The organism is Veillonella parvula (assembly GCF_032472435.1).
Taxonomy (GTDB): domain Bacteria; phylum Bacillota; class Negativicutes; order Veillonellales; family Veillonellaceae; genus Veillonella; species Veillonella parvula_N.
Map to the genome: position 1 here is coordinate 1 of NZ_JAWEGM010000007.1, position 57,671 is coordinate 57,671.

Sequence of the window (57,671 nt, forward strand, 5' to 3'; positions counted from 1 at the left end):
AGGATCCACCTGTTCCCATCTCGAACACAGTAGTTAAGCTCATAAACGCCGAAAGTACTTGGCTGGAGACGGCCTGGGAGGATAGGAAGCTGCTGATTGCTTAAAGGCACACCTGAGGGTGTGTCTTTTTTTATGTATGGCTTTCTATCCTCCCAGGAGACCTGGTGAGTAGGACAAGTTAAAGGTAAAAAGAATAAAACGACGACAGATTCACTGCATCGCTTAGTTCATTATTTTTTAATTATATTATCAGTTAATTGATAATAAATAATTAATGAAGGTCTAATTATAAATTTTAATAATTACTATTTATTACATATTCTATTCATGCATAGAATTATCACTTTTTTATATAGATTCCTATCTAGACTAGTAAATACGTGGTTTATAGCTATCTTTCTGATATTTAATAATATACCAAAATGTACCAAAAATTACTCGTTTTGATTATATTTCATATCACTTTCACTATGTTTTCACGAATTATCTATATACTAGCTATAGTTGATTGAGATCAACTAAGGAAATGGAGGTCTACTACTAATAACTTTTACCTGTCCCTTTTACAAATAATACAAACAACACAAAACAATACAACACATAAAACAACACTTAAATACACAACAATACTCTCCCTGTGTATAAACAAAACAATACATATACAAAACTCTCTAATTATATATACCATCTCCCGTATATATAAAGGTAAAAGTTAGGTAGACATAAGAGCCCTTGAAAGAGGGCTCTTTTCCTTTAATATTTTTTATTATTTATTGATTAATAAGCCTATATTTCTTGACATAGTATGTAATATTTGTTAAACTAATCAAGTATCAAGCAAAGCTTGATGAACATAGGGGTATAGCTCAATTGGTAGAGTAGCGGTCTCCAAAACCGTTGGTTGTGGGTTCAAGTCCTACTGCCCCTGCCAAAATTTGGATGGCGGTCTTCGGGCCGCATGTCCATAAAATTACTCAAAAAATATTAAAAAATGCTTGCGTAGCCGCAATCATTATGTTAATATAAGTGAGTACCTTGTACATGACTCAGTAGCTCAGCTGGATAGAGCGTTTGACTACGAATCAAAAGGCCAGGGGTTCGAATCCCTTCTGGGTCACCAAATTAAAGCATCACAGTAATGTGGTGCTTTTTTATTTTGCTTTTTATATGTATATAAAGGACCCTACATATTTATGTAGGGTCCTTTTATGAGCTAATGATCTTTATTTAATTAACTAAGTTTTATTATTTCGCATGTGGCTGATCTGATTCAGCTACTACGTTAACGACGATTTCTTGATCTGCAGAAATAAGATTCATAATGATGGGGATTGGCTGTTCGATGGCTTCAGCTATACTTTTAATTTGTCGCATTGCAACAGGATAAGGTGTTGTTCTATCACTTTGAAATAATTCTTCCAATTGGGTGATTTCTGCTTGACTTAGATTCGATTTATTTGCGAATTCTTCAACTGTCATATTATGTTGTTCGCGATAGCTTTTAATGATTTCACCGATATACATAATCGCCTCCACTTGAATTATATTAATACATTTTTATTTTATGTGAAAGTTCGATAAAACTCAAGTTAGATTGAAATGATACTTCATATTATTGATACATAATGGTTTTATATTATAAGATGAACATATAATGATACTGATATATATGGAAATGAAAAGAGGTTTGCTATGAAGACGAATAGAAAACAACTTTTAATTGTTTATATATGTTTAGCATTAGGGGCTTGGAGTGCTAGCGCTGGCATCAGCTTTAGTCAATCAAATAGAGATACGAATCAAACGCGTCGAGATAATACGATAATACAGCATAAGTCTGAAAAAACTGTTGACGATTCTGACCAAGGCAGTCCTGTTATTGCATCGTATTACAAAGATGGCAAAAAAAAGAAGAAAAAGAGTACTGCTGCTGATGAGACTAAGCTTTCAGAGAAACAAAAAGCAACTAAAGAATTGAATGAACATTCTTGGGTAGAAGAAGCGGGAAAACATCCCTTACCGTATGCGGTTGTGGAAGGGAACGCGGTCAGTGAAGAAGAGTTAGCCCACTGGTGGAAGGTTTTTAATGATCCCGTATTGGATCAATTAATTGATTTGACCCTCAAAAATAATCGGCAGTTAGAGGTAGCTCGTTCTCGAGTTAGACAAGGACGGTTACAGTTGGGTATTGCTGAAGCACAGCGATTACCTTGGCTAGATGCTTCCGGTTCATGGTCGGCTAATAGAGGTCAGGGTGAATGGGATTCAGACCGAGAAGCGATAAAGAATTTACCTATATCTGATAAGATGACGAGAAATGTAGAAACCGGTAAATTGGGAATTGATGCGCGATGGGAAATTGATATATTCGGAAGACAAAAAGCAAAATCACGTGCTGCATCGAATTCGTTACAAGCATCACAGGCGGATTTATATTCCACCTGGGTATCTTTGAGCGCGGAAACCGCATTACAGTATATGTCGTTAAGAACTTTACAGGAGCAATTGCGCATAACAGAAGATGATGTGAAACGTCAACAGGAAGCGTTGGAACTGATTAAGATAAATAATCAGTCTGGTATTATTAATGAATTACCTGTGCAACAGGCTACATATGCATTATCTCAGACTCAAGCGGAGATTCCTTCATTAAAGAAAAATATAGCTTCCACAATGGCTGCTCTTTCTATATTGACGGGAACAGTTCCAGGCGAGATTGACGGGTTATTGATGGAAAATACTTCATTACCTACGGTGGATCCACACATGTTTATCGGCATACCGGCGGAAGCTTTACGACAACGGCCTGATATTCAGGCGGCGGAACGACGTATTGCGGCGCAACAACAGAAAACCAAGGCTGCAAAGGCTGACCTTAAGCCTAGGTTTTCACTAAATGGCAGTATAGGCTTGGAGTCGTTTTCATCGGGAGGTCTTATTTCGGCTATCGGTAAAATGATAGGAATAGGACCATCTATCACTATGCCTATTTTCAATGCCGGTGCTATTCGTAAGAATATAAAGATACAAACAGAAAAGGAACAGGAATATTTGGCACTTTACGAAGAGACTGTTTTGAAAGCTGTAGGGGAGGTTCGAAATGCGGTAACGGATGCATCTCAGGATCATATTAAGTCCGAGGAATTGAAATCTGCTGTAGAATCTGCACAGCAAGCGGAATCTTTGGCACAAACCAATTTTGACTCCGGTCTTAGCGATTACTTAAGTGTTCTTGATGCACGAAGAAATGTATTGTCTGCAAGGCGGCAATATATCATGAGTCGGGGGCAAGAGTTTGCTGATACCGTTCGTTTATTCAAATCCTTAGGCGGTGGTTGGGAAGCCATGGACATGGATCAGGAGGCAGAGGCGGACTCGCATGCTAAGAAATAGTGTGAGAAACGGGGAATGATTATGAAAGAGAAACTTGATGTCATTAAAGGGTGGATGGCGAATAATAGAAAAAAGTGCGCAGGTATAATGATTGCCTTTCTAATAATTTTGGGTGGAGTAAGTTATTATGCTTATAATCAATACGAAGCGTACATTGCCTCTCATCATATTGTGTTGCAAGGCAATGTGAATCTGCGTGAAGTTAATGTTGCATTTCGGGGAAGTGACCGGATTGCCAGCCTTTTGGTGGATGAAGGTGCGGTGGTGAGCCAAGGGCAGATTTTAGGGTATTTACATTCTGATGAATTGAATCTTACTGTACAGCAGGCTAAGGCTACCATTGCAGCACAGGACGCTATAGTGGCCAAGTTGCAGGCCGGCAGTAGACCAGAAGAAATCGCTCAAGCATCGGCACGAGTTACATCTGCAGAAGCTGCGTTAGCTCAATCGAAACAGGAAGCAGAGAAGTTACAAAAATCCTATAATGCTTCAAATGGTAAGGCCGTTAGTCGACAGTCTGTAGATGATATACAGGCGAAGGTGAAAGTATCGGAAGCCAAATTAAACGAGGCTCAGCAAGCATACAATTTAGCTGTCGCAGGGCCAAGACAGGAAGATATAGCACAGGCCCAAGCCCAATTGGATGCGATGAAAAGCGAACTGGCCCGTCAGGAGTTCTTGTTGAACCAATCTGTATTAACGTCCCCGATAGACGGTGTTATAACGGCCCGATTATTACAGGTCGGTGATATGGCTTCACCGAATACACCTGTATTTAAATTGGCTGAGAATACTAAGAAATGGGTACGTGTATATGTGAACGAACGGGATTTAGGAAAAATTTATAACGGTATGGATGCGAATGTGACGACGGATACCAATAAGAATGAACCGATTCACGGTACAATCGGATATATATCCTCCGTAGCGGAATTTACACCTAAATCGGTAGAAACGAAGGATGTGCGTACTACACTTGTATATGAAGTGCGGGTATATGTAGATGATCCTGATAATCGTCTCCGTTTAGGAATGCCTGCCACTGTTTCCATTGATATATAGAGGTGTGCGGTGAATGATGTATATGCAATCGAAGCGTCACAATTATATAAAGAATTTCCCCTTGTCGGAGATGATCCTATAATAGCATTGGACCATTTGGATTTTAAAATTCGAAAAGGCTGTTTAACTGCGTTGGTCGGTCCAGATGGTGCGGGAAAAACGACTTTGATTCGTTTGATAGCTGGTTTATTGGATGCCACGGCTGGTTCTTTAGAGGTCCTCGGAATGGATGTGAAAGCACATTCACAGGCAGTTCAAGATAGACTCAGTTATATGCCTCAGAAATTTGGGCTTTATGAGGAATTATCCGTCAGTGAAAACATGAATCTCTATGCAGATTTACACGGTATTCCTTTGCATGTGAGAACGAAGCGGTTTGAAAAATTACTGCATATGACAGGGCTAGCCAAATTTACTAAGCGTCAAGCCGGTAAATTGTCAGGCGGTATGAAGCAAAAGCTTAGCCTAGCTTGTACATTGGTTCGTTCTCCGGAGCTATTACTGCTCGATGAGCCTACCGTAGGGGTCGATCCATTTTCAAGGCGGGAGTTATGGGAGATCTTAGAGTCGCTGGTATGTACAGATGGAATTAGCGTACTTGTTAGCACTGCATACTTAGATGAGGCGGAGCGTTGTAAAGATGTTTTCGTCCTCAATAAGGGGCGCTTTTTAGCAACCGGGACACCGCATGAGTTGACTCAAATATCTGAGGAACGATGCTTTCAGGTAAAGATTCCGAAGTCATTGAGCATGCGAAATGTACAGGCCGCATTGATGGATGACAGGAAATGCGTGGCGGATGCAGTTCCAGAGGCCGGTGCTGTGAGGTACATAAAAACAAAAGAAATGCTTTCGATTCCATGGCTTAATGAGTATGGTATGGAGGAAGAACCAGTTCAGAGCCGTTTGGAAGATACCTTTATGATGTTGTTAAAAGAGGATGAAATTGCCTCAAAACAAGGGGCTAAGCCTTTAGATAGTATCGATATGGATTTAGATGAAAGTGCGATAGAGAAAGAACGAAAGCATTTGTTGGCCCCCAATGAAATGGTTGAGCGTCCAGTAGAAATTTCCGTATCTCATTTGGTGAGGACATTCGGTGATTTTACGGCGGTGGCTAATACATCATTTACGGTGCAGCGCGGAGAAGTATTCGGGTTACTCGGACCAAACGGAGCAGGGAAGACGACGACATTTCGTATGTTGTGTGGATTATTGCCTGTAACGAGCGGGGATTTGCGCGTGGCCGGCATTGATGTCGTTAAATCCCGTACGGCGGCAAGAAGCAATTTCGGATATGTAGCGCAAAAGTTTTCTTTGTACGGTAATCTGTCTGTTATGGAAAACTTGAATTTTTTTGCCGGTGTGTACGGCCTTCACGGACAGAAGAAGCTTGATCGTATAGAAGCCGTTATCAGTGAGTTTCGTCTGAATGACGTGAGAGATATGATAGCCGGTGATTTGCCTGGTGGTTATAAACAGCGCTTGTCCATGGCGGCTGCCTTAATGCATGAGCCTAAAATTCTTTTTTTGGATGAGCCCACAAGTGGTATTGATCCTCTTACACGGCGTAATTTCTGGCGACAGATTACTTCTTTATCAAAGCGAGGAACAACGATTATTATTACGACTCATTTTATGGATGAATCGGAATATTGTGACCGTATTATGATTCAGGATGCAGGAAAACTCGTTGTACTGGGAACACCTGATGAAGTTAGACGGATTGCCGGCGATGAGAATTGTACTATGGATGAAGCGTTTATCTCCGTCATACTAAAAAAACGGGAACAGGAGGATGACGTATGAACGGATTTATAAGACGGTTTTCCTCATTGGTATACAAGGAGACCTTACAAGTATTGCGCGACCCTAGCACTATTTTGTTGGGTGTTGTGCTACCTATACTACTTATTATCCTCATCGGCTCAGGGGTTACTTTGGATGTTAAACACGTGCCGATAGCAGTGGTTATGGAACGGCAAGATTCTATGACCCAGAGTGTGTATGACTCCTTATACGGCTCTGAGTACTTTCAACCTATAGCAGTTCGCGATAGAAAAACGGCGGAACTATTGATGGAAAAACGAAAGGTAGATGCCATATTGGTGATTCCACAGGACTTTTCTGCTCAAGTTATGCGTGGACAAGGGAAAGTGCAGGGGATTTACTATGGTGTCGATACTTCGGTAGCGATGAGCATAGAAAGTTATGTAAACTCAGCTATTAACTTATGGGCCGTTAAGAATATTCCGTTTATGCTACGTGGTGGATATATAACAATGAACCCTCGCATGTGGTTTAATGAGGCAAATACAAGTACCTGGTTTTTGATTCCTGGGCTCATCATGATTATCATGACGATTGTATCCGTTTTTCTTACGGCTGTCGTTATGGCTAGAGAATGGGAACGTGGTACTTTTGAGTCTTTATTCGTTACACCAGTTAAGCCTATTGAAATTATTTTGGCTAAGGTAGTGCCTTATTATGTATTGGCCATGTTGGGGCTGTTGTTTTGCCTCGGTGTTTCGTATTTCTTTTATGAAGTACCTATGCGTGGTTCCTTATGGATCATCTGCATCGTGTCCACATTGTATTTAATTGTTTCCTTAAATATGGGACTACTTATATCTGCGTTTACGAAGAAACAGTTCTTAGCTTGTCAAATGGCGTTACTTACCAGTTTTTTACCGGCGTTGATATTGACGGGGTTTTTATTTGATCCACATTCACAACCTGTGGTGATTCAATATATTTCACGGCTTTTACCTCCTACATATTTTTTAGAATTACTGAAATCATTGTTCCTAGGTGGAAATAACTGGTATTTGATTATTAAAAATAGTGCCGTATTATCGGGGTTTGCTATTTGCTTTACAATATTGACAATTTATATTACGCGGAAGAAGGTGGAATAATGAATTGGCGACTGTATTGGAATCAAATTGTCTCCATCATATGGAAAGAGCTATTAGCCACCTTTAAAGATCCGAAAACTCGTATAATCTTATTGTTACCGGTTATTATTCAAGGGTTCCTCTTCGGTTACGCCGCAACCTATAATCTCAACAAGGTTCCCTATGTATTGATTGATGAAAGTCATACGCAGACCGCAGCTGCATTAGAATCGACTATTAATTCATCCGGTATTTTTGAACTGTATCAATCTGCGAACTCTCCGGATATAATCGCACCACTAATAGACTCCAACAAGGTTATTATGGCGGTTATCATACCTCAGGATTTTGAAGAAAACTTAAAGCATAAACAACCTACATCTATTACTGTTATTGTAAATGGAACGAATACAATGACTTCAGGTCTTGCCACAGCCTATATGGGGCAAATCATTTCTCAATTCAATCAGACTTGGTTAGGTGTTGAGCATAAGGGAATCACGATTGAATCTCGTACCTGGTACAATGAAAATCAGCAGTCTTCCTGGACTTTCTTGACAGGTCTCGTTATATTGATCAGTATGACACAAGTTATCATGTTGGGGGGCTTATCTGTGGCGAGAGAACGAGAGCAGGGGACCTTTGATCAATTATTGGTGACGCCCGTATCATCTATGCAAATTTTGATTGCAAAGTCTATACCCCCTATGATAATAGGACTGTTTCAAAGTACTGTATTGTTATTAATAGCCATGTTTTGGTTTAAAGTTCCATTTCGGGGCAACATATTTCTTGTGTATGCCGTGTTGTTTACGTTTATAAGTAGTAGCATTGGATTGGGGTTATCTATTTCGGCTATTGCAAAAAATATGCAGCAAGTTCTCGTATATGTTTTTGTTTTTCTTTTTCCACTAGCATTATTGTCCGGATTAATCACACCTGTACATAACATGCCGAAAATATTGCAATATCTTACATATGGAAATCCTATGCGGTTTTCTGTTGATGCAATGCGCAGGATTTATTTAGAAGGTGCAGGATTGACGGATATTTGGTTTAATTTTATTCCTATGATTATCCTAATCATTATAAGCATGTCCATAGCAGGATGGCTATTTAGAAATCGCGTTGGATAAAGCTAATGATTAGATTGTTAAACTTTTTATATTTTGTTATAACAATACGGCAGACCTATATAGCATTTTTTTATTAATAAATATGCTACTGCCGTATTGACTAAATGAATGTAGACTGTTAGAATAAAGGCATAGAAAATATCATATTTGGGAATAGGTGCTGAAAAGCATAATAGAGAAGCCGGTTAAAGGCCGGCACGGTCCCGCCACTGTATGGTCGAGCGAGTCTAAATTAAGTCACTGGGAAACTGGGAAGGCTAGATGAGCGATGACGCCGAGTCAGGAGAACTGCCTATTCAACATTCACCATTTGACCTACGAGAGATAGGGAGGAGAAGTTAATAGCTCCTTTTTACGTACCCGTAAAAAGGATTTTTTAGTTCTATTGGATCTAAATTGTATTATAGTTGATTTAGATTTTAGTTCTATACGACCTAAATGTCGTGCTATGGTCATGGTGGATTACCTTTTTGGTATTACCAGCATGACATATGTTGTGACTGTTAATATATTTTATGGTAAATGTAGGGCATGCATTTATTCATCATCATCCTAAAAAAGAGGCTGACCCAGGGTTCTAGTAGTTCGGATTCTGGGTCAGTCTCTTTTTATTTTGCAAATATTAATTATCGGTAAGATCTTTTAGATAGAGGTCTGTAGCGTTAAGCTTTAGATGAAGTGTAAATAGATATAGAATCGTAGAATAATTAAGAGCTTTTAGATTTAGAAGTTGCTTTGGGTTTACATAAATCGTAAGGTGTAATTAGATAGTTGTTTTTCTTTGAATCTATTTTTAGATGTATGAATTTTAAGTCATTTAAAAAAAATGATTGACGATGAATTCCATACATGATATTATTATTTCAGTTGAGACGCGGGAGTGGCGGAATTGGCAGACGCACCAGACTTAGGATCTGGCGCCTTACGGCGTGGGGGTTCAAGTCCCTTCTCCCGCACCAACTTTATTGCACCTTTAGAGGTGTATTTTTTTTGCCTAAAATTAAGTAGTTAATGTGGATATTCATATCGATAAACACTTGTAGTTTAATAGTAGGGTAGGTACAGAATTAACTACTACATTATATGTTATAATAAATGAGTTAGAACTATTTAATTAATACAATCATAGTAATACTATATGGTGCAGTATGAATAATACATTAACAAAACTGCTTTCACAGAACCCATCCTTTGTGGATGGGCTAAACGCATTTCAGCGTAAGGGAAAGTCAGTCATATATGGTCTTAGTGGATCTCAAAAAAGTTTCCTCTTAAGCCAATCTTTTTCTGCAGGTCTTAAAAAGCCTGTAGTCATCGTAGTCCATGATAAGGATCATAAGGAGATGTGGGAGCGAGATTTAGCTTTCTTTTGGCCTAATGTGCCAGTCCAATCATTTCCTATAACAGATCATGTAGACTTTACAACTGTAGCACGTAGTCTTGAAAATCAAGGTGCACAAATGCGAGCATTAGCATTATTAGCATGGCAGGAGCCGGCAGTAGTCATTGCCAATGCTGAAGAGGTTACACAATATGTTGTATCCCCTCATTATTTAAAGGGGCAATCGTTGCATTTTGCTTTGAATGATGCAATTGAACGTGATGTAGCTCTTGAACAGCTCGTAACAATTGGATATGAACGCGTAGACCAGGTGGAACAACGTGGTCATTTTGCTGTGCGCGGAGATATTTTGGATATTTATCCTGTAAATAGTGATCATCCGATTCGTATTGAATTCTTTGGAGATGAGATTGATACATTGCGTTTCTTCTCTGTTGAGAATCAACGTTCTATTGAACAAATCGAATCCTATACGGTGACGCCTTTCTTTCTTGGTCAAAGTGATGCGGATAGCACTCTATTATCTTATGTGAAAGATGGCACTTTGATTTATGATGAGCCAGGTCGTATTCAAGAGGCGTTAAAGAAATTCTTAAAAGAAGATCCTACACATCGGAAAAATCATTGTGATTGGAATGAACTACAACGCACTGTAGATGCTACGAATCAAGTGGCTTTCACGTTTATGCAACAACGTTCTATTGGTCTCACTGGATTTAACCCTATTGGTATTCAAGGGAAGACGATGACGAGCTTTGAGCGTCAAATTCCCCTATTAACAGATGAAATTAAACAATGGCATCGTTTAAATCATCAAGTGGTACTCGTATTAAATAATCAGCAACGACGAGAAGGTATTGAGCGCGCCCTTGAAGGGGAGAATATTGCATTTATTCATAGTGATACATGGATAGCAAAGCCAAACACCGTCGTTATTTTAAAGGGCTTATTAACAGATGGTTTTGAATTGCCCAATAGCCATCTCGTAGTTGTCGTAGAAGGTAATATTTACGGACAGCAAAAGCGCAAGCTTCGTAATAAGCCTAAAAAGGGCCAAGAAATCAATTATTTTACAGATTTAACGCCTGGTGACTATGTAGTACATAATATGCATGGTATCGGCAAGTATATTGGTCTTAAAACAATTGAGACGGAAGGCATTCACCGCGATTATATTGAGATTGCTTATGCTGGAACGGACAAACTGTTCTTACCAGCTAATAATTTAGATCAACTGCAAAAATATATTGGCAACGAAGGTGATGTGCCACGTATTAATAAGATGGGTGGTCGTGACTGGAGCAAGGTTGTTTCAAAGGCAAAAAAATCTATTGATGATTTAGCAGATAAACTCGTTGAGATATATGCACAACGAGAAATCACAGAAGGTTTTGCATTCTTGCCAGATCAACCATGGCAGCAAGAGTTTGAAGATGCATTCCCCTATGAGGAAACGGAAGACCAATTACAGGCTACCGCAGAGATTAAAGAATCCATGGAAAGACCTGTTCCTATGGATCGCTTGCTCGCTGGTGATGTAGGTTTTGGTAAAACGGAAGTGGCTATGCGCGCCATTTTCAAGGCTGTTATGAGCGGAAAACAAGTAGCAGTACTTGTACCAACTACGGTTTTAGCACAGCAACATTTCCAAACTTTTTTGAATCGCTTTGCTCCATTTGGGGTGAAAGTAGATGTGCTTAATCGATTCCGAACTACATCAGAGAAAAAACAAATTCTAAAAGGTGTAGAGGATGGATCTATTGATGTTCTTATTGGAACTCATTCATTACTTAACAAAAAGGTGGTATTCAAAGACTTAGGAATGCTTGTTGTAGATGAGGAGCAACGTTTTGGGGTAGCACAAAAAGAAAAGTGGAAAGAGTGGGCTAGCAATATCGATGTACTCACATTGAGTGCTACACCGATTCCGCGGACTTTACATATGTCCCTCGTTGGCGTTCGAGAAATGTCTGTTATCAATACTCCGCCAGAGGAGCGATTGCCTGTTCAAACCTATGTGGTGGAATACGATATGAATCTCATAGCAGATGCTATCAAACGAGAACTTGCAAGAGGTGGACAGGTCTATTTCATATATAACCGTGTCGCGTCCATTAATCACATGGGAGAACTATTAGAATCCGCATTGCCTGGCTTGCGTTATGCTGTTGCTCATGGACAGATGACAGGCCGTCAAATTGAGGAGATTATGACCGATTTCTATGAAGGTCATTATGATGTACTCTTGTCCACGAGCATTATTGAAACCGGTTTAGATATTCCTAATGCAAATACTATCATCATTTATGATGCGGATCGCTTAGGTTTATCTCAGCTATACCAAATGCGAGGCCGTGTAGGACGCTCTCGTAGACGTGCTTATGCATACTTTATGTATCGGCCAGATAAAATACTTTCAGAGGCAGCTGAAAAGCGTTTGAAAGCCATAGAGGAGTTCACCGAGCTCGGCGCAGGATTTAAGTTAGCCATGAGAGATTTAGAGATTCGCGGTGCTGGTAATCTATTAGGTTCACAGCAACATGGTAATATCGCATCCGTGGGCTTTGGCATGTACGTGAGCATGTTAGAAGAAGCGATTGCAAAGGCTCAAAATAAAGAGGTTGAGCGAGATGTATCCATTGATCCAGCTATCGACTTAGAGGTAGATGCGTTTATTGATGATGCGTATATCAAAGATAGTGCTCGTAAGATTTCTGTATACCAACGATTGTTACATATTAAATCTAAAGAGCAACTCGACGATATGACGGATGAGCTCATTGATCGCTTCGGTACACCAACCGATCCAGTAGACCGTTTGTTGCGTATTGCTCAAATTAAGGAGCAAGCACGTCTACTGGGCATTAAGAGTATCGTCCGTAGAGATAAGCAGCTCACCATCCATTGGTATGACGATTCTAAAATGGCCGATTGGGACATGGGGGCTGTACGAGAAGATTTATGGAAAAAAATGAAGTTTATGGACACCAAGCCAGCCACATTATATGTGAATCTTAATGGCATGAAAGGTTCTGTTTTGACCATTACGGAAGCGGTGATAAAGGCTCTTAGCCACAAGTCACCGACTAAGGAGGGCCTATGAATCGATTTTTAAAAGGAGCCATGATTTTAACCTTAGCCGGTATTATCGTGAAGGTCATCGGTGCGTTTAGTAAGGTTCTTATTGCACGGATTTTAGGTGGTGAAGGAATTGGCCTATATATGATGGCCTATCCAATCTATCAAATTATCATTAGTATTTCTGCTGCAGGTATTCCTGTAGCCATATCTATTATGATTGCAGAGAAACTTGCTAATGATGATATGCGAGGCGTACAACAAGTATTTTCCGTATCTTTAAGGGTACTCGCTATATTAGGGCTGGTATTTAGTTTGGCCTTATATGGTAGTGCGCAATGGCTCGTAGACAATCAAATCATCACCGATCCACGTGCTTTAATTGCTATTCAGTTATTATCTCCAGCCATTTTTGTAGTGACCATCCTGAGCTGTTTTAGAGGGTATTTCCAAGGTTTCCAATATATGGTGCCTACTGGTACGAGTCAAGTATTTGAACAGATTTTTCGTGTGTCATCTATGGTAGGTTTGGCATACTACTTCATTGATCGTGGACTCCATTTAGCGGCAGGTGGTGCGACCTTTGCTACATTCCCAGGCGTATTGGCAGGGTTACTTGTATTAATTTATTTTTACTACCGACAACGTAATGTTCGAGAGAAGATGCTTTCACAACAGAATCCTAATGCTGTTTATGAAAGTAATGGCACCGTAGTTAAACGCTTGTTTAGCCTTGCTATACCTGTTTCTATGGCGAATATTATGCTTCCTATGGTATCACTCATTGATACATTTATCGTCCCAAAACGATTGATGGATATTGGATACTATCTCAATGAAGCAACTACACAATTTGGCTATTTAACGGGTATGGCAACATCTCTGATTGGGTTGCCAATTATTCTAACTACGTCCTTAGCCGCTAGTCTTGTACCAGCCGTATCTGAGGCCCATACTCAAGGTGATGTACATCGCATCGTGAAACGGGCGGAGACGGCGATTAAAATTGCTAATATGTTTACGATTCCAGCCTGTATTGGTCTCTGCGTATTAGCTACACCAATATCGCAATTAATATATGCAACACCCCACGCAGGGCCTGTTATTGCTGTTATTAGCTTGAGTATTATGTTCCTCGGTTGGCAGCAGGTTACTGCAGGTGTTTTACAAGGTTTAGGAAGAACAGTAATTCCTATGGTGTCGATTTTTATCGGCTTATTAGTGAAGACATTCTTAGATTATGAATTGACAGGCAGTGTTGAGTTGGGCATTAATGGTGCAGCTTGGGCGACGAATTTAAACTTTGCTATTGCAGCGCTTATTAACTATATTTTTGTAAAAAAATATGTAGGTTCGGTATTCAACACATTAGAGTTATTAAAAATAATAGTATCTGCCATGGCCATGGGTGGTGCTACACAAGTCATCTATGTGAGCACTGTTGATTTATTAGGCAATGGTGGCGCTGTGGCTGCAGCAATTGTAGTGGCTATTTTTGTATATGGTTTATCGTTATGGCTTACTAAAGCTGTCGTAAAAGATGATATATACCATTTCCCAATCATAGGCAAGCGCATACAAGCTCGACGCAATAGGGAGGAAGCAAAGCTATATGAAGAACAATATTGATATTCAACCTTTAGTCGATGTAGTGAAAACTTTGCGTGCACCAAATGGCTGTCCTTGGGATCAAAAGCAAACGCATGAATCTTTACGCCGCTATTTTATAGAAGAGACTTACGAAGTAGTAGATGCCATTGATAATAAAGATATGCCAAATCTTCGTGAAGAGTTAGGTGATGTATTATTGCAAGTTGTCTTTCACAGTCAATTGGCAGAGGAAGCTGGTCATTTTACACTTCAAGATGTAATTAATGATGTCGCTGAAAAAATGATTCGTCGTCATCCTCGTGTTTTTAATCCTGAAAAAGATGAAAAGTCATACACTTGGGATGAATTAAAGGCACAAGAAAAGAAAAATATTCAAAATTCTGTATTGGATGGTGTATCGAAAAGTTTACCTGCTTTAATGGCGGCTTATAAGCTCCAAGAAAAGGCTGCAAAGCTAGGATTTGACTGGGATGAGCTTGATCCTGTTTGGGCTAAAGTTTCCGAAGAAATGGGGGAATTTAAGGAGGCTATTGACCAAAATGATAGAGAAAATATGGAAAAAGAAGCAGGAGATGTGCTTTTTTCCTTGATTAATCTATTCAGATGGTATAAAATAAGCGGTGAAAATGCACTAAATCGCACAAACACAAAGTTCCGACAGCGTTTTTTACATGTAGAAGCTTGTGTTAACCAAAGCGATCGCTCATGGGAAGACTTTTCATTAGCTGAGCTCGATGCTTTTTGGGAGGAGGCTAAAGTGCAGGAAAAGTAACCTAGAGGTTTATACACTTCTAAGGTATTGTAATTTTAAGGAGGTTCTGTCATGAACAAAACAGAATTAATCGCAAGTGTTGCACAAAAAACTGAATTAACTAAAAAAGATGCTGAAAAAGCAGTAAAAGCTGTATTTGACACAGTAGCTCAAGAATTAGCAGCTGGTGGCAAAGTACAAGTTATCGGCTTCGGTACTTTCGAAGTTCGTGAACGCGCAGCTCGTGAAGGCCGTAACCCACAAAACGGTAAAACTATCACAATTGCAGCTTCCAAATCCCCTGCATTCAAAGCTGGTAAAGGTTTGAAAGAACAAGTTAACGCTGCAAAAGCTAAAAAACGCAAAAAATAATCCATATTGGATGTGAAAGAGACCTTTCGAGGTCTCTTTTTTTTATCTATTTATGGTATAATGCACAGAGAAAGGGTGCATTATGAATAACGAAACATCAAGGAAGGTTCTCATCGTGTCTGCCTCAATCGGCACTGGACATATGCAAGCCGCAAGAGCCATAGAAGAATATTGGAAAGAAAAAGAGCCACAAGCATCAATTACCCATGTTGATTTTCTTGATACAGAAACTATGTCTGTAGAGCATTTAATTAAGGGTACCTATATCAAGATGATTGACGTATTCCCCATGCTCTATGATATGATTTATCGCGTATCGAAAGGGGAAAAACGAGGGACCATTATGCAAACCGCATTGTCGTACCTACTTAAAAGCCGCATGCTTAAACTAGTACAACAAGAAGAGCCAGATGTAATGGTCTTTACACACCCATTTCCTTGTGGGGCGGCATCGATTTTAAAACGTCAAGGTCATATAGATGTACCACTAGTGGCTATTATGACAGACTTTAGTAGTCATCAGTTTTGGCTTTATCCACAGATTGATGTTTACTATGTTGCAACAGAATCTATGGTACCTGAAATGGTAGCTTCAGGTATCGATGAATCTCGTATTCATGTATCTGGCATTCCAGTGCGGCGATCTTTTTTCCGTGATGCTATTGAAGAGTATAGCTTAGAGGAACCTGTGAAAGTTCTTGTTATGGGTGGTGGCCTAGGTTTAGGCTCTCTTGAGACGGCTTTAAAACATCTAGATGAAGTAAATGGTATTGGTGAAATTACCGTTGTAGCGGGACAAAATACGTCTCTTTACGAATCGTTAGTTGTCCTTAGTGAATCTATGAAGACGAAGACCACCGTATATGGTTATACTACCAATATTTCTGAGCTCATGAAATCATCGTCTTTACTCGTTACAAAACCTGGTGCATTGACCTGTATGGAGGCTGTTACAATCGGATTGCCAATGGTATTCTTTAATGCTATCCCAGGGCAGGAAGAGGCAAATGCAGAACTGTTAGAGCAACGGGGGTGTGCTCGTTGGGCTCGCGATATTCACAACTTAGAAGATGTGGTAACTGCACTGTTAATTAATTCTCCGCGACTTCAACAAATGTCTGAGCGTGCTCGCGAATGGCATGTGGATGGGGCTGCTGATATCGTAAATAGTCTCATTGAAATTTTAGATGCTAGTGCACAAGATGAGCTTGTGAAAGCTCAAGAGGCAATTAGCTAACCAATATAGAAAAAGCGATGACCTAAAGGGCCATCGCTTTTTTCTATTGATACTGTTCAATATGTTCTTTTCGAAGTTTTTGTAATGTGACTAAGAAAGCATCCGTACTTTCTGCACCATCCAATAAATCTTTTAATTGGTAAGAGTCATCAAGGGTAACACTCCATTGGAAGGAGTCGTTATCGTCGTACACATTGAATACGACTGGTGTCTCTAAGTCCTCTGGCATATAGCCGTCATCATCGGACACAGTTGCATACGTGCCATCCTCTAAGAGCTCAGTAAATAATGTGTCATACCCATCAATGTCGATAAGTTCAAAGTTGATACTTTCATAAAAGTCTAAAACCATATCCGTCGCCATGTGGACCTCCTCATGAATATATATGTTACGTTTATTCTACTGAGGGCGCCTGTTACTGTCAATGGTAATGTGTAGTATAATAAATAACAGAATTACAAAATAGGAGCGGAATATGAACGTTATTAGTTTACAGAACATAGAGAAATCATATGGCACAAGGCTGTTGTTTAAAGAGGTGAGTATGACTTTTACCACGGAAAAACGATTAGGTCTTGTGGGCATCAATGGAACGGGTAAGTCTACATTTCTAAAAATATTAGCAGGACGAATGGAAGCTGATAAAGGCACCATTGAGCGTAATGGTAAGGCTAGCATTTATTACTTAGCGCAGACACCTGATTTTGATGCGGAAGCTACTTTGCTTGAGGCCGTTCTTGATGGAAATCATCCTCGGTTGCAAATGGTAAAAGCTTTTGAACGTATTAGTCGTGAGTATCGCCAAATGCAAGAGTCTGGTAAAGACGATGCTAAAATATCTCGCAACTATATGAATGCATTGGAGCAAATGGATCAACAAGACGGGTGGCAGGTAGAGCAAGAGGCGCGCATTATTTTATCTAAATTGGGCTTTCCTGATGTGGAGCAAAAGGTAGCTATGTTATCAGGAGGGCAAAAGCGTCGTCTTGCATTGGGGCAAGCATTGCTATATCCATGTGATCTTTTATTACTAGATGAGCCGACTAACCATTTGGATGAAGATAGTATTGATTGGCTAGAGTCGTATTTGAGTGTACGTCAAGGAGGATTATTAATCAGTACCCATGATAGATATTTCCTCGATTCCGTATGTAATGGTATTTTAGAGCTATCAAATCGTCATATGTATCAATACGATGGCAATTATGAAGAATTTATTGCCTTGAAAGCTGATCGAGAGGCTCGTGAAGCTGCTACGGAAGAAAAACGACGTCAATTTTTAAAACGAGAAATCGAATGGGTACGTCGTGGTGCTCTGGCTAGAACTACAAAACAAAAGGCTCGTCTTGACCGTTACGAAAAATTAAAGAATATGGAGAAAACCCGCCGGCCGGATCAAATGGATCCTATTGCGCTGAAGACACGTTTAGGAAAAACCATCTTTGATATTGAGCATTTAGAGTTTTATTTTGATGAACGTCCTATGATTAAGGACTTTACCTATCACGTGGTACGCCATGATCGTATCGGTATAGTAGGACCCAATGGTGTTGGTAAATCTACCTTTATGAATATCCTTGATGGCACCTACGAAGCGACGAGAGGCACTATTGGTAAAGGTGAGACCGTTCGCATTGCTCATTTTAAACAAGAGCTACCTGAATTTGATGAAGATATGCGCGTTCTCGATTATATTCGTGAGGACCACTCTTATATGGTACTCGGTGATGGGTCTACATTGAGCGCAGGACAAATCCTTGAGCGATTCCTTTTTACCCCAGAATTACATGGTGTACCGATTCGAAAACTCTCTGGCGGGGAACGTCGTCGTTTATACCTCTTAAAATTGTTGATGAGCGCCCCTAACGTATTATTGCTGGACGAACCGACGAATGATCTTGATATTCCAACATTGGAGGTATTAGAGGATTTCCTTGACTCCTTTAGTGGCGTCATCATCACAGTTTGTCACGATCGGTACTTCCTAGACCGCGTAGTAGATAAATTATTTGTCTTTACCGGCGATGGGCATATTGAAATCGTTCATGGCTCCTATTCTGACTACAAGGATGCTCTTGATGAAAGTAGTGGTAGCAAGCGCCCATTCTATATGCCAAATGATAATATACCGGCTAATTCCAAAGTGGTACAAGCTGTAGAAGGTGGAGAGGCTGATAGCGATGACTCTGTTGATAATCAATCAAATACGTCAGATATCTTTGGAAATGACAATGTAGTAGCTGTTGGTGAAACAGATACTTTCAAAGCAATACTAAAGAAGGGCCTCAATAAAGCAGAGGAAGCGGAGTATGCCAAAATTATGGATGAATTGCCAAAGCTAGAACATTTAGTAAAGGGCCTCGATGTTATGATAAGCCAAGTGGCTACTGATTATGAAAAAATGCAGTCACTGATGGAGGAACGAGAAGAAACACAGGCCCAAATAGATGCGCTCACTGAACGGTGGATGGAATTAGAGGAACGCCTATAATTCCTTTTATCATGCCATTTTTTAATATCTGCTATGCAAAGGAATTACGTGTAAGTTTATTGATAAAACTCACAATGTATAGTATAATTTCTACGATTAACGATAACAACGTTACCTAAGTAGGAGGAACTCATGAGTAAGTACCAATTTTTAGACCGTCGCGTACCAATTGAAGACGGAAATATTGCATTAGTACAAGATTTAACTAAATGTAAAAACTGCTCCTTATGTCGTAAAGCTTGTGCTGTAGACATGGGTGTATTTGATTATTATGATTTAACAACTAATGGAGATCATCCAATTTGTATTCATTGTGGTCAATGTGCATCTATTTGCCCGTTCGATTCCATTAATGAACGCTCTGAAATTGATGAAGTAAAAGCAGCTATTGCTGACCCTAATAAAATCGTCATTTTCCAAACTGCGCCTGCCGTGCGTGTTGGTTTGGGCGAGGAATTCGGCCTTGAGGCTGGTACATTTGTAGAAGGTAAAATGGTAGCTGCTCTTCGTAAATTGGGTGGCGATTATATTCTTGATACAAACTTTGGTGCGGACATGACTATCATGGAAGAAGCATCTGAGTTATTAGAACGTGTTATTAATAGTGATGCAGTATTGCCTCAATTCACATCTTGTTGTCCTGCTTGGGTTAAGTTTGCGGAAACATTCTATCCAGAATTCTTGCCAAACCTATCTACGGCTAAGAGCCCAATTGCTATGCAAGCGCCTACACAAAAAACATACTTTGCTGAAAAAATGGGCCTTGATGCAAAACAAATCGTGGCTGTTGCAGTAACACCATGTACAGCTAAGAAATTTGAAATTCGTCGCGATGAAATGAATTCCTCCGCGGAATACTGGGATACACCAGAAATGCGCGATACAGACTACTGTATTACTACACGGGAACTTGCAAAATGGTTGCGCGCAGAAGAAATCAACTTTGATAATCTTGAAGATTCTGCTTTTGACCCATTGATGGGTGAAGCTTCTGGTGGTGGTATCATTTTCGGTAACACTGGTGGTGTTATGGAAGCGGCTATGCGTGCGGCTTACAAAATGGCGACAGGTGAAGATGCACCTCAAACATTGATTCCATTTGAAGCTATTCGCGGCATGGACGGTGCTCGTGAAGCAGACGTAGTGATTGGGGATAAAACATTACATGTAGCGGCAGTTCATGGTACCGGTAATTTGCGTAAGTTCATCGAACGCATGCGTGCAGAAAATATCCATTATGACTTTATCGAAGTAATGGCTTGTCGTGGTGGCTGTATCGGTGGTGGTGGTCAACCACGCGTTAAATTACCGATGGCTGACAAAGCTCGTGAAGCTCGTATTGCATCCTTGTATACTCGCGATGCAGAAGTAACTGTAAAAGCTGCTTGTGATAATCCGGATATCCAAAAATTGTATGCTGAGTTCTTTGATGGCAAACCTATGAGCCACAAAGCACATCACATGTTACATACTACCTTTGTGAACCGTTCTGAAGATTTAGGTCCTAATGGCGCTTGTACGCCTGGTACATGCCCTACATCTGTGCCTAATTTGAAAAAGGCGGCAGAGGCGGCTAAAGCGGCAGCGGAAGCTAATAACTAAGAGTTGATGGTTACTAGTTAACAAAAAGCACAAAGATAGCTAAGAAATATATAGCAGATAGTTGATATGTTAGTCAGCTATCTGCTTTTTTATCTATTTTATATAGTGGAAATATGGTCAATAAAAGCTTTCACAGAGGTAGATTCTATATATGCCATATACGCATAGGGGTTAAAATATAGAGATTGGTAAATTGGTTTAGGAATTACCTGTAGTATGCTATAATTAAATTGTTATTATAGAAGCAATCAATACTGGTTCGGGAGGATCTTCATGGCTTTTAAATTAAAAGGAAAAGAAGAAAAATTTTTCAGTATTTTGGAAAAGCATGCTGCACTAACCTATGAAAGTGCGGAAATGATGGAACGCGTGTTTAAGGGGGATATCTCTAAGGAAGAGGCATTTCTTGAAATTGATACAAAGGAAAAAGCTGCCGATGAATTAGTAAATGAAACTGTAGAGCGTTTACGTAAAACATTTATCACTCCAATGGATCGTGAGGATATTCAGCTTTTGATTGACCAACTGGATACTACATTGGATAATATCAAAGAAATCATGGATAAAATGGTTATGTATCACGTTGGCAAACCAAGTGATGGTGCTATTCGCATGAGTGAAATTGTTGTTAAATGCGTTAAGCATATCAACAAATCCATTGGTTATATGGGTAGTCTTAAAAAGGATCATGTGAAGGTAGAGGGGCGTGTTCACCAAGTATTGAAACTTGAGTCTGAAGCGGATAATATTTATCATGAAGAAATGGCTAAGCTCTTTACAGAGTGTACAGATCCAATTGAAATTATCAAATGGAAGGAAATCCTTAGCGCTATGGAAGATGTAATCGATGGATGCGAAGATTTGGTTGGTACATTCCGCCGGGTAGTATTGAAGTATGCTTGATGCTCATTATTTAGTATGGCTAGTTGTATTTTTAGCATTAGCCTTTGACTATATCAATGGCTTTCATGATACGGCGAATGCCATTGCCACATCCGTTTCTACACGAGCTATTGAGCCTAAAAAGGCGATTATGATGACCGCTGCTCTCAATTTTTTGGGTGCAATGGTTAGTACAGGTGTTGCAAAGACTATTGGTGGTGATATAGTAATGTCGCCATCTCTTATCGATAGTGGTATTATTTCTGCAGCCCTTATCGGTGCCATTACATGGAATCTTTTAACTTGGTATTGGGGAATCCCAAGTTCCTCATCCCATGCTTTGATTGGTGGTATCATCGGTGCTGTGGGCTGGTCTGTAGGATTTGATGCGTTGAATGAGGCGGGGATTTTAAAAATCTTTTTGTCTCTTATTTTATCTCCGATTGTAGCCATGATTGGTGGCTATATTGTGATGAAAGTATTGTTGCTTATTTTCGGTAGATTTTCTCCAATTGTTTTAAATGATCGATTTAGATCCATGCAAATTGTATCAGCAATTATGATGGCATTTTCTCATGGCTCTAATGATGCACAAAAAGCGATGGGGATAATCACATTAACCTTACTTAGCGGTGGTTTCATCGATACATTAGATGTACCGATTTGGGTAAAGCTTTGTTGTGCTACTGCAATGGCTATGGGTACTGCTGTAGGCGGTTGGAAAATTATCTCTACAATGGGTACCAAGATTTTCAAACTAGAAACTATTAATGGGTTCGCTGCTGATTTAAACTCGGCGATTACTATTTTTACAGCTACATTCTTACATTTGCCTGTAAGTACTACACACGTAGTAAGTGGTTCTTTACTAGGTGTAGGCTCTTCTAAACGTATTAAAGCCGTTAACTGGGGCGTAGCAAGATCTATGGTTATGGCTTGGTTTGTAACGATTCCATTATCTGGCATCGTTGCCGCTATTGCTTATGAAGTAGGTCACTTACTATTTGGCTAATTCATATACTTTTTATTACAGTAAAAAAGACTGCAAACGCAGTCTTTTTTGTTTGTCAAAATATTCTTCCTATATTGTTATATTTATAAATACTTTGCTTTTCTATTTTAAAATTCTATTTATTATATATGTACGTGATAGTTTCTAAATAATCTAAAAATATAGAAATAAACTGATTTGTAAATACTATATTCTATAAAAGAGATTTATCTATATTTGGCAACATTAATGTTACAATTCAAGTTGAATAGGGGAAAATACTTATAAATATGTGTTTTATTGATTATGCATTTTACTAATAAATGAAGTTTATTACTTGTTTATAGGCTGTTAAGAGGTTGTTTAAAGTGAATGGCTATTGCATACTTATGTATCGGAGGTTATACTATCGGTAGAAGGAGTTTTTCAAGTGAAAAGTGAGGTATGTATATGGCATGGGGTGGATCTAGACGCGGTGCCGGGCGCCCACGTAATCCTATTAAACGTATTGGTAGAACCTTTCGACTTAGTGATGAAGAGTTTCTTTCGCTAAAGCCATTGATCATGGCTATTAAGGCAAATAATGATAAACGATATAGGCAACAATATAACCGAGAAGTATAAATAATCAGGCATTGTCACAGCATATACAATTTAATACATTTTAAATCTATTTTACAATAATTCATTATTTCTAAATCTTTCAACTACAACACATCTTTACTCTCTAAAACAATATGCTGTGTGCAATACAAGCAGTACGAAAAGGTCCCAATTCATTTGAATTGGGACCTTCTTCGTTATATATAATATACAATACATATTACATATTACTCTATATTTTGTTATATTAAATTAGTCTACTTTGATGCCGTGAATTTCTTCAGCTAAACGTTTTAGAGCATCAACGGTACGTACCCCAGGAGTGATTTCAGAAAGTTTTACACGAATGAAGTGACCTTCTTTAACGGCTGTGATATCTTGAAGTTGAGGGTTAGCCTTGATCTTTTCAATTTTTTGTTGAAAATCATCATCGTTGCGAATAGAATTACCATAGTCGGCGATAATAATATAATCAGGGTTTTGTGCAATTACTGTTTCCCAAGAACCTTTAGCCCATGTTTTATCAACGCCTAAGCCGCTCATTACATTATCAGCACCGATAAGTTTTAAGATGTTAGTAGTATAACCCTCGAATGCTGTGAATGGTTGACCGTCTTCAGAGTCATAAATGAAAACGCGTTTACGAGGTAAGTCTTTTAGTTTATCCTGGATAGCTGCCAATGTTTTACGTTGACCTGCAACCCATTCTTCAGCTTTAGGTTTTACGCCGAAAATCTCACCCAATTTAATCATGTCGCTGAAGTTGGTTTCTAGGTCAGCTTTAGTAGATAACATGGATTCAGGAATCCAAATATTAACCTTTTGGGAAATCATTTTATCTGCAGGTATAGCTCGTTTGCTGAAAGAATCAGGCCATCCCGTAGCGAAGTCAGGCTTTACGGACATGAATACTTCATAGGAAGGCCATTTATCAGATAATACTTTTACTTTGTCGTAAGCCGCTTGTAAAGGTGGGTAGATTTCTTCTTCTTTGAAAGCGGTCCCAGCCATTTTGTCTTCAAGGCCTAATTGTAACATCATTTCCGTTGTTGCTTGGGACATGGACACTGCATGAGTTGGGGCGGATTTTACGGCAAAGTCTGTTTTTGTACCGTCAAATGTTTCACTCCATGTTACAGAGGTCCCGTTATCACCTGTAGTTTTTGTAGTATCAGAACCACAACCAGCAATAGCGAATGTAGCACATGTCATTGCGATTAATAATAATTTTTTTGACTTTCTTAAATTCTGAAACATAGTAAGTCCTTTCTTTACTAATTAATAATATAAATGATAGCGCCCTTCATCCCAAGAGGTTTTGAAAGGAACTTCAAAAATTGGTTCAAGAATTTCAGGTGTGAGCACCTCGGTAGGGGAACCTTCTTTTAGGATAGTTCCGTTGTTCATGATGACTATATGATCGCAATATTGAGCCGCTAGATCTAAGTCGTGAAGAACTACAATCGTAGTGCCTTTAAAATCACGCAATTGTTTCATTAGTGCCACTTTGTACTTCATATCTAAATGATTAGTAGGTTCATCTAAAAGAAGTATTTGAGGTTTCTGGGTTAAGGCTTTAGCAATGAATACGCGTTGCTTCTCACCACCTGATAAATGATGAATTTCTTCATTTGATAAATGGGTGATGCCTACTTCATTCATATAATGCTCTGCAATTTTAACATCCTCAAAACTATAGGTGCCAAAGTGTTGTTTGTACGGATACCGTCCCATGAGAACGATATCTTTTACGAGAAAATCATCGATCATAGCGTCTCTAGATTGTGTTAAGACTGCTACCAATTGAGCAAATTCGCGACCTTTATAAGACTCTAAAGGTTTTTCGTTTAATGTGATTTTGTTTTTTGATGGATGAAGTCGATATAGATGGCTAAGTAGCGTAGACTTACCACATCCATTTGGTCCAATTATGGCTGTTATTTTATTGGTAGGAAATGTTACAGAAATATTCTTTAACACTTCTTTGGTTTCATAAGAAAAAGACAGCTGATTAATTTGATACATAGTATCTCCTATAGATATGATATACACTAACCATTGTGTTTATAACGACTCATGATAATCCAAATGAAGAGTGGAGCCCCCAATAAAGATGTAAGCACACCAATAGGGATTTCTTCTGGACTGTAGAGTGCTCTCGATAATACGTCTGACCAGATCATAACGATGCTACCTATGAGTGCACTAAATAGTAATGTATGTTTATGTTTAGGTCCGCCTATAATCCGAGCAAGGTGAGGGATGATAAGGCCGATAAAGCCAACTACACCAACCTTTGATACTAGTGTGGCGATCACAATAGAGGATATGACAACAATACTTAATTGTAACTGCTTAACGGAAAGGCCCATTTGTGCTGCTTCATGATTACCGAGTAGCAACACATCAAGGTCTTGATTGAACGTATAGATATATAGCATAAATAAGGTTATGATGATTGCTGTTAATGGTAAATCACTCCATTGTATGCCTGCAAAGCTGCCAAGTAGCCAGAACATAGCACTTCGCACTTGAGCTTCGTGTTTGGCTCCGTAAATAATCATCATCGTTAAGGCTGAGAATACACCAGTCATACCCATACCTATGAGGATAAGTTTTACGGGGCTGTTGCTTTTACCAACACATAAGAGGACTAATATAATTGAAAGTGCTGCGCCTAGGGCCGCAAAAATAGGCGTATTGTACTGGCCTAAGAATGGTAGCCCACCCATGATAATAGCGAAAACGGCACCTGTGCTTGCGCCAGAAGAAACACCTAATACATAGGGATCTGCGAGGGCATTGCGCGTGACCGTTTGCATTAATAGACCCACAAGTGATAGACCTATACCTGTTAGAACAGAGTAAATAAGTCGTGGTAAGCGGATATCTGTAATAATCGTATTAGTCATAGATGCTGTAGCATTTACATCAATCATAGATAGAAGAGCTGAAATAATTTGGTCTAGAGAAATGAATTTAGCGCCAAACTGTAAAGCTGTTACTAATGAAATACAGAGGATTAGACAGAGTACAAATACTTTTACCGAAGTCTGCATAAAATCTCCTTATTCTATTTTTTATTTAGGTAGTCTAATTCTTATCTAAGTATAGAGAATTTTCAATATATATACAATATTAATACCTGTATAGGTATTATACGTATAAGGGTTTATTAAATTATAAATAGCAAAATCTTATGTTAGCTTTATTCATTTTTATAAGTTCATTGTTATTTTGATATATGAAAAATTTATTATAATAGCTATAATAGAACTATATGTACAGAAGTACGTTTAGGAGGTGTTAGTTTGATACAAGATTTATTATCTGAGGATAATGTATCCTTTCATTATCCCGCTGAGACGTGGGAGGATGTTATTCGTCATGGTGGTCAACTGATGGTTGATGCGGGTTTTACGGATCCATCTTATACAGAGGCTATGGTTGAAGTAGTTCGCGAAATGGGCCCATATATCGTATTGGCTCCAGGTCTTGCTATGCCACATGCTCGCCCAGAACATGGTGCAAAGCGTGTAGGAACGGCTTTGGTGACATTGGAAAAACCATTGAATTTTGGCAGTCCTGATAATGACCCTGTATCTGTAGCATTATTTTTATGTGCTCCTAATAAAGATGAGCATATTCAATTGTTAACAGATATTGCTACTTTATTTGAGGATGAAGAATTCTTAGATGCGGCCGTTGACTTTGAAAGTATTGACGACGTACAAGCATTCTTGGCAGAGCATTTAGACGAGCAATAAACATTTAGAAGGAGGCAAGTATGATTTCTGTATTAACTGTATGTGGTAATGGTATTGGTTCTAGCTTGATGTTAAAAATGAAAATTGAAGAAATTTGTGCTGAAAATGGTATCGATGCACAAGTTGAATCTATCGATTTTAACGCGGCTCAAGGTCGTAAGGCAGATCTCATCGTAACTGTAAAAGAGTTGGCTGAACAATTTGACGATAAAAATGTTGCTATTGTTCGTAGCTATATTAATAAAAAGAAGATTACAGAAGATGTTCTTGAAGCATTAAAACAAGCTGCTCAATAATATGTAACAATTATATAGGAGGTAGTGCCATGGAAATGGTATTAGAGTTCTTGCGTGATGTGCTGTCTCAACCGGCACTTTTGATTGGTATTATGTCATGTATAGGCTTGATCGCCTTGAAACGTCCGTTTCATAAAATAATGACGGGCACATTAAAACCTATTCTCGGGTATTTAATGTTAGCTGCAGGTGCGGGTGTTATCGTTAGCAATCTTGACCCATTGGGAAAAATGATTGAACATGGATTCCATATTACTGGTGTAGTGCCAAATAATGAAGCTATTGTAGCTGTTGCACAAAAGGTACTTGGCGTTGAAACAATGTCTATTCTTGTTGTAGGCTTATTGATGAATTTATGTATTGCACGTTTCACCAAGTTTAAATATGTATTTTTAACAGGTCATCACAGCTTATTTATGGCATGCCTTATGTCTGCCGTACTTGGTACTGCAGGTTTATCTGGTATGGAACTCATACTTGTAGGTGGTTTCTTAATGGGGGCATGGTCTGCCATTTCTCCAGCTATTGGTCAAAGTTATACTTCCAAAGTGACAGATGGTGATGAAATTGCCATTGGTCATTTTGGTAGTTTAGGCTACTATTTATCAGCTTGGGTTGCCAAATATGTTGGTAAAGCTGAAGATAGTACAGAAGATATTGAAATACCAGAAAAATGGGGCTTTTTACGGGACTCAACATTATCTACAGCATTAACTATGATCGTATTTTACCTAATTGCGGCATTTGCAGCAGGTTCCGAATTTGTCGCTACTTTATCAGGTGATATGAGCCCATATTTATACGCTGTTATGAGTGCTATGAATTTTGCTGTTGGTGTAACAATCGTATACTCAGGTGTGCGTATGATCTTAGGTGATTTGATTCCTGCATTCCAAGGGATTGCTACAAAAATTATTCCTAATGCAATTCCAGCTGTAGACTGTGCCGTATTCTTCACCTATGCTCCAACTGCGGTTGTATTAGGCTTCCTTAGTTCCTTCATCGGTGGTATCATCGGTATGCTTATCCTTGGTGCTGTAGGTGGCGTATTAATCATTCCTGGTCTTGTGCCACACTTCTTCTGTGGTGCTACAGCAGGTATTTATGGCAATGCTACTGGTGGTCGTCGTGGCGCAGCGGTAGGTGCTTTCCTAAATGGTTTGGCTATTACATTCTTGCCAGCTTTGGCGTTGCCAGTTCTTGGTCAATTAGGCTTCCAAAATACAACCTTTGGTGATGCGGACTTTGCAGTGATGGGTCTCGTATTAGGTAATGCTTATGAATGGGTAGGTATGGCTGGTATTTATGGCATTGTAGCTATTGCCGCTTTAGTACTTATTATTCCTAACTTTATTAAAACAAAAGGTAAAGTTATTAATTATGTAGAAGAGGATTAATGAAAAAAACTGAGCAACATCGTAATGTAGTTGTTCGATATGTATTCCTGACTATTGGGGCCATAAGTTTTGCCCTTGGTACAGCAGGTATCGTACTACCACTATTGCCAACAGTTCCTTTTTATATGCTAACGTTATTTTGTTTGGCTCGTGGATCTGAACGACTCCATAAAATGTTTTTGGCGTCTAGTTTATATCAAAAGACTGTTGCTGCTTATGAACGCGATAAAGCGTTGACATTGCGGGCAAAGTTGTCCATTCTCGTATCCGTTAGTGCCATAATGACAATTGGTGCCTATTTTAGTCAAGATATGCCTATTGCTCTAATGGTTATGGGCATTATATGGGTAGCTCATGTCATAGCATTAGCTTTTATTATTAAAACAAAAAAATAGAAACTTATATCCTTAGTTTTGAATATAGCCTCATGAATTAAGTTCTTGTAGTTTAATTTATGAGGCTTATTTTATAGCACACTAACTATATCTTAATGATGATATTAATTATTCTATATTACTAAAGCTAACTAGCTTATATTTTTAAATATAAAATGAATTATTACTATTTTGAAGTTGACAATGACTATCAATAAGTATACTATAATATAATATTATTAATTTATGTTTATAGAATTTGTGTATATGGTGATAGTATGAATCCACATAATCATGCGGCCTCACATGCTGGAACATCTATGTCAAGGTATACGGTGTTTGACGGTATCGATCTAATGTTTCTAGATGTGAAGCAAGAGACGATTCAATTTTATGCTAAATCACATACCAAGACGTTTGCTATAAATCACTGTGAAGAGGGGCGCATAGAGTGCAAGTTTTCATCTGGTGAGTATTTATATATGGGGCCAGGGGATATGTCGTTAGGTTGGCATATACGCTCTGATTATCAACATGAAAATTACTTTCCTACAAAATTATTTAAAGGAATTGTATTATTAGTAGATGTTGAAAAAGCTCAACCCGTATTAGATGCACTTGTTAGTGATTCTCGAATTGATTTGACTGAGTTGGCCAATCGGTTTTGTGAGCATTCTGATTTTGGTATGATGATGGAAGAAACGGAAACTGTTCGTCACATTTTTTCCAGTTTATATAATGTGTCAGATCAAATAAAAGAGCACTATTTTAAATTAAAAGTGATTGAAATCTTTTTATTATTATCTGTTATCTCTACAGCTAATCCTGAAAAGAGAAGTACCTATAGAAAGCAACAGGTAGATATTGTAAAAGCTGTAAGTGAATATGTATCAACACAGTTTATGAAGCGTATTACTATTGATTCCTTGTCTGAACAGTTTGATATTCCTACATCTACCCTGAAACGTTGCTTTAAAGGTGTATTTGGTACAACCATACATCAATATCTAAAAGAATGTCGTATTAATGCGGCGAAGCGATTGCTTCAAGACTCAGATCAGTCTATTTTAGAAATCGCTAATGCGGTAGGGTATGAGAATGGTAGTAAATTTACTAGTGCATTCAAAGAGGCTACTGGTGTAACGCCAAGTGCTTATCGTAAGGTCTAAATAATTTGGACCTTATATTATCCTAGCTAAAAATTTTTGTGCTTTAGGCTAAGTTTGATAGTCTATGAAAATTAAATATTGTCCTAAACGTATATTTTTGGTCTATTCGGAGTAGATATGTATAATACACTTTGCTACTATTAAACCTGTAAATGATTTTCAATGTCATTTGGTTATAGTGGTAAAGTGTATTTTTATATGCATGGTTAAATATATGTGTGGAGGAAATTTAATGAATAGGAGTTGGGTGCGGGCAAGGAGATATGTCATACTATCCTGCGCAGTAGCGTGCTGGTTGCAAATGCCGGTGGTTATGGCGGACAATGCGACTGTAACAACCGATGTGGTTCATGTTCGCGGTACATGGGCTGAAGAGCAGGCAAAACAAGAGTCTCAACAGACGACGATTATCACGAAGAAGGATATTGTCAAAAAGCAGGCAAAATCCGTAGAAGATATTGTATTTTCCGAAACTGGCGTATCTAGAACCGTCGATTCGATGGGGCGCGTCGGCGTATCTATCCGTGGAGCGGATCCTCGTCATACCTTGATTCTTGTGGATGGACAGCCTGTGATGGGCGACCTTGCCAAATATCAAGGTGCTGGTGATGAATTACAACGTCTCGGTACAGAAAATGTGGAACGTATAGAAATTATCCAAGGTGCAGCCAGTGCTAAATACGGATCCGATGCCATCGGTGGTGTTATCAATGTTATTACCAATAAACCGCGTAAGACCGCTGGCCTTCAGTTTAATGGGGAAGGTCGTAGAACTAAAGGCGACGGTGATATCGTACCGTTTTCCAATTTCTTTATGCGCGCTGATTCCGGCTCATTAGGTAAGTTAAAAGTTAATATTCACGGTAGTAAACGTGATATTATGCCTATTTATGCTAGCGAGCGGCGTCGTATCAGCGCTATGACCAATGATGAAGATCACGGGTTTTTAAAGAATTCCCTACGATATTACGGTACAAATTCCAATATAGGTTTGGCCGCTACGTATGATATTAATGATAAACAGTCTTTGGGAGTCCGTATCGATAGGTATAATGAAGACTTGGAACGATATGTAAAGCGCAGTACTTCTTATTTGGAACCTCAGGTTCATTACAAACGGGATTTAGATAGGAACAATCTTAATTTGACGTATACTGGTCAGGACAATAAGAGTTCGTGGAAAGCGGAGCTGAATTATACTCGGACCAAAGAAGATGATGTAACATTAACCAGTGACTACGGGAACAGTACCTATGAAGGGAAAAATACATTAAACTATGTGGATAATGTAGATCATCGTCAATGGAGCGTAACACTCGGGGCAGATACGCAAGTCAATAAGAAACATCTCTTGTCTTATGGTATTGGGTTTATACGGGAGACAGGCGAAGGTAGCAGACTTAAAAATGCGCCTCATACCTATAAACGGCATATCGACCCCTGGGATTATGATAAAAGTCTGGCAGTAAAAAACGGTGTTCCCTCATCCACAATTTATGACCATTCTTTCAGAAAAAACGAGGCCGGTGTAGAGCAGTGGAATAAGGAGAAAGAATGGTATAACGGAGATAAAAGCAAGCCAAACACATTGCCGGAATTTACTTATGAAGAATATCTTCAATATTTGGATCCCCAGGCGGGGATTGATTCAGCGGCCGCAATGGGGCTTGTGGACGGCCCCGTGACGGAGCGTACGCTGAAAAAACGGAATCCTGAAGCTTATGCGCGATATCAGCAGTTTGCTAAACGTTTATTAGCGGAGAATAAAGAATTTATTGAAGACTATCATTTTAATAAGGAGGGCCGAAAAGATGAAAACGGTAAGTATTATCCAGCACTTTATGATGCCTATTTACCGAGCTTTTACTATGGCGCCGTACCGGATTTTGATTCTACGAAGTTGAAATTAAATGGAGCTTATTTTAAAGAAGAGTATTTAAAACGCGTTAATCAACAGACCGCAGGACGTGCAGAGATCAAGAAACAGAATTTCTTTATTCAGGATACGTGGCAGGTTAATAAAAATACTACTTTATCACCAATTATAAGACTGGATCATAGTGATTTATTTGGCTCTAACTGGTCGTTTAATTTCGGTATGACTCATAATGTACATGGAAATGTACACCGCAGATTAAAGGCTAATGTGGGTACCAGTTATACGGAACCTGGTATGGGCGAGCTGTATTATAACTGGGAAATGTATGGCCCAAATATTACAAATGCCACAATCGGTGGCGGTGAAGCCCGATTAGGTTGGTATTGGGTCGGAAATCCGAACCTTAAACCAGAGAAATCCATGAATTTCGACCTCTCTTTGGAAGGGGAAAATAAAAATACCTATGGTAAAGTAACCGTATTCCATAATAATATTCGGAATTATATGTCGATTTACAATACGGGATATTTGATGGATTTTTATCCTCAGTATGATGAATCTACCACATATGGAGCGGCGAAATTTGCTCATGCACCAGATATGATTTACAGTTTCCGTAATATCGGCAAGGCCCAAATTACGGGACTTCAATTTGAAGTTAAACAAACTTTGAATAAACACTGGAAGGCCCGTTTGGGATATACGTATTTACGAGCGCTTAATAAGAGCGATAAAGATATGCCTCGTGAATTACTGGATAAACCTCGTCATAAAGTGGATATCGGTGTGGATTTTGAGGATAAGGCTAGCGGATGGAGCGGTAGTCTGTGGGGAGATTATTATATTCATATGCTGGATAGTAACTCCTTGTCTGGTGGCGGTAATTATATGGTATCTTATATTGATCCTAATAATTCCGATCGTTCCGTTATCAGATATAATTTGAATAATAGAAAAACCGCCGATATGTATGAACATAAAACTTATGGCATATGGAATTTGATGATTCAAAAGAAGATTGATAAGGATTCACGAATCTATTTCGGTATTGATAATCTCTTTAATCATCGTGATGATGATCGGGCTTTATCGGCTCGAGTATATCGTATCGGATTAAATATGAAATTCGGTTTCGGTTCAGGTGAAAGTAAAACGAAACTTACGAAGGAGCAGTTTGAATCGTTACCTCCGGTTATGCTGCAGGATTTTATTACGCGTCCTTTCGATACAGACAGAAAACGAGGTATGGAACTTGTAGGTGATTATCGTGTACGTAATGACAGTCATCTTGGATCTGATCGTCCTGCTACGCGGGTGACTGCTACAAGTTACGTATCCGACGAGGCGGCAAAGAATCTGGCGGACCGCAAGGAACATGGCTTGAATCAACGTATACGTGTCGGTGTCGATGCTCGTATTAACGATAATACGAATGTACGTGTTGTGGGTAGTGCTTCTGGCCAAGCTGGTGTAGATAGCAGTCATGAAACAGAAGGCTCTAAAGGTTTTAATCATCAACGTCTCGAAGAACTAGATGTAACACATCACGGTTCTAAATGGGATCATAGTGTTGGTCGTATTACTGAATCTATGGGGGTTACAGGTTATTGGTTTAATAAGGAATATGACGGCCTTCGTAGTGTTTGGACGAATAAGAATACTCAAGTCCGTATCGGTGTGGGGACCTTTAAACATAGTATGGGAATTAGCGACAGTGCTTATACTCATGCTATTTATACGCATTTTAAACGGGTTCCAACGGTAGAGGAATTCTTAGGTGTTACTATGGATTCGGACGGTGCCAATAAGGAACTCATCGTACCAAACGCAGGGAATACTATTAATTTCTACCAGCAATTAAAAGCCTTGCGCGATAAGGAAGGCATCTTAGATGCGGAGGTAGGTACATTAAAGAAGAAAATCGACGATATGACTTCCGATATCTGGTCTAAAGAATTTATTGACGGCATGTCCGCGGATCAACTGGCTCCATTAAAAGCGGAGTTGGCAAAGTTGGAAGCATCTTTGCCGGATGTGGAAGCTCGTGTGGCGAAAGAACGGGAACCGTTGCGAGCTGCGCAGTTTGATGTGTTGCGCCGGATGCAGGAGATCGCGGTGAAAGCTTATGGTGTGGATGCGGCTAAACAGACTGTATCGATTAAGATGCCTGATGTGTCAGTAACGTATTCTTATAAATCGCGATACTATGATGAAGATGATGAACAATGGTATGAAGACGAACGTACTTTCACTCAGAAAATAGCACCGGGAACGATTGGGCTTGATAAGAAAAACCCATTGTTTGAAATGAAGTTGAGTGATACCACTGTTCTTTCCAATGGTGGAAAAACGTTTATTTCAAATTGGTACAATCAGAATAAGGCGGCTATCGTGGAGGCGTATCGTGCCAAGGCGAAAGATATAGCAACCTATAGCTTTGGCAATAATCCGTACATGATGAAATTTGAAGATAATGCCTTTGACGGGCTGGACAAGTCTATTTATAAGGCGAATGTCGTTGATATTAACGACTCCGGCACGTCTGGTCTTATTAACGTAAAAGGAAGTGCCTATTATCCTTCTATGATAGCTTCGTACTTTAATAGCTTGGCCCGAATGCTTGAAAAAGCGGACGGCAACAGTCGTTTGCCGAGAGAGGCGCTAGGCAAATATACAGGTGCTGTTATTCCTTCAATAGGTGTCGTATTGGAGCGGGATACAATTCCACCAATTGAAAAGGCTACCTATGTTCAAGTTAAACATATGGTAACACCTAGACTTGGCTTAGCTGCGTGGTACTTACGCTCCTTTGGCGGTAGTGACTATCGCTTCTATACGGCGAATGGTAATGCTACAGAAGCGCATGAATTCAACAATATGGCTAATGTTTTCGGCGTTGGAGCTAAGTATCAATTAAATCATAATGTAAGTGTTTCCTTCGACTATGGACAAAACCGTAGTGACTTTGGTCGCTTCATGAATGGCAATACTCATTATGACCATAAGGCTGGATCCTCTCAATTCGATATCAAGGGCCGTGACGTAGGTGGTGTACCTCATTTTTGGGCATTGCGCTTTGATGTTGGTCGTGCCGATATGAATAAACCTGGTTCTTGGAATGCCTATGTAGACTATAAATACTTTGCCCATGGTTCCTTCTTTGGTGGCAATGGTACAGAGGCTGTTCCTGACCGTTACTTAGATGGTATTAAGAGCTTTACCTTTGGTGGTGGCTATGTGCCAACTAAAGATCTTCTTTTACAAGCATTCTATACATTTGATGCAAAAGGGATCAATAAACGAGATACCTTATATGGATCTGAAAACTTTAAACTTGGGAATTATACTCGTTTCCAAATGACGTATAAATTCTAAAAATTTATATCCGATTTGTCCGAAACGTATATTTTTGGTCTATTCGGAGTAGATATGCAAGATACACTTTGCTAACATTAAAATGTGAATGATATTCAATGTCATTAATGTTGGTGAAGTGTATCTTTTTAATTTTTGTGTGGGAGATACAAGACATATGTTTAGTTATAAGTTTAGGAGGGCATAATGAACCGGTGGGGACATACAAAGCGTACCATAATCCTGTCTAGTGCAGTTGCCTTGTGGCTTAGCGCACCTCTAGTGGTTTGGGCAGATAATGCGACTGTCACTACAGATGTTGTTAATGTGAAAGGCACATGGGCAGAAGAAGAAGCAAAATTGAACTCACAGCAAGTGCAAATCATTACCAAGAAAGAGATTGAAAAGAAACAGGCGAAGTCCGTTGAAGACATTATTTTTACGCAAACAGGCGTATCTAGAACAGTTGATGCTATGGGGCGTGTGGGCGTGTCCATTCGCGGTGCAGAAGCGCGTCACACTCTTATCCTCGTAGATGGTCAACCAGTGCTAGGTGATTTTGATAAGTACTCTGGTGCGGCCGATGAAGTACAACGTTTGGGTACAGAGAACGTAGAGAGAATTGAAGTTATTCAAGGTGCGGCTAGTGCTAAATACGGATCTGATGCAGTAGGTGGTGTAGTTAATATCATCACTAAAAAAGCACAAAAGAAACCATCCGTACAATTTAATGCTGAAGGCTTGCGTCGCAAGAGCGATGGCGATGTATTTCCGTTCCAAAACTTCTTCATTCGTGCCGATTCTGGTCAAATGGGCAAGTTAAAGGTTGGTTTATCAGGTAGTAAACGAGATCTTATGCCTGTTCTAGCATCTGTTAAACGTCGTGCCTCTGGGATGGCCTTTGATTATGCAAAACATAACTTCAAGCCAAATGTACTTCGTTACTATGGTGATGCGGCAGATATCGGTCTTGTAGCGACCTACGAGGCAAATGATAAAAATAAGGTGGAATTGCGACTTAATCGGTACACGGAAGATCTTGTACGCGATGTTAAGCATTCCGACTCCGATTTAGAGCCACAGCAACACTTCAAACGTACCGCAGATCGTAATACAGCTAACCTGCAATGGTCCTCTAGAGCTGGAAAGAGTGACTGGACTGTAGAAACTAATTACTCTCGTATTAAAGAAAATGACGTAGCGCTCATTAACTATACAGGTCGTTCCGCTTATGAAGGCTCTAATGAGTTGCGTTATATCGATAACATCGATCATCGTCAATTAGATATTCGAGTAAATGCTAATACGCAAGTCAATAAAAATCATTTGCTAAGCTATGGTGTTAGCTATGCTCGTGAAGAAGGTTCTGGTAGTCGCTTAAAGAGTTCTCCTAATACAAGTACGATGTACATTGATCCATGGGATTACGATAAAAGCTTGTTAGTAGACCGCCTTGATCGTCTCGTGCGACGTAAAGGCGATAATAGTATTAAAGTTTACTCTCACATCCATGACTATAAATTCATTAATTCCGGTGGCGGCATGCCGCAATGGGATATGGATTATGAATACTATGGGGCTGAAACAAAGGCACAAAAGCCGGGCATTACGTACGATGATTATGTGAATTATGGTTTATCGGAAAGCAGACTTAGTGAATGGTCAAGCACATCGCCGAATAATCAACCCGTAACGGATGAATTTAAGAAGCGATATTATGCTTTGGAAAATCGGTTGAAATCGGAAAATCCTGAAATGGCGGCACATCGTGCAAACATCGTAGGTGACTATTTTAAATATGGTGAGTCTAACGATCCAGAAATGCGTAAGAAAGCGCCTAAGCTAAATGGTAAGGCTTTCTTGGAAGAGTACCGTAATCGCGACCAACGCTTGACTACTGGTAGTGGTACGATTCGTAAAATAAACGCTTATATTTCTGATACATGGCAAGTTAATAAGAATTTAACATTGTCTCCAATTGTGCGTTTTGATAATAGTAGCTTGTTTGGTTCTAACGTATCTGCATCCTTGGGTATGACATATAACGTTAACGGTAATACACATCGCAGATTTAAAGCCAATGTAGGTACTGGTTATACAGAACCTGGTATGGGCGAATTGTGGTATAACTGGGAAATGTATGCTTCTAACCCTGTAGGGATTGGGGTAGCAAAACTCGGTTGGTATTGGGCTGGCAATCCTAATTTGAAACCAGAAAAATCGGTCAATTTCGACATGAGTTTGGAAGGTGAAAATAAAAATACATATGCACGCGTAGGTGTATTCCATAACCGTATTAAGAACTATATGTCTGTATACTTCACTGGTGATTTTATGGACTTCGCACCATATCTTAAAGGTGATGCGAAATACCAACGTGCACCGGATATGATTTACAGCTTTAAAAATATTGGTAAAGCTGAAATTACAGGGTTGCAAGCGGAAGTACAACAAAAATTCGGCAAATGTTGGTCTGGTAAATTAGGTTATACATATTTACACGCCATCAACAAAAGCGATCCATCCATGCCACGTCAATTATTGGATAAACCAATGCACAAAGTTGATATTGGCATTACTTATGATAACCCTAAATCCGGTTGGAATGGCTCCATCTGGGGTGATTACTATATCAATATGCTTGATAGTAATACTCTTAATAACGGTGGTAACTACTGGCCAGATATCTTATCTGGTGATGCAGGCGTTTATAAGAAACAAATGTATGAAAAGAAAACATTTGGCATTTGGAATGTAATGATTCAAAAACGTTTCAATAAAAATGCCATGATGTATTTCGGTATCAACAATATCTTTAACCATCGCGATGATGATCGTGCTACACAAGAACGCGTATACCGCATGGGTGTTAACCTTAAATTTGGTGGTGGCGATAGTAGTAAAACTACAGCCATCGGCAAAACTAAGGATGGTTCAAAAGTTAATGCTACAGGGGTTAATGTAGCTAATGGTGAAGTGGTAAATTCTGAATCTGGTGTACAAAACGTAGCTGATGTAGTTCGTTTAACTGACTTTATTCGTTCTGATTTTGATACTACTAAAGAACGTGGTATTACAATGGTTGGCGACTATAGAGCGCGTTGGATGGCACATGATGGTTCTAATAGACCGCAATCTCCATTTAGAGCAAACTCTGCTATCGGTTCTGCAAAAGCTAATATGTACGATGCTAATCGTCATAGTTTTGAACAACGCTTACGTCTTGGCTTTGATGCTCGACTCAATGAGTTCACAAACCTCAAGGTTATTGGCAGCATGAGTGGTATGAGTGGAGTAGATACAAGCTGGACAAAATCTGATTCCAAAGGTCTCAATCATCAACGACTCGATACAGTTGATCTTACAAGACGAGTTAAAAAATGGGATGTATCAGTGGGGCGTTTAACTGAGCCTATGGGCGTTAGTGGCTACTGGTTTGGTCAATCATATGATGGCGTTCGTGCTGTTTGGAATGGCCATGATTCTCAAGTTCGTATTGGTGTTGGTACTTTCAAACATAGTACAGGTATCACTGATTCTGCATATACACATGCAGTGCATAAAGTTATCTTTAGACCACCAACAGCAGCTGAATTGATTGGTATCAATCGTGATGATTATCCATATGATATCAACAGTGCTACAAAATCTGGTTCAGATGGTGAAAGAAAAGATTCTGATGCTCCGGCAGCACCAGATAGTCCTAATGGCATTTATGATTCGACTTATAAAGGCAAGACTAATAGCCTTTATTTCTATCAACAGCTTAAAGATTTGCAAGATGAATATGAAGCTTATAAGGCTACATTAAATCTAAATTGGAGTAATCCAAACCGCGATCAAGAAATTGAAAAGGCTAATGCTAAGTTAGTAGAAACACAACAAAAACAATCTCAAGTTATGAGTCGTTTACAAGATATTCTTACAAAAGCATATCCTAAAGAGATGGCTGAGAAAAAATTCTCCCTCGATATTCCATCTGGTGGATATACAATGTACGAAATTACTAATAAGAAAACAGGGGAAAAACTCTATAAGACTGGTGATCTTATGTATAATGTGAACTCTCCGTTATACCCTGAATATCTAAAAGATAAGGCTAAAGGACTTATCGTACCTACTGATAATAAAGAAGCTTTGGTAAACCCTAAGGGTTATGTTGATAAACATGGTAATGAGATTAATCAATCCATTTCAGAAATTGCTAAATATAATGCCACAGATAATTGGAAGAATTATAATAATGGTTCGCTTGATGAGGTTTGGGTAAAACAAGCTGATGGTACATTTAAGAGATCTTATGATTACTATGGTCAACCATCTAGTGATTACGAATTTACTGGTTTCTTAGGGGCTAAGACTTATAAATATGATAGTGGTAAATACGTATTTAGCGATTATGATGCTAAAGAGGCCTTATATAAGAAGAACTTTACAATGTCCTATAACGATTATGGTGAAGGTGGTTCTTATTATGGTTGGGGCATGCCAAATGCTATGTATAACTATATGTATAATCTTGAAAATGTTGTACATGATGCAGAGTCTGAAAATAAATTACCACGCGAAGCAATCGGTAAGGTCATTGGCAACTTGATTAGAACAGAAGGTGTAGTTCTTGAAAAAGATACTGTACCAGCCATCGATAAGGCCGCATTTATTCAATACAAGAAACAAATTGGTGCTCGTCTTGGTTTACAAGCTTGGTACTTACGTTCCTTTGGCGGTAAAACACATACATATTTAAATGCTAATGGAAACAGTAATGATGAATACAGCTTCTCCAATGTAGCTCATGTATTTGGTATCGGTGCTAAGTATCAACTTGGTGCTAATGCAGCTGTTACGGTTGATTATGGTCAAAACCGTTCTAACCTAGGACGTTACCTCAATGGTAATACCATATATCAACATGAACGTGGCACAGCAGACTTTACTCTAAAAGGTCACCAAATGGGCGGCACACCACACTTCTGGATGGCTCGTCTAGATATTGGGCGTGCTGATCTAGATGTTCCGAAATCTTGGAATGCGTTCATCGATTACAAATACTTTGAACATGGTTCCTTCTTCGGTGGCAATGGTACGGGCGCAGTACCTGATCGTTATTTAGATGGTGTTCGTAGCTTTACATTTGGTGCCGGTTATGTACCGCGTAAGGACTTGCTTCTTGAAGCATTCTATACATTTGATGCGAAGGGCACTAATAAACGAGATACTTTATATGGTAGTGAAAGCTTTAAGTTAGGCGATTATACACGAATTCAAGGGACCTATAGGTTCTAATGCTCAGTCTGTAAACAGGCAGAAAGGTTACAAATATGGAAAATTTAAATTATGTCATTCACTTATTTCATAGTGGTGGGTATGTAATGTATCCATTGTTACTCTTGTCTTTCATGGTTATCGCTATAGCTGCAGAACGTGCTTTCTTCTATCGTAAGTATGCAGGTAAAACATTTGTTGTAACTCATGCCGTAAATGAATTCGCAAAATTACAACGTTGGGATGAAATTGATAAAGTAATTAAAGAGAACCCTTCTATTGCAAGTCGTATTGCGGAAGCAGGTTTAAAAAATGATTCTAGCGAAGAAGCAATGAAGACCGCTTTTGCTGATCAAATGGGGGTTGATGCAGTTGGTTTCCGAAAATATATGGACTACTTAAGTGCAACAGTTACAATTTCTCCATTATTGGGCTTGCTTGGTACAGTAACAGGTATGATTGGCTCTTTCAGTATCCTTGACTCCGGTGCGGGTGCATCTGCCATTACTGGTGGTGTAGGTGAGGCGCTTATCGCGACAGCATCTGGCTTATGTGTGGCCATAATGGCATTTATCGTTTACACAATTTTTAGTCATCGTTTGGACTCCATTATTAACCAAATTGAAAATATGTGTGTAAATATAGTTACAGCTAAACGAGAAGGGTGGAAATAGTTATGAACTTGCAAAGCTTTCGTATGAAAACTAAGCCGGAATTCATGATCATTCCAATGATTGATATCATTTTCTTCTTGTTGGTATTCTTCATGATGAACAGCTTGCAAACAGTGGCTCAAAAAGCCTTGTCTGTACAATTACCACAGGCTACTAGTGCTTCTGCACCAGCTCAATTACCAGTGGTTTTAACATTAGATGCGGAGGGTCATATTACGATTGATAACAAGCCAATGAGCATTGACGATGCTGAGGCAATGGTAAAACAACGTATCCAAGAAAACCCTAATGCTAGTGTTATCTTACAAGCCGATAAACGAGCGGCTCATGGTCAAGTAGTAGCGATTATGGACATGTTAAAACAATCTGGCGTTAAACGCTTAGCTATTGCAGCTGAACAGAAAGGATAACTATGGGACTAGGCATATCATGGAAAAAAGCAGCCATTATATCCGCCGTAGTTCATCTTATTGCTCTCTTTATTGCTGTAATCTTTTTTGTAGTGGTTCCAGCCATTCAAGAAATGGATACCTATGAAATCGACCTCACACAAAGTGTGCTCGATGATGGTGGCAGTGGACATGCTGGTGGTGGCGGAGGTAACAGAGCAGATCTGTTCCCAAAACCATTGTCAGCAGATGAAGTAGCGGCAAGAACAAAGGCTGTTGTAGCAAATGTTGAACCATCTACAGCAACAGATATTCCTGATGCAGTAGATGTGGCAGCTAAAGCAAGTGAAAATAAAGGCAATACATCCGGTGATAATTCCGCTGTTGGTGGCACAGGCCCTGGATCAGGTGGTGGTTCTGGCGGTGGTCATGGTACTGGTGAAGGCACTGGAATTGGTGATGGTAGAGGCCATGGTACTGGTACAGGTGATGGTACTGGTGAAGGTGATGGTCACGGTACAGGTAAAGCCGCGTTCAATGTAGAGGGCTTTTATGCAGCTGTAGATAGCCAAAAACAAATTCCTTATGCGGCTATTAAACGTAAAATGAACGTAGATGTTACAATTAATGTAATGGCTAAATTAGATACTAATGGTAATTTAATAGACGTATATCCAACTAGTGGTGGCGATGAGATATTTGTAGAAGCGGCTCTTGATGCAGTGCGACGAGCGACTCCGTATCCAAATGAAACAGGGGATATACAACCAGTAGAAGTTCCTGTACACTTTGTAGTACAGGCCGATGGCGAAGATGAAGAAGAATAAATATATCTAAGTAATAAAGGAGATAAATATGAAATCTATTATTTTATATTCTTCCCTTACGGGAAATACTAAAAGTGTAGCGGAAGCAATGGCTTCCGTTATGCCTGAGGGAACACCTTGCGTTTCTGTAAAAGATGCACCTGAAAATTTAGCTGATTATGATACAGTATTCGTAGGTTTCTGGGTGGATCGAGGCACAGCGAATAAAGAAGCGGCAAAATTGATTGAAACTTTAAAGAATCCTAATGTGGTATTCTTTGCCACACTAGGGATGTATGCTGATTCTGATCATGCTCGTGAAAGTATCGAAAAAGCATCTGAATTATTGCCTAACAAAGAAGCTCTTGTAGACGGCTTCGTATGCCAAGGTAAAATCGATCCTAAAGTAATCGAAATGATGTATAAAATGTTCCCCCCTGGATCAGCACATGGGCAAAGCCCAGAACGCGATGCATTACATAAAGCGGCGGAAACTCATCCAGATGAACAAGACTTTGCAAATGCAAAAGAATTTACAAAATCTGTACTTGCAAAGTTGCAAGCCTAATTTCTGAAAGGGGATTGGAGTATGAGTTTAGCAAGTTTCTTTGAATCCATTCCGGAGAAACAACGCAATCTACAACTAGGTTTAGAATGCGATAATCCGATGAGTGGTGCATTTCCTCATAAACGTGTTGTACATGCAGGTCTCAATGGTACGCTCGTTTCTCCAAAAGAAACACAAGCCGTTTGGGATTCGTTAATGAATGGCACTCCTAAAAAGGGCGAAATGCAATGCGCTTACATTCATATTCCGTTTTGTAAGACAAAATGCACATATTGTGGTTTCTTCCAAAACGGTACGAGTCAAAGTGTTGAAGACCAATATATTGATGGTCTTATCAGTGAATTAAAGCTCGCTAGTGAGCGTTCGAGATTAAAAGACGGTTTGATCCATGCCGTATTTATCGGCGGTGGCACACCAACATCTTTATCACCTACAAATTCTGAAAGATTGCTTAAAGCGATTAAAGCGTATTTGCCATTGGCAAACGATTATGAGCTTACCTTAGAAGGTCGTATTCACGATTTGATCCCTGAAAATCTTGAAGTTTGGATGGCAAACGGCGTCAACCGTATGTCCATCGGCGTACAATCTTTTAACACAGAAGTGCGTCAAATGGTAGGCCGTTTAGATACGAAAGAAACCGTATTAGAACGACTAGCTGCTTTGAAAGCTTATGGTCAATGCTCTGTCGTTATTGACTTAATCTATGGCTTGCCTGGTCAAACTATGGAGGTGTGGGAACAAGATTTAGCTGATTTAGTAAGCTCTGGTGTTGATGGTGCAGACCTATATCAATTAAATGTATTTGATGGTAGTGATCTCAATAAAGATATTACAAACGGTAAAGTTCCAGCTGCAGCCACAACAGCAATGCAAGGAGATATGTTCGAATTCGGTCGACAATACCTAGATGCGCGATCTTATCGCCGATTGAGTGCTGCACATTGGAGTGCTAATAATCGTGAGCGTAGCCTATATAACACTTTAGCTAAATCGGGCGTCCCAATGTTCCCATTTGGTAGTGGTGCAGGTGGTAACGTCGACGGTTATGGCATGATGTTACATCGTGCATTAAAACCATACGAAGATATGGTTACCCGCGGTGAAAAACCATTTATGGCCCTTATGAAACAAAGTGATTTACAACCTATCGTAAACCGAGTAGTAAGTCAATTAGAACAAGGATTCCTCAATATTATGAGCTTAGTAAAAATGGATTCCAGATTAGATGAATTGAACTGGCTCTATAAATTATGGGAAAAACGAGGTCTTGTTGCCTATAATGGATTGCTTTATAAATTGACTGATGCAGGTGAATTCTGGACTGTAAACCTTACGCAAAGTACATTAGAAGCTGTTGAATATATCATGACTGGTAAGAATTCCTTCGCTATAGAAGCAGTAGCAGCACAAGATACAAAAACAACTTCTAAAGAAAATCCTAACCAAGAGGTACGTGGCATTGGCCAAGGTAAAGCCAATATCTCTGTACCAACTGACGAAGATTCCGAAGCACAACGTAAAGATGCTCTCATTGCTAAGGCTAAAGCTGAAATTGCTAAGAGCGGTGCTTCTGGCGAAGCAGCAGAACGAATGGTACAAGCTATGTACAATTTAAGTGCTGATGAGATTGAATATATGATGGAACGTATGATGTCTTAAACTGTTATGTTACACCTTAATTCTAACAACCTCTCCCAATAACCAACATATAATATACAAGACATATTACGTGACATATACGTGCTCTCTGTAGTACAAAGTAAACCCCAGACTGTAGTCTGGGGTTTACTTTTTATAGAGCGAAAGGTATTCTGTAGGTATAAGACTTAAATGACTTTAAAAAGTATAGCAATAGATGTATAGGAATAGATGTATAAGTCTATAAGGACAATAAAAATCTAATTGCTGTTAAAATCATAAAACAATAAGTGAGATAGTAAATCTATAAGATGTGAAGTGATATTGCTTGTATAGTTGATAAAAGGCTTAGGAGGTTAGTATGAGTACATGTCCTCAAAAAGAAATAGATATATTAGGTATTGGGGCTAGCACATTAGACCGCTTCATCGTTGTGGATCATTACCCAACGGGACGTGAGGTGCAGCAAGTTGTATCTTCTACCACCGATGGTGGAGGACCTGTAGCTACAGCATTAGCCGTTGCAGGTAAATATGGTGCACGTACGGCCATGATTGATAGTATCGGTGACGATATGGTAGGGCAGCATATTTTAGATGATTTCAAAAAATATAATGTTAATACCGATTCTATTCATATTGAGGGACAGGCAAAAAGTGGTGTCGCTACAATCCTCGTAAAGCATAGTACTGGCGAGCGTGCCGTATTTTTTGAACGCTCTACTGCGCCAGAGCCAGTATTTTTAGATGCTCATAAGCAATTAATTAAAGAATCTTTTATTTTACATGTCAATGGACGGCACCGACAATTCATGTGTTCTGCCATGGCATTAGCACAAGAGGTTGGTACTATTATCTCCCTCGATGGAGGTGCACAGCGCTACGATGAAGAGATGAAATCTATTACAGAGGCAAGTCATATTGTTATTGTTGCTCGTGATTATGCTGAAAAGTATACGGGCACTACTGATTTAGAAGAGGCTTGCCGTATTATTCATGAACGTGGCGCACTTATTGCAGGGGTTACGGATGGCGCTAATGGTAGTTATTTCGTATGGCCTGATGGAACTTTCTATCGCTGCCAAGCATTTCCTCAAGAACATGTAGTTGATACAACGGGGGCTGGAGATAGTTTTCATGGTGCATTTCTTTCAAAGCTTGTTACATTATTGAGTGAGTTAGCCCCCGTGGAAGGGTTAAAGACCTCTACATATGGTATAGATTTATTACAACATTGTGGACATTCTGATCTAGAAAAGGCTGCTATTTTTGCGTCCGCTGTAGCAGCTTTAAATACGCAAGGGATTGGTGGCCGTAGCCCTTTACCAAGTTTACAAGTTGTACATAAGTTAATGGGCTTGGAGTAAATCAGTATGTGGCACGATATTTCCCATTCTCATGTACAACGGTACATGCAACAAAATCCATATCGATTATTAGCGTTTAGCTTTCTAGGCGTCATGATTATAGGTACCCTATTGCTTATGTTACCGATGGCGAGTGCTCAGGGGCAAACGACGGCTCTTGTAGATGCCGCTTTTACAGCCGTATCTTGTGTTTCGGTAACAGGGCTGGCCACTGTAGATACTTATTATCATTGGTCTTTATTTGGCAAGCTTGTAATGGTTATCCTTATTCAGTTAGGTGGTTTAGGCATTGTATCTTTCACAACCATAATTGCTTTGCTTCTAGGTAAACGAGTAGGCCTTAAAAATCGTGTGCTTTTGTCTGAGGATGTCGGACAGGATGGTATGACTGGTTTATTACATATTACGAAAAAGTTAACGCTTTATACCTTTGCTATTGAACTTGTAGGAGGCATAATCTATACAATTCAGCTATATCCCTATATTGGACAGGCTGCATTGTATACCGGTATCATGCAAGCTGTTTCCACCTTTTGTAACGCTGGATTTGTATTTTTTGATAATGATCTACCTTATGCCATGGTAGGGGACATATTATTTAATATCAATACAGCAGTACTAATTGTTATCGGTGGTTTTGGTTATTTAGCGGCCTTTGACATATGGTCACATCGTAAGGTGCGACGATTTGTTGACTTAAAACTTCATACTAAGATTATGTTAGTAGGCACAATGACTCTTATTCTACTAGGGACCGTCATTTTCTTAGGAGTGGAATGGTCAAATCCAAAAACCTTTGGGTCATTACCGATTTGGAATAAAATAATGGCCTCTTTATTTCAATCGATTACGCCGCGTACAGCTGGGATTGCAACGGTTGATTATAATGCATTACATCCAATTACTTTGTTTGTTACCATTATTCTCATGTTTATTGGTGCCGGCCCAAACTCTACCGGTGGAGGGGTTAAAATTAGTACCGTAGCAGTAACCATACTTGCATCGCGTACCTTGTTTAATAACCGTCCAGATACAGAGATTTTTGAACGTCGTATTTCATTAGTAACCGTGCTTAAAGCCAACGGGATTATATTTTTATCGCTCCTTCTTATTTTAATAGCCACATGTTATCTGGCCTGGGATGAGCCTTATGATTTTATCCGATTGTTATTTGAGGTTACGTCTGCCTTTGGGACTGTAGGCCTTACAACGGGAATTACGCCTGATTTATCTGAAAGCAGTAAATGGGTGCTGATGCTTGTTATGTTTACCGGTCGTGTTGGTGTTATGACCGTTATTGGTACATGGGCTCTTAGGACATCACCAACGAAGCCAATTGGGTATGCAGAAGAGAATGTATTGTTGTAATTGAGTAGAATAGTTAGCCTATCAGGAGATATAGCATGAAATATAAAACAATAGCTGTCATTGGTCTTGGACAATTTGGTACGACCATCGCCAAGATGTTAGCCTCTATGAATCATGAGGTTTTGGGTGTAGATATTAATCCAGAAATTGTACAAAAGGTTTCCCCCTATGTCACACATGCTATCGTAGCAGATACTACTGATGAAGAGGCTATTAAAGCCTTAGCTTTGAGCCAATTTGATATAGTTATTGTTGCCATTGGCGATAATATCCAGGCAAATCTTATGACTTCGATGTTATTGAAAGAAATGAAAATGCCTCATGTGGTTTCGAAAGCTGAAAATGCACTTCAAGGTAAGATGCTTAAGAAGATGGGGGTAGATATGGTTATCTATCCAGAATACGATGTGGCACAACGGTTAGCTCAATCGTTGACACGAGAACATGTAATGGATTACTTACAGCTATCTAAAAGCATTAGTCTTATTGAAGTAGATATGCCAAAATTTTTGGTAGGCACCTGCTTAAAAGATTCTAATCTGCGTGAGAAATATAATCTTAATGCTGTAGGGATTAGACGTGGGGAGGATTTAGAAGTCCCTCCTAATCCGTTTACGATTCTTTCAGCAGAGGAAAAATTATTAGTTATAGGGAATAATTCTGATTTAGATGCATTAACAGTGTAGTAGGTATACGAAAGAGATATAAATATATCGAAAAAATATGATATAATAAGATAGAATTCAGTATAGGCCATACGTATTCGTATGGCCTTTTAATATAGAAATGAAGGTTATTATGACAGAGGAACAATATATAACGGCGCTGACCAATAACCCACATGGGATTCGAAACATTCCAAATCCTACAGAAGCTATGCAACTTACATGTGTGGGACAAAACGGCATGTTGTTACAATATATTAAAGAACCTACTCAAAAGGTTATTGAAACGGCGCTTTCACAAGCACCACGAGCTATACAATTCGTTGAAAATCCTACAGAAGAATTGTTAAAAGCCTTAGTGGAAAAAGATTGGGCGGTTTTAGAATATATCGACAATCCGTCTGATATATTAATAAAAAGTGCGTTAGCTCAATCAGGTTGGGCTATTCGCTATATTGCAAACCCATCTGAAGAATTGCAATTAGAAGCGGTGAAGGCGAATTATGATGCCTTGCAATATATCAATGCTCCAAGCGAAGCTGTGCAGTTACAAGCCGTGCAAGAAAGTTACTTAGCCTTGCGCTACATTGATGAGCCTAGCGTAGCTGTACTAGAAGCAGCAGTAAAGCAAGATCCACAGGCAATGCGTCAGATTACAAATCTCACTAAGGACTTGGCTTTGCATTTATTTAAGGTAAGTGCGGCTATCGTCGGTTATATACCTAATACATTGGGCGTTACGGTAGACGAAATCAAAGATATAATTCTAGATGCCATTTCTAGCGATACCGTTGATGAAGACTATGTACGCGAGTTAATCAACAATAAAGCTATCGGTGGACGTCAATCCAAATGGCCTATTGATATATTGTCACTTATTGATAGGTATGGTACTAGAACTGTTAAAAGAATTGCAGTAGGCGAATATTTGAGATATTAGAACGGAGATACAATGAACTTTATAGATACAATGGCAAGCGTTGAGTTAGTGCTTGCTGCTAATCAGGTGCCCTTGCTCGTTGGTGAGACGGGCATTGGTAAAACCTCTCTTGCAGCGCGCGTTGCAGAGGTACATAATTGGGAATTAGTAACTATTGACGGGAACCTTTTAAAAGAAGGTGAAATTGGTGGCTTGCCTACAGTAGAAACGGTGACTCATACGGATGGTCATGGCAATACACGGGATGTGAAAACTACAGTATACGCTGTGCATCATACATTGGAACATGTAGCACAAGCCGTAGATAAAGGGCGCCAAGTATTGCTGTTTATCGATGAAATTAACCGTGCAGAACATGCAGTTCAACAAGAATTGATGAACCTTATTCTAAACCGTGAAATTAATGGCTTTTCTTTAAGTGATCAAGTGCGCATCGTCGCCGCTATGAACCCTGAGGATTCCTTTGATTACCAAACCATCGATATGGACCCGGCACAGCAAAACCGTTTTGTATGGCTTTATATGAATGCTGATTATATGCAATGGATTGACTGGGCTATTGGTGCTGGTATTGAAGAAAAGGTTATTGAATTTATTTCTTCCTATCCAGAATATTTAAATCAACGTCACGAAGACGATATCGATGCCACACCTCGTTCCTTTGAACGCGTGTCCGGTCTATATAGAATTTATAAGAATCAAGAGGGCACAAGTTATAGTCGCGACGTATTTATGAATGTTATTCGTGGTAACGTAGGTAAACTCATTGCGGAGGCTTTTGTAAACTTTATCGAGTCCGATCAAGAACCTCTTATTACCTTTGATGATGTATTGGCAGCGGTTCAAAAACCAGGTGCTATTATGTCTATGGCTGAGCAGGTTAAAGGTGAAAGCCCAACTCGCCTTTATGTAGCAGCAAAAAATATGTTGCATCGTTTAAATCGCAATAGCAATGCGCAGGAAGTACATCATTTTGTGGAGTTTTTAACCTTGTATCCAGGCGATTTGCGCGTAGCGGTTATGAAAGATCTTCGTAACACGTATGAGCGCGTTTACGCTTATGCTATTGAAAATGACCTTTTTGTAGATACTTTCTTTGACGCGCAAAAATAATTTTATGTGCGTAGTTAACCAAATCGAAGCTATCTATATAGATAATCAACTGTAGTAAATTATTAGTTATGAGGTTAATTGATATATAGCATGTGACATATATTAAATTTGTTTTCTAAAGAAAAGGGGGTGTAAATATGCAACGAAACTTAGATAAGGATGATATACGTGATGCTTCGGATTTGCTGACTCATATCGATGGTTGGGAAAAGACGGGTTCTTATGATGCGGAAGCTATCGAGGCTCTTGATCGATGGCATGCGAAACGAGAGCGCATACATCGCGAAGCAGAGGCTTTGTATACGCAAATATACGCATCCTATGAGGCCTATGTAGATAGCTATGAAGAACAACATCATAGCATGGCGCCTGAACGTATAGCGGCTGATCTTATGAACCATAATATGTCGGATAGCCATATAGGTACTATCGGTCGTGCTCTTGAAGACGTACAAGTGGAGGGGACAGACCTTTCCGTTATGCAGCAAGCGATAATGACACCTGCCTATGAGCAACGGTTGTGGAACATATTGCATGATGTAAACAGTTTGCTCCTTGAAGAGGACCAATTCTTTGGTTACTTTTACTTACAAATGACTCATCGCATTCGCTTTGATATGGCCAGTGCTTTTGGTATTAATCTTAAACAGGGCGGATATGTATTATATGTAAATCCCTTTATCTTGTTACGCCAATCACCTGATGTGATGAAGGATGGTATTAAGCGTGAAGTTCTTCATATCATTTCTGCTCATTTGATGCGGGTAAAAGCACTGAGCCAAGGCTTTCACAAAACAGCAGTCCATATGGCTATGGACATGGTCGTAAATGATTACCTTGAACATGTAGACCGTGATGCAGTAACGGTAGCCAATGTAAATGCGCGCTTTGGTTTGTTATTAAAGCGTTTTCGTACCATTGAATACTATGCGAAGGCTATTGATAAGGTCATGAAAGAAAAACCAGATCTCTTTGTGCCCATCGATAATGCAGATACAGCGGTTGCTATGGAGTTTGACCCTCAAACTAGCCATGATATTTGGGATGAATCTGATTCTATTGATATAGATACGATGGACCAAATCACGGAGCGCTATATCAATGAAGCATCAAAGGGGGATATGGAAGGCTATGTGAAAAGTCTTATCGATACATTCCAAAAAACGCGACGCGCTTTGCCGTGGTATTTTTATCTCAAAAAGCTGATGGGCAAGGTAGCGAGTGGATACAAAAAAACGACGATGCGTCGTAATCGTCGTCAGCCTGAGCGTTTGGAATTGTCTGGTACATTGCGCCAACATAAGGCAAATGTATGGGTAGCTCTCGACATGAGTGGTAGTATAACTGATGTAGAGTTTACGAATGCCTTAGAGCAAGTGTTACAAATCGTGCATGCTTATAACCATCGCATTACCGTTGTAGAATGTGATAATGAGGTGCGCCGCACCTATACGATGGAATCTGTAAAAGATGTAAAACCTCGCCTCGATGTGCGTGGTGCAACGGCCTTTACCCCTGTATTCTCTCTGGCTAATCAAAACCGTGTAGATTTACTTGTATATTTTACGGATGGCAAAGGGGAAGAGCGACTTCGAGAGGCGCCAAGGGGCTATAAGGTGCTGTGGGTGTTGACCGGTGAGAACCCTCAATTATCTTTGCATACCCCATACGGCCTGGTTCGTGAACTCGGCTATGTTGGTGTTGATGAAACTCAAGATATTGATGAGTTTGTACGCATGGCTAACCGTGGGGGCTTTTCTATGGCAAATCAAGAGATTTAGTCTATTAGAATGCAATTTTTTATGGGTTTGATCTTGAACCAAGACTATATACAAAAATGACGCAATCCTTTGGATTGCGTCATTTTTAGGTCTGTAGATTTTGTATTAGCTGTTAAGCTCAATAGAAGAACCTGGATCGATAATGAGTGCTGTTTGGTTATACTTACCTTCTACAAGACTTGTAAATACACCTGGTTCGCGGTCGATAACGGGCCATGTTTTGTAGTGAATTGGAATGGAAATACGCGCTTTTACATAAGAAGCAGCAAGAGCTGCATCTTCAACCCCCATTGTGTAATTATCACCGATAGGAAGAAGGGCGTAATCAATTTCACCAAAACGATTTAATAATTTCATATCGCTAAAGAGTGCTGTATCACCAGCGAAGTATAGGATATCTCCGTAGAAATCTACGATACAACCTGCAGCGTGACCGCCAGGGATGCCAGAGCCGTGGAAGGCAGGAACCATTCGAACAGAACCGAATTCAAAGTCGAACTTGCCACCTAAATGCATGGCGTGTGTACGACAACCGGCAGCTGCCGCTTTACCCGCTACCTCAGCAGTAGAAATAACGAGTGCATCATTTGCTTTGGCAATAAAATCTGTGTCGCCATAATGATCATCATGACCATGACTGACAAAGATATATTGGCATTTGATGTCTTCTCTTTTAGCGATATCCCATGTATTACCGGTCAAGAATGGGTCGAAAATCATGGATACATCGCCACGTGTGAGCATAAAGCAAGCGTGACCAAAATAAGTTAGTTTTGTTTTCATAGGAACACTTCCTTCCTTGTACATACAATTCTTAATTCTATTGTATAATATAATAAATGAAAATAAAACTATTGGTGATAATTTATACATAATTAGTAAGGATATATTATGGATTTAACACATTTTGATCAAGATGGAAATGCTTGGATGGTAGATGTATCAGATAAGGATATTACAACTCGTACTGCCGTGGCAGAAGGCTTTATTGCTATTAATGATGCCATTTATGAGCGTATCGAGGCGGGAACAATAAAAAAGGGGGATGTTCTTAGTGTGGCTCAATTGGCAGCTATTATAGGGGCGAAACAGACGAGTAATCTAATTCCCCTTTGTCATCCGTTAGCATTGACTAAGGTAGAGGTGCATTGTACTCTTGTTGATGGTGAAAGTCCTGCCTGTACGGATGCTACACATAATCGTGCTGTTAAGGTTCGGGCTACCGTAAAAACGACAGGAAAGACAGGTGTTGAAATGGAAGCACTTACAGCGGTTCAAGTAGGACTTTTAACAGTCTACGATATGTGTAAAGCTATTGATAAAGGGATGATTATAGGCCCTACATATCTTGTAGAAAAAGAAGGCGGGAAAAGTGGACATTTTGTCCGTTCCTTTGTAGAATAATATAGATATAAAGAATAGGGGATTGAAAATGGAAATAGTACTTTATGAGCCTGAAATTCCAGGTAATACAGGAAATATAGCGCGTTTATGCGCCGCCAATCATATGACCTTACATCTGATCAAACCCCTTGGCTTTTCTATTGATGACAAGCATGTAAAACGTGCTGGCCTTGATTACTGGCACTTGGTAGATGTACAGGTACATGAAAATATTCAAGAATTATATGAGAAATATCCTAATCGTAGATATTTCTATGCCACTACCAAAGCAAAGCATACTCATTCCGAGGTGAAATATGAAATTGGTGATATGCTCGTTTTTGGCCCTGAAACAAGAGGATTGCCTGAAAGTTTATTAGATGGTAAAGAGGATACATGCATTCGTATACCCATGGTAGATGAAGCACGCTCTCTGAACCTATCTAATGCGGTGGCAATCATAGCTTATGAAGGTATGCGTCAACTTGATTATCCAGACCTTAAGGCTGAAGGCAATTGGATTCAATCAGAATAAATAGACTTTTACAATTGAGGAATATATTATACTTATGTGTTAGGAGACCTACCAAATCTATATGACCGGTAGCGATTTTAACGGTGTTGTTTGGAGGAGGATATTATGAACTACGATAAAGCTCATGATTTAGCTCACGCAATGCGTGAATCCGAAGAGTACAAAGAATTAATGGCTGCTCAGGAAGCAGTGAAAGCAGATGCAGTAGCAACGGGTTTGGTTCGTACATTTATGGCACAACAAATGCAATGGGAATATGCTAAGTTGTCCGGTGCTCCAGAAGCAGATGAGTTGCAGAAGAAACAAGAAGAATTGATGCCTCAAATTCAAGAAAATGCTGCAGCGGCTGCTTATTTGCAAGCGCAAATGCGTTGGAGCCAGATTTCTAATGATATTTACAAAATCATTAGCGAACCAATCACTGAGGGGATGAAAGTGTTAGATCATGGCGAACAACAACCACAACATTAAGGTATTACAAACAGCTTTATTAGAAAAATTACCAAGTACACGTGTACGCGAGCAGGAGCTCCTTTGTCATCATACGACATTCAAAATTGGAGGACCTGCAGACTTATTTATTGAACCTACTACGATGGCAGAACTTAGTTTTACGCTTCGTACCATTCACGAATTAGATGTGCCTGTAACTATTATTGGTTGTGGCTCTAATATTTTGGTGAAAGACGGAGGAATTCGTGGTGCTGTTGTATCAGTTCGACATATGACTCAAATCATGGACTGTAATGAAAACACATTGTGCATTGGTTCTGGGTATATGTTAAAAGATGCTTCTGAATTTGCTTGGGAGAATAGTTTATCTGGACTTGAATTTGCCATTGGTATTCCAGGCACACTTGGTGGTGCCGTATTTATGAATGCAGGTGCTTATGACGGTGAAATGAGCCACGTAGTTACTGCAGTGAGAGCCGTAGATTTCCAAGGTAATATCAAAGAATATGATGCATCTCACTTGGACTTTGCTTATCGTCATAGTGTATTCCACGATAATCATGAAGTTATTGGGGAAGTCATTATGACACTCAAACCAGGTGATAAGGATACCATTAAGGCTCGCATGGATGAGTTGACCGAAAAGCGCGAATCTAAACAGCCTTTAGAGTATGCTAGTGCAGGTTCAACCTTTAAACGCCCACCAGGGTACTTTGCAGGTACATTGATTGAACAAACAGGCCTAAAGGGGTTGTCTGTAGGTGATGCGCAAGTGTCCCACAAACATGCAGGCTTTGTCATCAATACAGGTAGTGCTAGTGCAAAGGACGTACTTGATTTGATTGCAGAAGTACAGCGTCGTGTGTATGATAGACATGGCGTACACCTTGAGCCCGAAGTACGTATGATTGGTGAAGACTAATATCAACTAAATACTAATATAAGATTTCTTATGTAACGTTACTCTTTTTAGGGATGATGGATTCATAAGAAATCTTTTTTTATGTCCATTATAAGCGTATGATATTTATATAGTTAGTCTATATTTGGGAGGCGATGATATGAATACTTTGTTGGCCCAAGAGATTCATGATAAAGCACTAGCATGTGGGTATGACGATTGTGGTATAGTACCTCTTGATGCACTTGATTTTTATAAAGAACGAATGATAAAGCGTTTAGAAGATGTACCTGAAAGTAAAAAGGTATATGCACATAGTAATGCCTTTTTAACATTGAAAGAAAACTATCCTTGGGCACAATCTATAGTGGTTTGTACTGAATATTTTGGAGCGTATAAGTTTCCTGCTTCGCTTCAAAAGCGATATGCAAAAGGCTTACTACTATCGTTAGCTAATATCCCTGATGGGGTCGAAGTCAAACAAAGGCGATCTTTTGAAACATGGTTCAATGATAAGAACATCCAATTTATTGGTGGTGAAACAGCAAAGCCTACTGGTGTTGTTCCTTTGCGCCCTGCTTCTGTAGCGGCAGGACTTGGAATTTATAGAAAAAACAATTTCTTTTATGGACCTAAAGGCTCTAATTATGAATTGGTAGCCTATTTAATTGATCAGCCTTGTGAGTATATTCGTCATCTAGAGATACCACCATGTCCAGAGACTTGCGATTTATGTCAGCAAAAGTGTAAAACGAAGTCTCTATCTGCACCTTTTACAATGAATCCATTAACCTGTGTATCTTATATCAATACCTTTGGTGATGGTAAATTGCCAGAAGGTGTGACAGAGGATATGTTGGAAGAGTGGATATTAGGTTGTGATAATTGCCAAGACTGCTGTCCGTTTAATAAAAATTATGATTGGAGTATAGGTAAAGATTATCCTGGGCTTGATGCATTAGAACTTATACTACAGCCAGAATATATTTTGAAAGCCTCTGATAAGGAGATTATAGAAAAGTTGATTCCTAAATTCTGTTTCCATTTAACAGATAAACAAATTCCGTTGTTGCGTAAATCTGCTAAGCGGGCGATAGAGCATAAATAGGTTGTGTCCTAAGATGAGTCAAAAGTATAATCGAATGTTGAAATTGCCATGATTAGAATAGGTGTACTGTTTTGACTTTTTTCTATAGACTGCGTTATAATTAACTGTTGCCAATTTTGGGGAATATACTTGCATAGCCTGTTTTATCGAGGCTATGTGATATAGAATATACTGAAAGAATTAAAGGGAGGATCTTATGATTCGCGAAAATCTTCGTAATGTAGCGATTATCGCCCACGTTGACCATGGTAAAACTACTTTGGTGGACGCGTTATTAAAACAAAGCCATGTGTTCCGTGAAAATGAAAAAGTAGCAGAACGCGTAATGGACTCCAACGACTTGGAACGTGAACGCGGTATTACTATTTTGTCTAAAAACACTGCTGTAATGCATGATGGTATTAAAATCAATATCGTTGATACTCCAGGCCATGCTGATTTCGGCGGCGAAGTAGAACGCGTACTTAACATGGTTGACGGCGTATTGCTTCTCGTAGATGCTTATGAAGGTCCAATGCCTCAAACTAAATACGTTTTGCGTAAAGCCTTAGAACAAAAATTGAAACCAATCGTAGTAATTAATAAAATCGACCGTCCTGATCAACGTGTTAAAGAGGTTGAGGACGAAGTTCTTGAATTGTTTATGGAGCTTGAAGCTGATGATGATCAACTCGATTTCCCTGTAGTATACGCATCTGCTCGTTCTGGTGTGTCCAAAACTAATTGGGATGATGAAGCTGTAAACATGGAGCCGTTATTCAAAACATTGATTGATGAAATTCCTGCACCACAAGGTGATATGGAAGGTCCTCTTCAATTTATGGTAACTACACTTGATTACGATAACTTCATCGGTAAAATCGCCGTAGGTCGTATCGTTCGCGGTAAAATGAAAACCAACCAACAAGTGGCTATCATGAATGGTGAAAGTACTCGTAAAGCGAAAATTGGTCGTGTGTACACATACAATGGCTTGAACCGCGTTGAAACTGACGAAGCTGAAATGGGTGATATCATTGCTTTTGCAGGT

At 39.4% G+C, this 57,671-nt stretch carries 45 protein-coding genes, 3 tRNA genes, 1 rRNA gene, 1 pseudogene and 1 riboswitch (1 of these 51 running past the window's edge); of the genes and pseudogenes, 44 read left to right on the top strand and 6 right to left on the bottom strand.

The window, feature by feature from the left end; translation table 11 throughout:
• The 3 genes from rrf to E7A03_RS08775 all read left to right on the top strand — a co-directional run.
• A 5S ribosomal RNA gene (rrf, locus tag E7A03_RS08765) occupies positions 1-98 on the top strand; the annotation flags it as partial.
• Positions 99-855: 757 nt separating this feature from the next.
• Positions 856-931, top strand: a tRNA-Trp gene (locus tag E7A03_RS08770).
• Positions 932-1,043: 112 nt separating this feature from the next.
• Positions 1,044-1,120, top strand: a tRNA-Arg gene (locus E7A03_RS08775).
• Positions 1,121-1,245: 125 nt separating this feature from the next.
• Here E7A03_RS08775 and E7A03_RS08780 read toward each other — a convergent pair.
• Positions 1,246-1,524 carry a helix-turn-helix domain-containing protein gene (locus E7A03_RS08780; protein WP_128114310.1) on the bottom strand — a complete coding sequence of 93 codons (279 nt, stop codon included), beginning with the start codon at positions 1,522-1,524 and terminating at the stop codon, positions 1,246-1,248.
• A 168-nt stretch (positions 1,525-1,692) separates the two neighbouring features.
• On the opposite strand from E7A03_RS08780, the gene E7A03_RS08785 reads away from it, so the two are divergent.
• From E7A03_RS08785 to E7A03_RS08835, 12 genes and pseudogenes are all read left to right on the top strand, one after another.
• Positions 1,693-3,393 (top strand): efflux transporter outer membrane subunit, encoded by a 1,701-nt coding sequence (locus E7A03_RS08785; RefSeq protein ID WP_278472769.1) that lies wholly within the window; start codon positions 1,693-1,695, stop codon positions 3,391-3,393.
• Positions 3,394-3,414: 21 nt separating this feature from the next.
• Positions 3,415-4,455: an efflux RND transporter periplasmic adaptor subunit gene (locus E7A03_RS08790; RefSeq protein ID WP_287507641.1), complete on the top strand. Its 1,041-nt coding sequence runs from the start codon at positions 3,415-3,417 to the stop codon at positions 4,453-4,455.
• Positions 4,456-4,464: 9 nt separating this feature from the next.
• Positions 4,465-4,962 (top strand): annotated as a pseudogene (locus tag E7A03_RS09950) (ABC transporter ATP-binding protein); the annotation flags it as partial.
• 540 nt (positions 4,963-5,502) lie between these two features.
• Entirely contained in the window at positions 5,503-6,264 is a 762-nt protein-coding gene (locus tag E7A03_RS09955) for an ABC transporter ATP-binding protein (RefSeq protein ID WP_371744924.1), read from the top strand.
• Complete coding sequence (locus E7A03_RS08800) at positions 6,261-7,373, top strand: ABC transporter permease (protein ID WP_101928791.1); 1,113 nt, start codon at positions 6,261-6,263, stop codon at positions 7,371-7,373. Before E7A03_RS09955 ends, E7A03_RS08800 begins: the two co-directional genes overlap by 4 nt.
• Positions 7,373-8,488 (top strand): ABC transporter permease, encoded by a 1,116-nt coding sequence (locus E7A03_RS08805; RefSeq protein ID WP_302683035.1) that lies wholly within the window; start codon positions 7,373-7,375, stop codon positions 8,486-8,488. The genes E7A03_RS08800 and E7A03_RS08805 overlap by 1 nt, the downstream gene beginning before the upstream one ends.
• A gap of 138 nt (positions 8,489-8,626) precedes the next feature.
• A riboswitch (cobalamin riboswitch) is annotated at positions 8,627-8,798 on the top strand.
• A gap of 564 nt (positions 8,799-9,362) precedes the next feature.
• Positions 9,363-9,447, top strand: a tRNA-Leu gene (locus tag E7A03_RS08810).
• A 189-nt stretch (positions 9,448-9,636) separates the two neighbouring features.
• Positions 9,637-12,933 carry a transcription-repair coupling factor gene (gene mfd / locus E7A03_RS08815; protein ID WP_316074033.1) on the top strand — a complete coding sequence of 1,099 codons (3,297 nt, stop codon included), beginning with the start codon at positions 9,637-9,639 and terminating at the stop codon, positions 12,931-12,933.
• The gene (locus E7A03_RS08820) at positions 12,930-14,537 is read left to right on the top strand and encodes a putative polysaccharide biosynthesis protein (protein WP_302683034.1); all 1,608 of its coding nucleotides are present in this window, start codon (positions 12,930-12,932) and stop codon (positions 14,535-14,537) included. Before mfd ends, E7A03_RS08820 begins: the two co-directional genes overlap by 4 nt.
• Positions 14,521-15,291 carry a nucleoside triphosphate pyrophosphohydrolase gene (gene mazG / locus E7A03_RS08825; RefSeq protein ID WP_278617828.1) on the top strand — a complete coding sequence of 257 codons (771 nt, stop codon included), beginning with the start codon at positions 14,521-14,523 and terminating at the stop codon, positions 15,289-15,291. The genes E7A03_RS08820 and mazG overlap by 17 nt, the downstream gene beginning before the upstream one ends.
• 51 nt (positions 15,292-15,342) lie before the next feature.
• Positions 15,343-15,642: an HU family DNA-binding protein gene (locus E7A03_RS08830; protein WP_004696710.1), complete on the top strand. Its 300-nt coding sequence runs from the start codon at positions 15,343-15,345 to the stop codon at positions 15,640-15,642.
• Between the two features lie 82 nt (positions 15,643-15,724).
• Positions 15,725-16,879: an MGDG synthase family glycosyltransferase gene (locus tag E7A03_RS08835; RefSeq protein ID WP_008714438.1), complete on the top strand. Its 1,155-nt coding sequence runs from the start codon at positions 15,725-15,727 to the stop codon at positions 16,877-16,879.
• A 43-nt stretch (positions 16,880-16,922) separates the two neighbouring features.
• Here E7A03_RS08835 and E7A03_RS08840 read toward each other — a convergent pair whose 3' ends face one another.
• A complete protein-coding gene (locus tag E7A03_RS08840; RefSeq protein WP_008714437.1) occupies positions 16,923-17,243 on the bottom strand; it encodes a hypothetical protein in 321 nt (106 codons plus the stop codon).
• Between the two features lie 112 nt (positions 17,244-17,355).
• On the opposite strand from E7A03_RS08840, the gene E7A03_RS08845 reads away from it, so the two are divergent.
• From E7A03_RS08845 to E7A03_RS08865, 5 genes are all read left to right on the top strand, one after another.
• Positions 17,356-19,371, top strand: coding sequence for an ABC-F family ATP-binding cassette domain-containing protein (locus E7A03_RS08845; protein ID WP_281782867.1), 2,016 nt, complete (start codon positions 17,356-17,358; stop codon positions 19,369-19,371).
• Positions 19,372-19,503: 132 nt separating this feature from the next.
• Entirely contained in the window at positions 19,504-20,973 is a 1,470-nt protein-coding gene (locus E7A03_RS08850) for a [FeFe] hydrogenase, group A (RefSeq protein WP_278621865.1), read from the top strand.
• Between the two features lie 273 nt (positions 20,974-21,246).
• Positions 21,247-21,876, top strand: a complete 630-nt coding sequence (locus E7A03_RS08855) for a DUF47 domain-containing protein (RefSeq protein WP_004697557.1) — start codon at positions 21,247-21,249, stop codon at positions 21,874-21,876.
• Entirely contained in the window at positions 21,869-22,867 is a 999-nt protein-coding gene (locus E7A03_RS08860; protein WP_004696698.1) for an inorganic phosphate transporter, read from the top strand. Before E7A03_RS08855 ends, E7A03_RS08860 begins: the two co-directional genes overlap by 8 nt.
• Positions 22,868-23,296: 429 nt before the next feature.
• A complete protein-coding gene (locus E7A03_RS08865; RefSeq protein ID WP_004696696.1) occupies positions 23,297-23,470 on the top strand; it encodes a hypothetical protein in 174 nt (57 codons plus the stop codon).
• A gap of 231 nt (positions 23,471-23,701) precedes the next feature.
• Here the strand turns inward: E7A03_RS08865 and E7A03_RS08870 are convergent, their stop codons facing one another.
• Genes E7A03_RS08870 through E7A03_RS08880 form a run of 3 tightly spaced genes read right to left on the bottom strand, consistent with a single transcriptional unit; the run spans position 23,702 to position 26,508 of the window.
• The gene (locus E7A03_RS08870) at positions 23,702-24,706 is read right to left on the bottom strand and encodes an ABC transporter substrate-binding protein (protein ID WP_008601594.1); all 1,005 of its coding nucleotides are present in this window, start codon (positions 24,704-24,706) and stop codon (positions 23,702-23,704) included.
• 21 nt (positions 24,707-24,727) lie between these two features.
• Positions 24,728-25,474, bottom strand: a complete 747-nt coding sequence (locus tag E7A03_RS08875; protein WP_287507620.1) for an ABC transporter ATP-binding protein — start codon at positions 25,472-25,474, stop codon at positions 24,728-24,730.
• A 26-nt stretch (positions 25,475-25,500) separates the two neighbouring features.
• Complete coding sequence (locus E7A03_RS08880) at positions 25,501-26,508, bottom strand: FecCD family ABC transporter permease (RefSeq protein ID WP_008601589.1); 1,008 nt, start codon at positions 26,506-26,508, stop codon at positions 25,501-25,503.
• A gap of 252 nt (positions 26,509-26,760) precedes the next feature.
• Between E7A03_RS08880 and E7A03_RS08885 the strand changes: the two genes are divergently transcribed.
• From E7A03_RS08885 to E7A03_RS08970, 18 genes are all read left to right on the top strand, one after another.
• Positions 26,761-27,216: a PTS sugar transporter subunit IIA gene (locus E7A03_RS08885; RefSeq protein WP_004696688.1), complete on the top strand. Its 456-nt coding sequence runs from the start codon at positions 26,761-26,763 to the stop codon at positions 27,214-27,216.
• A 20-nt stretch (positions 27,217-27,236) separates the two neighbouring features.
• Positions 27,237-27,512 carry a PTS sugar transporter subunit IIB gene (locus E7A03_RS08890; RefSeq protein ID WP_004696686.1) on the top strand — a complete coding sequence of 92 codons (276 nt, stop codon included), beginning with the start codon at positions 27,237-27,239 and terminating at the stop codon, positions 27,510-27,512.
• 29 nt (positions 27,513-27,541) lie between these two features.
• A complete protein-coding gene (locus tag E7A03_RS08895) occupies positions 27,542-28,909 on the top strand; it encodes a PTS ascorbate transporter subunit IIC (protein WP_004698733.1) in 1,368 nt (455 codons plus the stop codon).
• Positions 28,909-29,304 (top strand): YbaN family protein, encoded by a 396-nt coding sequence (locus tag E7A03_RS08900; RefSeq protein ID WP_316074034.1) that lies wholly within the window; start codon positions 28,909-28,911, stop codon positions 29,302-29,304. The genes E7A03_RS08895 and E7A03_RS08900 overlap by 1 nt, the downstream gene beginning before the upstream one ends.
• Before the next feature lie 257 nt (positions 29,305-29,561).
• The gene (locus E7A03_RS08905; protein WP_156697019.1) at positions 29,562-30,452 is read left to right on the top strand and encodes a helix-turn-helix transcriptional regulator; all 891 of its coding nucleotides are present in this window, start codon (positions 29,562-29,564) and stop codon (positions 30,450-30,452) included.
• Between the two features lie 232 nt (positions 30,453-30,684).
• The gene (locus E7A03_RS08910; protein WP_316074035.1) at positions 30,685-35,706 is read left to right on the top strand and encodes a TonB-dependent receptor plug domain-containing protein; all 5,022 of its coding nucleotides are present in this window, start codon (positions 30,685-30,687) and stop codon (positions 35,704-35,706) included.
• A 186-nt stretch (positions 35,707-35,892) separates the two neighbouring features.
• Entirely contained in the window at positions 35,893-40,971 is a 5,079-nt protein-coding gene (locus E7A03_RS08915; protein WP_316074036.1) for a TonB-dependent receptor plug domain-containing protein, read from the top strand.
• Positions 40,972-41,006: 35 nt separating this feature from the next.
• Complete coding sequence (locus E7A03_RS08920) at positions 41,007-41,624, top strand: MotA/TolQ/ExbB proton channel family protein (RefSeq protein WP_004696674.1); 618 nt, start codon at positions 41,007-41,009, stop codon at positions 41,622-41,624.
• A gap of 2 nt (positions 41,625-41,626) precedes the next feature.
• Positions 41,627-42,034 (top strand): ExbD/TolR family protein, encoded by a 408-nt coding sequence (locus E7A03_RS08925; RefSeq protein ID WP_004698605.1) that lies wholly within the window; start codon positions 41,627-41,629, stop codon positions 42,032-42,034.
• 2 nt (positions 42,035-42,036) lie between these two features.
• Entirely contained in the window at positions 42,037-42,840 is an 804-nt protein-coding gene (locus E7A03_RS08930; RefSeq protein WP_012864670.1) for an energy transducer TonB, read from the top strand.
• 28 nt (positions 42,841-42,868) lie between these two features.
• Positions 42,869-43,387 (top strand): flavodoxin family protein, encoded by a 519-nt coding sequence (locus E7A03_RS08935; RefSeq protein WP_021148425.1) that lies wholly within the window; start codon positions 42,869-42,871, stop codon positions 43,385-43,387.
• A 21-nt stretch (positions 43,388-43,408) separates the two neighbouring features.
• Positions 43,409-45,049 (top strand): heme anaerobic degradation radical SAM methyltransferase ChuW/HutW, encoded by a 1,641-nt coding sequence (hutW, locus tag E7A03_RS08940; protein WP_120055516.1) that lies wholly within the window; start codon positions 43,409-43,411, stop codon positions 45,047-45,049.
• A 340-nt stretch (positions 45,050-45,389) separates the two neighbouring features.
• Positions 45,390-46,394: a carbohydrate kinase family protein gene (locus E7A03_RS08945; RefSeq protein WP_316074038.1), complete on the top strand. Its 1,005-nt coding sequence runs from the start codon at positions 45,390-45,392 to the stop codon at positions 46,392-46,394.
• A 6-nt stretch (positions 46,395-46,400) separates the two neighbouring features.
• On the top strand, positions 46,401-47,762 hold the full coding sequence (locus E7A03_RS08950; RefSeq protein ID WP_316074039.1) for a TrkH family potassium uptake protein: 1,362 nt from the start codon (positions 46,401-46,403) through the stop codon (positions 47,760-47,762).
• A gap of 35 nt (positions 47,763-47,797) precedes the next feature.
• Positions 47,798-48,448 carry a potassium channel family protein gene (locus tag E7A03_RS08955; protein ID WP_004696663.1) on the top strand — a complete coding sequence of 217 codons (651 nt, stop codon included), beginning with the start codon at positions 47,798-47,800 and terminating at the stop codon, positions 48,446-48,448.
• A 112-nt stretch (positions 48,449-48,560) separates the two neighbouring features.
• Positions 48,561-49,367, top strand: coding sequence for a hypothetical protein (locus E7A03_RS08960; protein WP_316074040.1), 807 nt, complete (start codon positions 48,561-48,563; stop codon positions 49,365-49,367).
• Positions 49,368-49,379: 12 nt separating this feature from the next.
• A complete protein-coding gene (locus E7A03_RS08965; RefSeq protein WP_316074041.1) occupies positions 49,380-50,480 on the top strand; it encodes an AAA family ATPase in 1,101 nt (366 codons plus the stop codon).
• A 137-nt stretch (positions 50,481-50,617) separates the two neighbouring features.
• Positions 50,618-52,261: a vWA domain-containing protein gene (locus tag E7A03_RS08970; RefSeq protein ID WP_128113922.1), complete on the top strand. Its 1,644-nt coding sequence runs from the start codon at positions 50,618-50,620 to the stop codon at positions 52,259-52,261.
• Positions 52,262-52,366: 105 nt separating this feature from the next.
• On the opposite strand, the gene E7A03_RS08975 is transcribed toward E7A03_RS08970, so the two are convergent.
• Positions 52,367-53,044 (bottom strand): metal-dependent hydrolase, encoded by a 678-nt coding sequence (locus E7A03_RS08975; RefSeq protein WP_021148419.1) that lies wholly within the window; start codon positions 53,042-53,044, stop codon positions 52,367-52,369.
• A 108-nt stretch (positions 53,045-53,152) separates the two neighbouring features.
• Here E7A03_RS08975 and moaC point away from each other — a divergent pair, with 108 nt between their 5' ends.
• The 6 genes from moaC to typA all read left to right on the top strand — a co-directional run.
• Complete coding sequence (gene moaC / locus E7A03_RS08980; RefSeq protein ID WP_316074042.1) at positions 53,153-53,665, top strand: cyclic pyranopterin monophosphate synthase MoaC; 513 nt, start codon at positions 53,153-53,155, stop codon at positions 53,663-53,665.
• A 28-nt stretch (positions 53,666-53,693) separates the two neighbouring features.
• Entirely contained in the window at positions 53,694-54,179 is a 486-nt protein-coding gene (trmL, locus tag E7A03_RS08985) for a tRNA (uridine(34)/cytosine(34)/5-carboxymethylaminomethyluridine(34)-2'-O)-methyltransferase TrmL (RefSeq protein WP_008601558.1), read from the top strand.
• Between the two features lie 105 nt (positions 54,180-54,284).
• On the top strand, positions 54,285-54,650 hold the full coding sequence (locus tag E7A03_RS08990; RefSeq protein ID WP_004696650.1) for a YlbF/YmcA family competence regulator: 366 nt from the start codon (positions 54,285-54,287) through the stop codon (positions 54,648-54,650).
• A complete protein-coding gene (gene murB, locus E7A03_RS08995; RefSeq protein ID WP_008601556.1) occupies positions 54,625-55,554 on the top strand; it encodes a UDP-N-acetylmuramate dehydrogenase in 930 nt (309 codons plus the stop codon). Before E7A03_RS08990 ends, murB begins: the two co-directional genes overlap by 26 nt.
• A 139-nt stretch (positions 55,555-55,693) precedes the next feature.
• Positions 55,694-56,641: an epoxyqueuosine reductase gene (locus E7A03_RS09000; RefSeq protein WP_278457688.1), complete on the top strand. Its 948-nt coding sequence runs from the start codon at positions 55,694-55,696 to the stop codon at positions 56,639-56,641.
• A 196-nt stretch (positions 56,642-56,837) separates the two neighbouring features.
• Positions 56,838-57,671, top strand: partial view of a translational GTPase TypA gene (gene typA, locus E7A03_RS09005; RefSeq protein WP_004696644.1) — the 5' portion only. Its footprint extends 978 nt past the window's final position; 834 of the gene's 1,812 nt are visible here — the first part of the coding sequence; the start codon lies at positions 56,838-56,840; its stop codon lies off the right edge, out of view.

Bases quoted from the DNA above. Each gene is read 5' to 3' on its own strand.
- E7A03_RS08780 (WP_128114310.1), bottom strand. From the start codon at position 1,524: ATGTATATCGGTGAAATCATTAAAAGCTATCGCGAACAACATAATATG.
- E7A03_RS08785 (WP_278472769.1), top strand. From the start codon at position 1,693: ATGAAGACGAATAGAAAACAACTTTTAATTGTTTATATATGTTTAGCA.
- E7A03_RS08790 (WP_287507641.1), top strand. From the start codon at position 3,415: ATGAAAGAGAAACTTGATGTCATTAAAGGGTGGATGGCGAATAATAGA.
- E7A03_RS09955 (WP_371744924.1), top strand. From the start codon at position 5,503: ATGGTTGAGCGTCCAGTAGAAATTTCCGTATCTCATTTGGTGAGGACA.
- E7A03_RS08800 (WP_101928791.1), top strand. From the start codon at position 6,261: ATGAACGGATTTATAAGACGGTTTTCCTCATTGGTATACAAGGAGACC.
- E7A03_RS08805 (WP_302683035.1), top strand. From the start codon at position 7,373: ATGAATTGGCGACTGTATTGGAATCAAATTGTCTCCATCATATGGAAA.
- mfd (WP_316074033.1), top strand. From the start codon at position 9,637: ATGAATAATACATTAACAAAACTGCTTTCACAGAACCCATCCTTTGTG.
- E7A03_RS08820 (WP_302683034.1), top strand. From the start codon at position 12,930: ATGAATCGATTTTTAAAAGGAGCCATGATTTTAACCTTAGCCGGTATT.
- mazG (WP_278617828.1), top strand. From the start codon at position 14,521: ATGAAGAACAATATTGATATTCAACCTTTAGTCGATGTAGTGAAAACT.
- E7A03_RS08830 (WP_004696710.1), top strand. From the start codon at position 15,343: ATGAACAAAACAGAATTAATCGCAAGTGTTGCACAAAAAACTGAATTA.
- E7A03_RS08835 (WP_008714438.1), top strand. From the start codon at position 15,725: ATGAATAACGAAACATCAAGGAAGGTTCTCATCGTGTCTGCCTCAATC.
- E7A03_RS08840 (WP_008714437.1), bottom strand. From the start codon at position 17,243: ATGGCGACGGATATGGTTTTAGACTTTTATGAAAGTATCAACTTTGAA.
- E7A03_RS08845 (WP_281782867.1), top strand. From the start codon at position 17,356: ATGAACGTTATTAGTTTACAGAACATAGAGAAATCATATGGCACAAGG.
- E7A03_RS08850 (WP_278621865.1), top strand. From the start codon at position 19,504: ATGAGTAAGTACCAATTTTTAGACCGTCGCGTACCAATTGAAGACGGA.
- E7A03_RS08855 (WP_004697557.1), top strand. From the start codon at position 21,247: ATGGCTTTTAAATTAAAAGGAAAAGAAGAAAAATTTTTCAGTATTTTG.
- E7A03_RS08860 (WP_004696698.1), top strand. From the start codon at position 21,869: ATGCTTGATGCTCATTATTTAGTATGGCTAGTTGTATTTTTAGCATTA.
- E7A03_RS08865 (WP_004696696.1), top strand. From the start codon at position 23,297: ATGGCATGGGGTGGATCTAGACGCGGTGCCGGGCGCCCACGTAATCCT.
- E7A03_RS08870 (WP_008601594.1), bottom strand. From the start codon at position 24,706: ATGTTTCAGAATTTAAGAAAGTCAAAAAAATTATTATTAATCGCAATG.
- E7A03_RS08875 (WP_287507620.1), bottom strand. From the start codon at position 25,474: ATGTATCAAATTAATCAGCTGTCTTTTTCTTATGAAACCAAAGAAGTG.
- E7A03_RS08880 (WP_008601589.1), bottom strand. From the start codon at position 26,508: ATGCAGACTTCGGTAAAAGTATTTGTACTCTGTCTAATCCTCTGTATT.
- E7A03_RS08890 (WP_004696686.1), top strand. From the start codon at position 27,237: ATGATTTCTGTATTAACTGTATGTGGTAATGGTATTGGTTCTAGCTTG.
- E7A03_RS08895 (WP_004698733.1), top strand. From the start codon at position 27,542: ATGGAAATGGTATTAGAGTTCTTGCGTGATGTGCTGTCTCAACCGGCA.
- E7A03_RS08900 (WP_316074034.1), top strand. From the start codon at position 28,909: ATGAAAAAAACTGAGCAACATCGTAATGTAGTTGTTCGATATGTATTC.
- E7A03_RS08905 (WP_156697019.1), top strand. From the start codon at position 29,562: ATGAATCCACATAATCATGCGGCCTCACATGCTGGAACATCTATGTCA.
- E7A03_RS08910 (WP_316074035.1), top strand. From the start codon at position 30,685: ATGAATAGGAGTTGGGTGCGGGCAAGGAGATATGTCATACTATCCTGC.
- E7A03_RS08915 (WP_316074036.1), top strand. From the start codon at position 35,893: ATGAACCGGTGGGGACATACAAAGCGTACCATAATCCTGTCTAGTGCA.
- E7A03_RS08920 (WP_004696674.1), top strand. From the start codon at position 41,007: ATGGAAAATTTAAATTATGTCATTCACTTATTTCATAGTGGTGGGTAT.
- E7A03_RS08925 (WP_004698605.1), top strand. From the start codon at position 41,627: ATGAACTTGCAAAGCTTTCGTATGAAAACTAAGCCGGAATTCATGATC.
- E7A03_RS08930 (WP_012864670.1), top strand. From the start codon at position 42,037: ATGGGACTAGGCATATCATGGAAAAAAGCAGCCATTATATCCGCCGTA.
- E7A03_RS08935 (WP_021148425.1), top strand. From the start codon at position 42,869: ATGAAATCTATTATTTTATATTCTTCCCTTACGGGAAATACTAAAAGT.
- hutW (WP_120055516.1), top strand. From the start codon at position 43,409: ATGAGTTTAGCAAGTTTCTTTGAATCCATTCCGGAGAAACAACGCAAT.
- E7A03_RS08945 (WP_316074038.1), top strand. From the start codon at position 45,390: ATGAGTACATGTCCTCAAAAAGAAATAGATATATTAGGTATTGGGGCT.
- E7A03_RS08950 (WP_316074039.1), top strand. From the start codon at position 46,401: ATGTGGCACGATATTTCCCATTCTCATGTACAACGGTACATGCAACAA.
- E7A03_RS08955 (WP_004696663.1), top strand. From the start codon at position 47,798: ATGAAATATAAAACAATAGCTGTCATTGGTCTTGGACAATTTGGTACG.
- E7A03_RS08960 (WP_316074040.1), top strand. From the start codon at position 48,561: ATGACAGAGGAACAATATATAACGGCGCTGACCAATAACCCACATGGG.
- E7A03_RS08965 (WP_316074041.1), top strand. From the start codon at position 49,380: ATGAACTTTATAGATACAATGGCAAGCGTTGAGTTAGTGCTTGCTGCT.
- E7A03_RS08970 (WP_128113922.1), top strand. From the start codon at position 50,618: ATGCAACGAAACTTAGATAAGGATGATATACGTGATGCTTCGGATTTG.
- E7A03_RS08975 (WP_021148419.1), bottom strand. From the start codon at position 53,044: ATGAAAACAAAACTAACTTATTTTGGTCACGCTTGCTTTATGCTCACA.
- moaC (WP_316074042.1), top strand. From the start codon at position 53,153: ATGGATTTAACACATTTTGATCAAGATGGAAATGCTTGGATGGTAGAT.
- trmL (WP_008601558.1), top strand. From the start codon at position 53,694: ATGGAAATAGTACTTTATGAGCCTGAAATTCCAGGTAATACAGGAAAT.
- E7A03_RS08990 (WP_004696650.1), top strand. From the start codon at position 54,285: ATGAACTACGATAAAGCTCATGATTTAGCTCACGCAATGCGTGAATCC.
- murB (WP_008601556.1), top strand. From the start codon at position 54,625: ATGGCGAACAACAACCACAACATTAAGGTATTACAAACAGCTTTATTA.
- E7A03_RS09000 (WP_278457688.1), top strand. From the start codon at position 55,694: ATGAATACTTTGTTGGCCCAAGAGATTCATGATAAAGCACTAGCATGT.